This is a genomic window from Granulicella arctica (assembly GCF_025685605.1).
Classification (GTDB): Bacteria; Acidobacteriota; Terriglobia; order Terriglobales; family Acidobacteriaceae; genus Edaphobacter; species Edaphobacter arcticus.
Genome location: NZ_JAGTUT010000001.1, coordinates 230,379 through 288,049 on the forward strand (window position 1 = coordinate 230,379; position 57,671 = coordinate 288,049).

48 protein-coding genes and 1 pseudogene (2 of these 49 cut by a window edge) are annotated in these 57,671 nt (G+C 54.8%); 21 read left to right on the forward strand and 28 right to left on the reverse strand.

Going from position 1 to position 57,671, the window contains the following annotated elements; all coding sequences use genetic code 11:
• The 7 genes and pseudogenes from OHL20_RS00955 to OHL20_RS00985 form a co-directional block, all read right to left on the reverse strand.
• Window positions 1-491, reverse strand: partial view of an alkaline phosphatase family protein gene (locus tag OHL20_RS00955; protein ID WP_263381349.1) — the 5' end (the start) only. Its footprint begins 1,462 nt before the window's first position; the window shows 491 of its 1,953 coding nt (coding positions 1-491); its start codon is at window positions 489-491; the stop codon falls past the left edge of the window.
• Window positions 492-703: 212 nt separating this feature from the next.
• Entirely contained in the window at window positions 704-2,203 is a 1,500-nt protein-coding gene (locus tag OHL20_RS00960) for a multicopper oxidase family protein (RefSeq protein ID WP_263381350.1), read from the reverse strand.
• Between the two features lie 369 nt (window positions 2,204-2,572).
• A complete protein-coding gene (locus tag OHL20_RS00965) occupies window positions 2,573-3,382 on the reverse strand; it encodes an ArsB/NhaD family transporter (RefSeq protein ID WP_263381351.1) in 810 nt (269 codons plus the stop codon).
• An 86-nt stretch (window positions 3,383-3,468) separates the two neighbouring features.
• Window positions 3,469-3,855, reverse strand: a pseudogene (locus OHL20_RS00970) (SLC13 family permease); the annotation flags it as partial.
• A gap of 869 nt (window positions 3,856-4,724) precedes the next feature.
• A complete protein-coding gene (locus tag OHL20_RS00975) occupies window positions 4,725-6,350 on the reverse strand; it encodes a hypothetical protein (RefSeq protein ID WP_263381352.1) in 1,626 nt (541 codons plus the stop codon).
• 15 nt (window positions 6,351-6,365) lie between these two features.
• Window positions 6,366-7,043, reverse strand: coding sequence for a hypothetical protein (locus tag OHL20_RS00980; RefSeq protein WP_263381353.1), 678 nt, complete (start codon window positions 7,041-7,043; stop codon window positions 6,366-6,368).
• A gap of 37 nt (window positions 7,044-7,080) precedes the next feature.
• Entirely contained in the window at window positions 7,081-7,443 is a 363-nt protein-coding gene (locus tag OHL20_RS00985; RefSeq protein WP_263381354.1) for a hypothetical protein, read from the reverse strand.
• Window positions 7,444-8,309: 866 nt separating this feature from the next.
• Between OHL20_RS00985 and OHL20_RS00990 the strand changes: the two genes are divergently transcribed.
• On the forward strand, window positions 8,310-9,815 hold the full coding sequence (locus OHL20_RS00990; RefSeq protein ID WP_263381355.1) for a TolB family protein: 1,506 nt from the start codon (window positions 8,310-8,312) through the stop codon (window positions 9,813-9,815).
• Between the two features lie 26 nt (window positions 9,816-9,841).
• Here OHL20_RS00990 and OHL20_RS00995 read toward each other — a convergent pair whose 3' ends face one another.
• The 3 genes from OHL20_RS00995 to OHL20_RS01005 form a co-directional block, all read right to left on the reverse strand.
• The gene (locus OHL20_RS00995; protein ID WP_263381356.1) at window positions 9,842-10,969 is read right to left on the reverse strand and encodes a tetratricopeptide repeat protein; all 1,128 of its coding nucleotides are present in this window, start codon (window positions 10,967-10,969) and stop codon (window positions 9,842-9,844) included.
• Between the two features lie 122 nt (window positions 10,970-11,091).
• Window positions 11,092-14,781 (reverse strand): Plug and carboxypeptidase regulatory-like domain-containing protein, encoded by a 3,690-nt coding sequence (locus tag OHL20_RS01000; protein WP_263381357.1) that lies wholly within the window; start codon window positions 14,779-14,781, stop codon window positions 11,092-11,094.
• 370 nt (window positions 14,782-15,151) lie between these two features.
• Window positions 15,152-17,068, reverse strand: a complete 1,917-nt coding sequence (locus tag OHL20_RS01005) for a hypothetical protein (protein WP_263381358.1) — start codon at window positions 17,066-17,068, stop codon at window positions 15,152-15,154.
• A gap of 225 nt (window positions 17,069-17,293) precedes the next feature.
• Here OHL20_RS01005 and OHL20_RS01010 point away from each other — a divergent pair, with 225 nt between their 5' ends.
• The 6 genes from OHL20_RS01010 to OHL20_RS01035 all read left to right on the forward strand — a co-directional run bounded on the left by OHL20_RS01010 (window position 17,294) and on the right by OHL20_RS01035 (window position 23,967).
• Window positions 17,294-19,285, forward strand: coding sequence for an alpha-L-arabinofuranosidase C-terminal domain-containing protein (locus OHL20_RS01010; RefSeq protein WP_263381359.1), 1,992 nt, complete (start codon window positions 17,294-17,296; stop codon window positions 19,283-19,285).
• 449 nt (window positions 19,286-19,734) lie between these two features.
• Window positions 19,735-20,196 (forward strand): hypothetical protein, encoded by a 462-nt coding sequence (locus tag OHL20_RS01015; protein WP_263381360.1) that lies wholly within the window; start codon window positions 19,735-19,737, stop codon window positions 20,194-20,196.
• 29 nt (window positions 20,197-20,225) lie between these two features.
• Window positions 20,226-22,514 carry a catalase/peroxidase HPI gene (gene katG, locus OHL20_RS01020; RefSeq protein WP_263381361.1) on the forward strand — a complete coding sequence of 763 codons (2,289 nt, stop codon included), beginning with the start codon at window positions 20,226-20,228 and terminating at the stop codon, window positions 22,512-22,514.
• A 149-nt stretch (window positions 22,515-22,663) separates the two neighbouring features.
• The gene (locus OHL20_RS01025; RefSeq protein ID WP_263381362.1) at window positions 22,664-23,128 is read left to right on the forward strand and encodes a Fur family transcriptional regulator; all 465 of its coding nucleotides are present in this window, start codon (window positions 22,664-22,666) and stop codon (window positions 23,126-23,128) included.
• A 46-nt stretch (window positions 23,129-23,174) separates the two neighbouring features.
• On the forward strand, window positions 23,175-23,441 hold the full coding sequence (locus OHL20_RS01030) for a hypothetical protein (RefSeq protein ID WP_263381363.1): 267 nt from the start codon (window positions 23,175-23,177) through the stop codon (window positions 23,439-23,441).
• Window positions 23,442-23,574: 133 nt separating this feature from the next.
• A complete protein-coding gene (locus OHL20_RS01035) occupies window positions 23,575-23,967 on the forward strand; it encodes a WHG domain-containing protein (RefSeq protein ID WP_263381364.1) in 393 nt (130 codons plus the stop codon).
• A gap of 9 nt (window positions 23,968-23,976) precedes the next feature.
• On the opposite strand, the gene OHL20_RS01040 is transcribed toward OHL20_RS01035, so the two are convergent.
• Window positions 23,977-26,178, reverse strand: coding sequence for an alpha-amylase family protein (locus tag OHL20_RS01040; RefSeq protein ID WP_263381365.1), 2,202 nt, complete (start codon window positions 26,176-26,178; stop codon window positions 23,977-23,979).
• A gap of 530 nt (window positions 26,179-26,708) precedes the next feature.
• Here OHL20_RS01040 and OHL20_RS01045 point away from each other — a divergent pair.
• Window positions 26,709-28,514 carry a S53 family peptidase gene (locus OHL20_RS01045; RefSeq protein ID WP_263381366.1) on the forward strand — a complete coding sequence of 602 codons (1,806 nt, stop codon included), beginning with the start codon at window positions 26,709-26,711 and terminating at the stop codon, window positions 28,512-28,514.
• A 790-nt stretch (window positions 28,515-29,304) separates the two neighbouring features.
• Here OHL20_RS01045 and kdpC read toward each other — a convergent pair.
• From kdpC to OHL20_RS01080, 7 genes are all read right to left on the reverse strand, one after another.
• Complete coding sequence (gene kdpC / locus OHL20_RS01050) at window positions 29,305-29,883, reverse strand: potassium-transporting ATPase subunit KdpC (protein WP_263381367.1); 579 nt, start codon at window positions 29,881-29,883, stop codon at window positions 29,305-29,307.
• 9 nt (window positions 29,884-29,892) lie between these two features.
• Window positions 29,893-31,932: a potassium-transporting ATPase subunit KdpB gene (kdpB, locus tag OHL20_RS01055; RefSeq protein ID WP_263381368.1), complete on the reverse strand. Its 2,040-nt coding sequence runs from the start codon at window positions 31,930-31,932 to the stop codon at window positions 29,893-29,895.
• 1 nt (window position 31,933) lies between these two features.
• Window positions 31,934-33,721, reverse strand: a complete 1,788-nt coding sequence (kdpA, locus tag OHL20_RS01060) for a potassium-transporting ATPase subunit KdpA (RefSeq protein ID WP_263381369.1) — start codon at window positions 33,719-33,721, stop codon at window positions 31,934-31,936.
• Between the two features lie 15 nt (window positions 33,722-33,736).
• Window positions 33,737-33,982 carry a K(+)-transporting ATPase subunit F gene (gene kdpF, locus OHL20_RS01065; RefSeq protein WP_263381370.1) on the reverse strand — a complete coding sequence of 82 codons (246 nt, stop codon included), beginning with the start codon at window positions 33,980-33,982 and terminating at the stop codon, window positions 33,737-33,739.
• A gap of 128 nt (window positions 33,983-34,110) precedes the next feature.
• Window positions 34,111-34,815, reverse strand: coding sequence for a response regulator transcription factor (locus tag OHL20_RS01070; protein ID WP_263381371.1), 705 nt, complete (start codon window positions 34,813-34,815; stop codon window positions 34,111-34,113).
• Window positions 34,816-34,825: 10 nt separating this feature from the next.
• Window positions 34,826-36,307, reverse strand: a complete 1,482-nt coding sequence (locus tag OHL20_RS01075) for a sensor histidine kinase (RefSeq protein ID WP_263381372.1) — start codon at window positions 36,305-36,307, stop codon at window positions 34,826-34,828.
• Between the two features lie 60 nt (window positions 36,308-36,367).
• Window positions 36,368-36,712, reverse strand: coding sequence for a hypothetical protein (locus OHL20_RS01080; protein WP_263381373.1), 345 nt, complete (start codon window positions 36,710-36,712; stop codon window positions 36,368-36,370).
• A 140-nt stretch (window positions 36,713-36,852) separates the two neighbouring features.
• On the opposite strand from OHL20_RS01080, the gene OHL20_RS01085 reads away from it, so the two are divergent.
• Window positions 36,853-37,062 carry a PDZ domain-containing protein gene (locus tag OHL20_RS01085; RefSeq protein ID WP_263381374.1) on the forward strand — a complete coding sequence of 70 codons (210 nt, stop codon included), beginning with the start codon at window positions 36,853-36,855 and terminating at the stop codon, window positions 37,060-37,062.
• 274 nt (window positions 37,063-37,336) lie between these two features.
• Here the strand turns inward: OHL20_RS01085 and OHL20_RS01090 are convergent, their stop codons facing one another.
• Window positions 37,337-37,471, reverse strand: a complete 135-nt coding sequence (locus OHL20_RS01090; RefSeq protein WP_263381375.1) for a hypothetical protein — start codon at window positions 37,469-37,471, stop codon at window positions 37,337-37,339.
• A 209-nt stretch (window positions 37,472-37,680) separates the two neighbouring features.
• On the opposite strand from OHL20_RS01090, the gene OHL20_RS01095 reads away from it, so the two are divergent.
• The 4 genes from OHL20_RS01095 to OHL20_RS01110 all read left to right on the forward strand — a co-directional run bounded on the left by OHL20_RS01095 (window position 37,681) and on the right by OHL20_RS01110 (window position 40,809).
• Window positions 37,681-38,550, forward strand: coding sequence for a hypothetical protein (locus OHL20_RS01095; protein WP_263381376.1), 870 nt, complete (start codon window positions 37,681-37,683; stop codon window positions 38,548-38,550).
• Window positions 38,551-38,689: 139 nt separating this feature from the next.
• A complete protein-coding gene (locus OHL20_RS01100; RefSeq protein WP_263381377.1) occupies window positions 38,690-39,037 on the forward strand; it encodes a hypothetical protein in 348 nt (115 codons plus the stop codon).
• A gap of 747 nt (window positions 39,038-39,784) precedes the next feature.
• Window positions 39,785-40,306, forward strand: a complete 522-nt coding sequence (locus OHL20_RS01105; protein WP_263381378.1) for a Fic family protein — start codon at window positions 39,785-39,787, stop codon at window positions 40,304-40,306.
• Window positions 40,307-40,389: 83 nt separating this feature from the next.
• Window positions 40,390-40,809 carry a Fic family protein gene (locus OHL20_RS01110; RefSeq protein WP_263384921.1) on the forward strand — a complete coding sequence of 140 codons (420 nt, stop codon included), beginning with the start codon at window positions 40,390-40,392 and terminating at the stop codon, window positions 40,807-40,809.
• A 190-nt stretch (window positions 40,810-40,999) separates the two neighbouring features.
• Here the strand turns inward: OHL20_RS01110 and OHL20_RS01115 are convergent, their stop codons facing one another.
• Window positions 41,000-41,218, reverse strand: a complete 219-nt coding sequence (locus tag OHL20_RS01115) for a hypothetical protein (protein WP_263381379.1) — start codon at window positions 41,216-41,218, stop codon at window positions 41,000-41,002.
• A gap of 311 nt (window positions 41,219-41,529) precedes the next feature.
• Between OHL20_RS01115 and OHL20_RS25115 the strand changes: the two genes are divergently transcribed.
• On the forward strand, window positions 41,530-41,946 hold the full coding sequence (locus tag OHL20_RS25115) for a DDE-type integrase/transposase/recombinase (protein ID WP_396271451.1): 417 nt from the start codon (window positions 41,530-41,532) through the stop codon (window positions 41,944-41,946).
• 468 nt (window positions 41,947-42,414) lie between these two features.
• On the opposite strand, the gene OHL20_RS25120 is transcribed toward OHL20_RS25115, so the two are convergent.
• A complete protein-coding gene (locus tag OHL20_RS25120; RefSeq protein ID WP_396272522.1) occupies window positions 42,415-42,900 on the reverse strand; it encodes a LysR family transcriptional regulator in 486 nt (161 codons plus the stop codon).
• Between the two features lie 328 nt (window positions 42,901-43,228).
• On the opposite strand from OHL20_RS25120, the gene OHL20_RS01125 reads away from it, so the two are divergent.
• Window positions 43,229-43,420, forward strand: coding sequence for a helix-turn-helix domain-containing protein (locus tag OHL20_RS01125; protein ID WP_263381380.1), 192 nt, complete (start codon window positions 43,229-43,231; stop codon window positions 43,418-43,420).
• 542 nt (window positions 43,421-43,962) lie between these two features.
• Window positions 43,963-44,403 (forward strand): tyrosine-type recombinase/integrase, encoded by a 441-nt coding sequence (locus OHL20_RS01130; RefSeq protein WP_263381381.1) that lies wholly within the window; start codon window positions 43,963-43,965, stop codon window positions 44,401-44,403.
• A 604-nt stretch (window positions 44,404-45,007) separates the two neighbouring features.
• Here OHL20_RS01130 and OHL20_RS01135 read toward each other — a convergent pair.
• The 3 genes from OHL20_RS01135 to OHL20_RS01145 form a co-directional block, all read right to left on the reverse strand.
• Window positions 45,008-45,727, reverse strand: a complete 720-nt coding sequence (locus OHL20_RS01135) for a sensor histidine kinase (RefSeq protein WP_263381382.1) — start codon at window positions 45,725-45,727, stop codon at window positions 45,008-45,010.
• Window positions 45,728-46,455: 728 nt separating this feature from the next.
• On the reverse strand, window positions 46,456-46,842 hold the full coding sequence (locus tag OHL20_RS01140) for a response regulator (protein WP_263381383.1): 387 nt from the start codon (window positions 46,840-46,842) through the stop codon (window positions 46,456-46,458).
• Window positions 46,839-47,072 (reverse strand): cold-shock protein, encoded by a 234-nt coding sequence (locus tag OHL20_RS01145; RefSeq protein ID WP_263381384.1) that lies wholly within the window; start codon window positions 47,070-47,072, stop codon window positions 46,839-46,841. Before OHL20_RS01145 ends, OHL20_RS01140 begins: the two co-directional genes overlap by 4 nt.
• A 278-nt stretch (window positions 47,073-47,350) precedes the next feature.
• Here OHL20_RS01145 and OHL20_RS01150 point away from each other — a divergent pair, with 278 nt between their 5' ends.
• The 3 genes from OHL20_RS01150 to OHL20_RS01160 all read left to right on the forward strand — a co-directional run bounded on the left by OHL20_RS01150 (window position 47,351) and on the right by OHL20_RS01160 (window position 49,271).
• Window positions 47,351-48,034 carry a Crp/Fnr family transcriptional regulator gene (locus OHL20_RS01150; protein WP_263381385.1) on the forward strand — a complete coding sequence of 228 codons (684 nt, stop codon included), beginning with the start codon at window positions 47,351-47,353 and terminating at the stop codon, window positions 48,032-48,034.
• 202 nt (window positions 48,035-48,236) lie between these two features.
• Window positions 48,237-48,686 carry a helix-turn-helix domain-containing protein gene (locus tag OHL20_RS01155; protein ID WP_263381386.1) on the forward strand — a complete coding sequence of 150 codons (450 nt, stop codon included), beginning with the start codon at window positions 48,237-48,239 and terminating at the stop codon, window positions 48,684-48,686.
• 3 nt (window positions 48,687-48,689) lie between these two features.
• A complete protein-coding gene (locus OHL20_RS01160; RefSeq protein ID WP_263384922.1) occupies window positions 48,690-49,271 on the forward strand; it encodes a PIN domain-containing protein in 582 nt (193 codons plus the stop codon).
• On the opposite strand, the gene OHL20_RS25125 is transcribed toward OHL20_RS01160, so the two are convergent.
• A complete protein-coding gene (locus OHL20_RS25125) occupies window positions 49,264-49,641 on the reverse strand; it encodes a winged helix-turn-helix transcriptional regulator (protein ID WP_396271452.1) in 378 nt (125 codons plus the stop codon). The genes OHL20_RS01160 and OHL20_RS25125 overlap by 8 nt on opposite strands.
• 768 nt (window positions 49,642-50,409) lie before the next feature.
• Here OHL20_RS25125 and OHL20_RS01170 point away from each other — a divergent pair.
• Window positions 50,410-51,354 (forward strand): hypothetical protein, encoded by a 945-nt coding sequence (locus OHL20_RS01170; RefSeq protein ID WP_263381388.1) that lies wholly within the window; start codon window positions 50,410-50,412, stop codon window positions 51,352-51,354.
• Between the two features lie 214 nt (window positions 51,355-51,568).
• Here the strand turns inward: OHL20_RS01170 and OHL20_RS01175 are convergent, their stop codons facing one another.
• The 3 genes from OHL20_RS01175 to OHL20_RS01185 are packed head-to-tail and all read right to left on the reverse strand — an operon-like array spanning window position 51,569 to window position 57,407.
• Window positions 51,569-54,775: a DNA polymerase III subunit alpha gene (locus tag OHL20_RS01175; protein ID WP_263381389.1), complete on the reverse strand. Its 3,207-nt coding sequence runs from the start codon at window positions 54,773-54,775 to the stop codon at window positions 51,569-51,571.
• Window positions 54,768-56,276, reverse strand: a complete 1,509-nt coding sequence (locus OHL20_RS01180; RefSeq protein ID WP_263381390.1) for a DNA polymerase Y family protein — start codon at window positions 56,274-56,276, stop codon at window positions 54,768-54,770. The genes OHL20_RS01175 and OHL20_RS01180 overlap by 8 nt, the downstream gene beginning before the upstream one ends.
• A 3-nt stretch (window positions 56,277-56,279) precedes the next feature.
• The gene (locus tag OHL20_RS01185) at window positions 56,280-57,407 is read right to left on the reverse strand and encodes a DNA recombination/repair protein RecA (RefSeq protein WP_263381391.1); all 1,128 of its coding nucleotides are present in this window, start codon (window positions 57,405-57,407) and stop codon (window positions 56,280-56,282) included.
• 151 nt (window positions 57,408-57,558) lie between these two features.
• On the opposite strand from OHL20_RS01185, the gene dinB reads away from it, so the two are divergent.
• Window positions 57,559-57,671, forward strand: the start of a protein-coding gene (gene dinB, locus OHL20_RS01190; RefSeq protein ID WP_263381392.1) for a DNA polymerase IV. The gene runs 1,015 nt beyond the window's last position; the window shows 113 of its 1,128 coding nt (coding positions 1-113); its start codon is at window positions 57,559-57,561; its stop codon lies beyond the right edge, outside the window.

The window sequence follows — 57,671 nt, forward strand, 5'->3', positions numbered from 1 at the left end:
TCGTAGGCAGGAGCGAGAGCCTGGTCCGCAAGCTTGGCAAGCTTCAGCGTGGCGAAAGGAGCAGGTGCCGTGTCGCTGGCGAACTCATTGCCGCCAGCCAATGCGGGGGGAAGAGTGCCATAGATACTCTTGGACATAGGGCTGTTTGAGAATTGCCCGTTGCGGGAGGTCGTACTATCCAAAGCCGAGTATTGCGCGGACAAGGAGTAATTAACACCTGGATTGCCGTTCGCCTTCACAATCTTCTTGGAGAGAAGGTTGGAGATCGTCTCACCGCTCTTAGGTGTGTATGTGCCATAGACATGGTCAAAGGTGCGGTTTTCGCCGATGATAACGATCACGTGCTTAATGGGGGTCGTGGCGCTCGGTGCTGCTGCTGTCTGCGCGTAAGCGGACTGCGAAACGCCCGCCAACACTTGCAACGCAACGAGCATCGTCGCGCCGCACTTCAATGTCCCAGATGGGGCAATTAATTTCGAGTTGGATTGCAAGGTGTGACCTCCAAATTGTGCTGAGTAACCTCTCTTTTCAGAAGTACTTCAGCACAGCTAACGTAGAGGCTTACCAAGTTGTGGGACATCAACTTTCCGTGAAAAACAAAACAATTACAAAGACGAGGCGAAGCAATCTGTGTGCGGCAGAATCTTCCACCTTATCCGCAAAATGTTCCCCACAGAATGAGGATTTCTACTGTCCGCACTGCCTATGCAATCACCTTGTAAGGTCGCATCATCTCGTTATCTTCATGCTCGAGAATGTGACAGTGCCATACATATAGAAACTCCTGTCCGGGAACTGCCTGCGTTCCGTGTGGCAGGTCGAACCGCTGTATCACTCTCGTGACATAGCCCGGATAAGATTTGATGGTGTCCTTCATTGCGGGCCGCTCGTTACGCTCTGGGGGCATCGGGTGTCCGACCAGCACTACCTTGCCGGTCTGCTGATACGCCTGCACGTCAAACGCCTGCCGATTCAGCACCTGGAAGCGCACCAGATGGATATGCAGCGGATGCACGTCGCCGGTGATATTCACGAAGGACCAAATTTCCGTGCTCCCCGCCTTTGGGTCTTCCGTTATCGGCTCATGCCATCGCGCATTGCCCAATAGCCCGATCTCCACGTAGCCGTCTGATGCCCGCTCCTTTTCGGATACAAGCAGCATTCGCTCACGCACAGCACTAGCCGCATCCAACGCCTCGAAAGGCACAAGTGTCTCCGGCAGCGAGCTCATGTCTTTTCCTGACAGCGGTTTCGTGACCTTGAATAGCATGACGTTTTCCGCGGCGATCTGGCCGCCCATCGTATACGGCGCAGGCGCATCGTTCTGCAGTGAGAAACTTTTGCCTGCGAATTCGCTGAAGTCGATGACGATATCGAATCGCTCCGCTGGTGCAATCAAGAGGAAGTGCAAGTCGACCGGCGCCGGCAGGAGGCCACCATCCGTGCCGATCTGATTGAATACCGGAACGTCGGGCGACTGGTTCAGAATTTTGCCTGCGGCGTCCGACTCGAACAATCGCAGATGGTAGAAACGTGCGTTGGAGGCATTGACGATTCGAAAGCGGTACCTGCGAGGCTCTACTTCAAGGTACGGCATCGCTTTACCATTTACGCAGATCGTGTCGCCATAGAACTCCTGTATCCAGACAGAGTGCGGCGGTGGCCCGTTGACTACCTTGGGATAGTAGAGTGAGCCATCACGATGAAAGAGGCGATCCTGCAGCATCAGCGGAATCTCAAACTCACCCTTCGGTAGATTGAATGCCTCCTCTGCCGCATCACGAATGAGGTAGAAGCCGGATAGCCCGGCATAGACATTCAGTCGCGTAATCCCAAGGCAATGATCGTGGTACCAAAGTGTCGTCGCGGGCTGGCAGTTGGGATATGCAGATGGTTTTGGATTGAACTTTGGCCCGTGCTCCCCATGCGCAGAGAACCATGCCTCCGGGTAGCCATCGTCTTCAGGCAGGGCACATGCTCCGTGCAGGTGAGCGATGGTACGCACCTCCGGCAGAGAGGACTCTGCGCCATGAAGGGAATGATCGATTGGTAGCAGGTGCCGAGGCGGCAGTCTATTGATCCAGTTGACGTTGATTGGCTCGCCGCTACGAGCTTCTATCGTTGGCCCTGGCCATGTCCCGTTGTAGCCCCAGACCGTTGTAGGAGGAAGATCACGATGCACCTTCTGCTGGAACTCACTCATGGTGAGTTCTATCAGGCTATCTGGTTTTCCAGAAGAATGAAGAAGAGGGGGAACAGGTAGAGCATCGACGTACGGTGTGAGTTTAATACCACTCTTTACAGGAGGCGGTGAGGCCATCGTAGTCGTAACTTGACCGATGGCTGGAACGCTTTTATTCAGTGTGAGGGCAGCTATCGTCGTAAGACTGTTGCAGACGAGCCTGCGACGGCTTAGCATCCTTCAACCCATGTACTCTTTGGGTAAATGAAGTGTTCTACACTTTGTCTTACGGTCCAAGGCTTGCATGCTTCATTCATCACAGGTATCGAACTATAGTCGACCTATGTTAACGGGGGGTCACAATTGCGTGCAGACGCTAGAGTGTCGTTGTCAGGTGCCGGGTACGATCATGCTCATGATGAGGGCGCCTGCTAACGAACAGATGAGCGCAATCGGCATTGCAATCACGCCCACCTTTAAGAATTGCCAAAAACTTACATTAAGCTGCTCTTTCCGCAGAGCCAGAAGCCAGAGAATCGTTGCCAACGATCCTGTAATCGAGAGGTTGGGTCCGAGATCAACGCCGATGAGCACCGCATTTGCTAGAAGACCTTTGCTGTGGGCCGCATGGAGAGTGCCTCCTGCGATGAGGCCCAGTGGTAAGTTGTTTACCAGATTATTAGCAACGGCTACTACGAAGCCGACGACAGTTGCTGCGACGGCGGGGATGAGTTGCTCAGCCCAGGCTAGCGACCGCTGCGTGAGGTTGAGCAGGCCGATGCTTTCGACCGCATCGACCATGACAAACAGGCCGGCTACAAGGATGAGCGTACCCCAGCTCACCTCTTTGACGAGCTTCATTGGGCCTTCTCTTGCCTTGATCGACATAACTGCGGTAATAATCAAGGCGGCAAGGCAAGCCGGGAGACCAAGGTCCTTCTTGAGCGAAGACGTCAACAGAAGTGTCGCGACCATAAAGCCTACTCCGACCAGAACAAGTTTGCCTTCGCTCTTGAGAGGGACATCGTCGATCTCGCATTCTATGGCCGCTTGAAGATCCTTCCTGAAGATCAGCCGCATAACGCCATAGGTAGTAAGGATTGAAAGTACAGATGGAACTCCGAACGCGGCGAGCCAATGGCCGAGCGGCGGCATGCCATCGTGGAACACGACGAGGTTTGCTGGATTTGAGATTGGCAAAACGAAGGAAGCTGCGTTTGCGATGAGAGCACAGGTAAAAGATACGGGAGGGGCTTGACGCTCGCCTTCCGAACAGCTGCGAGGATTGCTGGGGTGAGGACGACTGCAGTCGCGTCGTTGGACATAAAGACCGTTACTACGGTGCCTATTGCGTAGATGAGAGTAAAGAGACGAGCGCACGATTTATTGGCCTTCCGGATCGCGAAAGAGGAGAGCCAGTCGAAGACACCATGCTCTCGCGCCAGAGCAGAAAGCAGCATCATGCCAATTAGAAAAAGATATACGTCTAAACCTTCTAAAATTGCTTTGCCGGCAAGTTGAAGGGGAACAAGCCGAAGAAGCAGGAGGAGAATAGAACCTCCTGAGATCCAGTAGACCTCGGGAATGTTTCTGGGCCGGATCAGCATGAGCAGAATGCTGATAGCTACGATGGCAGGCAGAAGAACGTGAGAGAGTGCAGGAGACAACATCATTACTTCCTTTTCGAAAATCGCGTTTTGTTCGAAGTAGCACAAACATTTTTTCGCCTTTGCTTCGCCTTGCTCCGATCAGGATGACGCTTGCGGGAACTGTCAATCAGTGTGGATCATTTCTGGAGCATACGCTTTGCAGCCGTAGCAATTAAACATTCTGCGTCGGATTAGCAGAGATGTGCTGATCTCGGATGCCGGAGCGTCAGTGCTGAGACGGCCGCTGCTTGAACGTCGCCGAGACGGCGAGGATCCGAACCCAGTTCAAGCAGATGTGATTAGGCGAGTACTCGTGTATCGGTCTGTAAGCCTTAGAATGCCTGGGCTTGCAGTGACAGTAATCCAGAGTAAGTACCGGCGGGCAACTGCGGCAAGGTAGCTAGATTGATCTCGAGCGTAAGTACGTCTGAATGGCTTCCTCCCAGACTGAGGATAGCCGCCGAGCTATACAAGGTAAGGCTTGCTCCTGCGGCTCCGAATGGACCACTCTGCGTGAACGGAGTAAAGGTAGTGGGAACTCCTAAAGGGTCCTTGCCGAGGACGCAGGAAGATGGAATGCGCACGATTGGATTGCCCCCAGAGAGCGCTGATGTCGAGTCAAAGAAGGAGGCATAGAGGATCAACGAGGAGAGGAGGGAGATACCCGTCCAAGTGGTTGTAACCGTTACCGGCGACGATCCAACCGCTGTTCCCCCAGAGATCAACGGAAAGCTGATGGCAGACGGCGTGGCAGATACCGTCAGAGTATCGAGCAGTGTAAGTTGTGGTTTGGGCTTCAGACCGCCAACTCGAACTACTTGTCCTGACGTGACAAGTGATACTTGCCAGATCAGCAATATAGCAATGAGACGGCACCGCACCATAAGTCTACCCTAGTCTTTCCTTGAGCTCACTCTCTGCACCACTATGATTGTTTGGGCCTGCTCGTCGATGCTGCTCTCAATTGCTGGGGGAGCCGAGATAACGTGGTAGCTGCCGCCTTCAAGAAATTGATCAGCAAGCACACGAAGCGTGTGGGCATGCCGCTTCCGCTCCCGCACGTAAAAAATTCCCTGCGAGTCGGTATAAACTGGCAGATTATCCAGTAACAGTGCTGCACCTGCTATAGGCTCCCCCTTCTCGTTCATCACGATACCCCGGAGCAACATATCACCCGATACGTGACGTTCTCCTCGGCCGTCATTACCTGCGAACTGTCGCGACACAGTACTTTCCATGGCTGTTGTATAGAGGAGGCGTCCGTCTGGTGCCACAAAGGTCTGGCCACTCAGAGTAAGACGATCAACTGGATGAATCTGGGCGCTGAGGATCAAGGCTTGTTCAAAGGGCGCTGTTGTCCGCGAAGGAACGTAGTAGGTTTGATAGTCCGCACTCACTGTGGCAAAGTTTGAGAGGAACGAACCACCAAAGCCGAAGGTACTCTGCCCGTCGGACACGTTGACCACTTGTAAGATCGTCCAGCGCGGCGTAAGAACTTCTTGAATACCCACATCAAAAGTGTCGGTTTCTGTAGATAGATCTGGACGACTCACCATGTAAGTCGCTTCGGCGCCGATCCTTGGAGTTATTGTGCGGCTGGCAGAATAAGCCATGGCGATATTCGTACTATCACCATACTTTGATTGAAAGATCATCGCAGTGAGCGAAGCACCCAGTATGTGCGCCTCAACTCCACCCTGATCTACCGTGCTCTTCACGCTCTTATCTGATGGATAGAGTGGTGTCAGATAATTCTGCCTGCCTGCGCTTAAGCTCAAGCTTTTGAAAGGTCTTAAGGTGAGGAGTACGTTTTCATGAATTGGTTCTGAGATCAGCGGAACCGCGACGTTCGCCCGCCTGAACTGGTCGCTTGCAATAATGTAGGCCGCCTGCAGATCATAAAGAGGGCGAGTGATCGAGAGGCTAGTCGCCGCATACAGATGATTCGAGCCTATACCTGCTGCTGCTGCGATCTTAGTTCCACTGCTCGGCACCCAGGCAAGATCTCCTATGGTAGTGATCTGATTAGAAAGAATTGTTTTTGTAGACGCACTCCACCGCTCAAACTTCCGCGACGCAAAGAAGATAGCAGCAGGCCTCTCCGCTCGTACGCCCTCAAAAAACGGACTATCAAAGCTCGTCGACGTCGCACCAAGAAAAGCATATAGTTTCGTGCCATGTGCTTCTGTGCGAACACCCGCTCCGACACCAGTCAAATAGTGACCTGCACTAAAAATGTCTGTTGACAAATCAAACGGAATATTGTCGACCCCAAGGATGAACTGAGATCGTTTTGTTCCTTTAACCAGCTTGGCTCCGCCGAAAAATTTGCCGCTGACTAGCCCTGCACCGGCAGAGGCATTGATACCTGGTCCATGAAGCAGTATCGTTCCGCCCTGCGATTGGAAAAGTGTTGATGTCCCCCCTTTTACTTCGATCACCTGCGCGCTGGCAACATCTCCAACAATCAATGTTGAGAGGAGAACAAGACGTGTCAGGGCGGTCAGACACTTGCACATAGAACGACCGTAGCTCTACGGTGTATTCACCGACCGTTTAAGGTTGAAGTGTTCGAAATGAAAGTCAATCTGCGAGGGTGGTGCAGCATCTTTCCAGTCCATAGAGATATGTCTATCCGCCCCTGGCAACAGTGGAAACCCAGCCAGTTCGCCCGATGAACGCACCCCCGTAGCAGATACGAGTTGTACACGGGCGAGCGCAAGGCCATTGTTCTTTATGTTGCATGTAAGCTTCTTTATATTTGGCTTGTACGCCACATCTCTCACCTCTACATCGCTCTCCATAAGTGGCTGCTTTTGATAAAGATAGATCGTATGAGGAAGCATGATATGCACATCCAAGCCGTCACTGTGGTGTTCAGGAGAGAAGTTTGTGTAGACGGTAAACCATGCTGGCAACTTGTCTGCCGTCGCTTTATAGAAGATGTAGTAGGTCTGCTTTGGTTGCAGCTTCACACTCATCGACGACAGTTGAACGTGGATGCCACTGTCCAAGGTTCTAAAGATTCCCTTTCCATCTGGTGTGATGCTGAAGCTTCTTGGCTCCAGCACCGCCACCATGGGGCTCAGCGTGTCGTTTGTAATTGCGAATTTACCATCAGCTCTTCCCTTATACTCAACGATCACTGGCTGCACACTCTGTGCTACTAAACCCAATGTCAAAATAGTCAGAGTCAATACAAGTTTCAGCATGGACGAACTCCAGTGCGAACCAAGTTGTAAGAGAGTCTTAAAGCGCTTGTGCCTGCAGTGTGAGAGTGCCCGTGTATACCGCTGCGGGAAGCTGAAGAAGGGGTGCAGCCGTCAACGCTATTTCCAGGTTAAGAGTATCGCTGCGTATGAATGCTCGATTAAGTGCTGTGAGCGGCACGGTGAAAATAGTTAATGCCGTGCCAGCTGTTCCCACGACGCCAGTTTGTGTGAACGGCGAAAAGGCGACAGGCGTGCCGAGAAGATCCTGACCGAGCACTGCAGATGAAGGAATGTTCGCAGCCGCAGCTACGTTGGTAAGGGCCGCAGTCGCACTGGCAAAATAGCCGTCCAGAACAACGTTTGCACGGCCTGCACCAAGAACCCAGGTCGTTGTTATCACGATTGGCGCGCTCCCGGGAGCTGTTCCGCCCGAGACTAGTGTGAAGTTAACCGCGCTAGGTGTTGCGGCGACTGTCAAGATTTCTCCAAGAGTAGCTGTAAGAGCTACGGTGGGAGCATTAGAGTTGAGAGCCTGAGCGGACACTTGAGAAGTGAATGCCAGTGCAGCCAAGGCAATGAGGAAAGGCTGAATCAAAGAATGGCTACGGCGGATCGGCATGGATGACTCCCTCGGTTTGTTCGAAACTGCATACGAAGAACGATTGGATGGTGGTGAGGGCGCACTGGTTTAATGTCTGGTCAAGAGCAAGGCTGCTATGTGCAGCTACCCTGAACCGACATGACTTTATTTGGATAACTTAGGCTGTTATCTCGCAATTAAACTTATCTAAATTGGGACAGCGGGAACCGATCACGGATAACCGTGACGCTGAGTGCTCCAAATCACAAGTTCTATCAGACATGAAGTACGTCAAGCTGCTCCATCCGCAGGGTGTTGCGGAAGCTCAATGAGGAGCAGCATTCGTTGGCCGCCTGCTTGCGTGTTTGCTGCCGAGTGCTCAATGGCTGGAAACTGTCTTGCAAAACAGTAACCACTTTATGGTTACTATACATCCTGAGTGGGTAAGCTATGAAATTAAAAATCTCTTTTTGTTTAGCTTCGTTGCAGACCACCCAGCCGCTTACTGCAATTCTATTCAGGTCCTATGGCCCGCATACAAGATCGTTGATCTTACAACCATCTAAGTGTTCAGGTTTGCGAATGACGGTAGATAAGCATCCCGCCAAGGACTACGTGAGTCACGGAAACAGTTTGCCTGTCTCTACCTAGATGGGAGAGAATGGCTGGCGACCCGGGAGATTGGAATGAAGCTAGGCCGTTGGCGTTGGATTTCTTCAACGATTGTTTTTGTGATGCTTTTCTGTGACGCGCACACCAGAGCAAGCTCTCTATCCAACAGTCTTGGCATCTTTGAGGATCATCGCGATATTGGCAGTCTCTTGCATCCCGGTGGCGTGAAGTTTGATCCCGCGACTGGGACGTACGCTGTTAGCGGCAGCGGGGATAACATGTGGTTTGGCTCTGACGATTTCCACTTCGTGTGGAAGAAAGTTTCAGGCGATATTGCGATCACTGCGGATATAAGCTTCATCGGAACCAAGGGGAACAACCATCGTAAAGCAGCATTACTGCTGCGTCAGACGCTAGAAACGAATGCGGTGTACGCCGATGTGGCCAGGCACGGCGATGGACTTACCTCGCTACAGTATCGCGACGCCCCCGGCGCTAACACTCACGAGGTCGAGACTGCCGTTTCTGCTCCTCAACGGGTCCGCATAGAGAAGCGTGGTAGTTACGTCTATGTTTTCGTTGGGGACAGTAGTGGCAAGCTCAACTTCTCCGGCTCGGCTATGCGTCTTGACCTTCATGGTGACTTCTACATAGGCCTGGGTGTCTGCTCCCACGACAAGGACGTTACTGAGACTGCCATTTTTTCGAACGTAACGATCGAATCACTCACAGCAGTTCCCGGCGAGCCTGTTCTCTGGAGCACTCTTGAGACCGTCAAGGTCGCCTCCACCGATCGGCTGGTAGCGTATACGGCACCTGAGCACTTCGAAGCACCGAACTGGTCACGCGATGGAGCGGCACTGCTCATCAATCGCGACGGCACGATGGGTCGCTTCACTCTCGGCGGCACAGCACCTCCAGTCGGCATTCCAACGACTCCGCAGACCCAAGTCAATAATGATCACGGCCTCTCACCCGATGGTGCTACGCTCGCGATCAGCGACCGAACGGATGGCAAGTCTCGCATCTATCTCCTTCCTTCAGCCGGTGGCGTTCCTCGCCTAGTCACAGTCGAGGGTCCGTCGTATTGGCATAGCTGGTCTGCAGATGGTAAGACACTGGCCTTCACTGGCGAGCGTGGCGGAGAGTTCGACATCTACACTATCCCTGTGACTGGGGGTACGGAAACCCGTCTTACCGCTGCCAAGGGGATTGATGATGGGCCCGAGTTCAGCCCGGATGGCTCCGCTATCTACTTCAACTCCGAACGCACGGGATCAATGCAAATCTGGCGGATGAAGACCGACGGCAGCAATCAGGAGCAGGTACTCAAGGAGCCGGGCAATGACTGGTTCCCCCATATATCCCCCAATGGGAAGTGGATGGTCTACTTGGCCTACAAGCCTGGCGTGAACGGACATCCAGGTGGCCAAGATGTAGAATTGCGCCTGATGTCACTCACCGATAACAAGGTGAGTGTCCTTGCTAAGCTCTATGGTGGCCAAGGCACCATCAACGTTCCCTCGTGGTCGCCGGATAGTACGCGTGTCGCCTTTGTCTCGTACGCTTTGCTGCCTTAGGGCAGCACACTGTGCAGAGCTATGCGTCATGGCTCTTTTACGATACCTGCTTCATGTAGGGCGCTTCTCTCAGCGTCGAGGGCGGAAATGTGAAGTGCGGCAACGCGCTGCATGATCATGTTCGCATCGCTGGTTCTTCCTTCAGATCGGTAAACCCGCGAGAGTAAATAGAGAGCCCCTAAGTCACTTGGGTTGAGGCTTGAAGCCTGCACCAAGTCATGGATTGCCTCTGCGTTTTTACGCAACTCAACTTCGGCTTTACCCATGTAGAAATAGCATGCCCAGGAGTCCGGTTCCATAGCTTGCATCTTCTTCAGGTACTTGATCCCATCGGAAAATCGGCCTGATTGAACGAGTAGCGCACCCAAGTAATAGTACGCGCTTGCGTCCTCTGGATCAGCATCTACAGCAAGCTTCAACTCAGCTTGCGCCTCCGCATCGCGGTGCAAGCCGATGTACGCCTTGCCAAGCTCCCTATGAGCACCCGGGAACCTAGAGTCGTTTTGGATTACGATCTGAAATGCCTGTTGAGCCGCTTTAAAGTCAGTCGCCTCATAGTAGGCCTTCCCTAGAAGAAAATTAACTTGCGCTGGGGTCGCATTTTCTGAAAACAAAGTCGTAAAAGCCTCTTGCGCTTGCTCACCCAAACCGGCTTTCGAGTAAGCGATTCCAAGCAAGTACTCTGCCGCAGGATCAGGCTCTTTTGCCTCTGTCAGTGGCTTCAGGAGCTTAATTCCCTCAGGTACGTGATTGCTGGAAATGAGACTCGTTGCAAGCAGCTTGACCGTCTGCTGATTGGAAGGGTCCTGTTCATGCAGCCTTTGAAAGTATGGGAGAGCCTTGCCATATTCCTCTGTTTTAAGATAGGCCAGGCCCAGGTCAAGTTGGACCTCACGCAAATTGGGTTGAATATGAAGCGCTCTTTGGTATGCATCAATCGAGAGTTGCAGGCGGTGTGTCCGGGCGTATAGCACCCCCAAATTCGCTAGCGCACTCACGTTCTCTGGATCATCAGCAAGAATTCTTTGAAAGCCCGATTCAGCCTCTCTGAAGTTGCCTGCATTCAGCGCCTGGATGGCACTATCGAATGTATGCTTCGGCGTCTCCATTTGTGCCATGGAAGCGAATGGCACCAGCAGGAGAAAGGTCGCCACAGCGAGAATCGTAAGGAGCTTTATCGGAAGAACTGGTCTTACGTCGTCTAGCAACAATCGACGAATGGAATGAACGCCGGGACCATTGTCACGTGTACCAGCAATCATTTGGCAACTTAGCATTAGAAGTAGAACTTACCACCAAGCTGCAGCTGACGGGGATCACGAACCGAATTGATCTGTCCCGAGCTTCCAGCGTTACTTGCACCAAACGAGGTGCCTGGGGTGTCTGGAGCGGAAAGGCCCGTGTTGATGGTTCCCCACTGGGTGTGATTGAAGACGTTGTATGCCTCAAATCGAAGCTGAAAGCGAACGTTCTCTGTAACATTTAGGTTCTTGTATAGGGATACGTTGTAATTGTCGACTCCCGGTCCGTAAATTGTATTCCGGTGAAAATTGCCAAAGCTTCCGTTAGCCGGTACCGCGAATGCAGCAGGATTGAACCACATCGGAAACTCACCGGCAGGCACATTGTGGCTTGGCTTGATCCTTACCTGCCCACCAACATAGTCTGGACGAATGTGACCGAAGCCCCCGTTGCCCAGATTGCCCGTCGCTTGGAGGTCACAGGAATCTCCAGCACCGCCCGCACCGCTATTCAGACAAGGACTTCCAGTCCAGAACTGCGAAACACCCGATATCTCCCAACCGCCAGCCGTGTAGCCGATGAGCTTGTTATGACCTCTCAGGTCAGGCAAGTTGTAGACATACTGAATGTTGACGACGTTACGACGGTCGTAGCCTGCTGGGGCAATGAACTGCTTCAGGTTGGTATAGTTTGGGAACACATCCGTATCGCCATCCACGTCATCCAGATCGAAAGCTCGTGACCAAGTGTAATCTGCATTGATCGTAAACCTGTCACTGAACCGTCGCTGTAGATGAACCTGCAAGCCGTTGTACCTACTAGTGCCGCCGAAGACGTTGTAATGAATTGCGTTATAACCTTTATATGGGTAAATGGCCTGAATGACGTTGTTAACTGTCGATAGGATAGGTGTGTTCGTCGTCGTCCCTAGGGGAAGTTGCTGCAGTTCCTGGTTGTACAGTTGGTGCCTGCTGAAGTTGCCGACATAGGTGATGTCCAGCACCATTTTGCTCGGCAATTGTTGCTGGATACCAAGATTGAAACCATCAGTGGTCGGAATCTGACCGGCACGATCGGAAGCCTGAACGGTGCTCGCCGGCGTCAGCGGGGCTCCATTGACAAGGGAGTTTGAGAGACCTCCGAGCTGGCCACCGTAGATCGTGGGGTTATAGACCAGGGGTGGATTGCTGATCCCTCCAAAGTTGAAAACATTTTGCTGATAGCGTTCGTAGAAGATGCCGAATCCGCCGCGAAGAGCCGTTCTTCCATCTCCAAAAACATCATAGGCAAATCCAACACGCGGCCCAAAGTTGTTATATCTGAAGTTTAATCCACCTTTTGGAAGCCCTTGCTGACCTTCCTGAATCATGCCGTTATAAGGATTGCCGACACCGCCGATAAGCGTACCCTGCGTCGGTGCCTGTCCTGGTGTGTTAGGTAAGGTGTTAATTTGAACTGCGTTCGCAGCGTTGTATGCGGATGGCTCAAAGTAGTATTGATGAAGAGCACCTGTCGTATAGGTAGGGCCAACAAACTCGTATCGGACACCGTAGTCGAGAGTAAGTCGAGGAGACACCTTCCAAGTGTCCTGCGCGTAACCCTCATATTGGAAGAAATGAAAATGGCCAAACGCAAATATGTTTGACTGCGTCACACTCGTATAGTTTCCAAGAAGAAGATTCCCAATACCCGAATTGCTGTTGTTGGCATTCTGGTTGCTAGCCGCAAAATTTACGCTTGGCTGCTCCTGCCAAGTTCCTTCCTGACCGTTCTCATTCAAATCAGCAAAGACGCCAAACTTGAAAACGTGATTTCCGGCAACCTTCGTTACGTTATCTGTGCCTACGACAGAGTTCCCCGTCGATGTCCACCCGGCAGGAAAGACGCCGGTATTCACATAGCCATCCCCGGTGTTGAGGATAGGTGCGAGATTGTGCGTATTCGTGGATGGATAGAGATCCTGAAATGTGTAACCCAGCGCGGTCTTGTCATAAAGCGCCGGTGAAGTTCCCGGGACGATGTCGACGACTTGATCCAGGTGTAGCCAGCCAACTGTTATTTCATTCGTAAGCGAGGGTGAAATTACATTGACAAGGCTCCAGGCCCAGCTCTTTCCAGGCTTTTTACGATATGAGGGATAAACCGGAAAACTTGGACCGGAGAAGATGCCAAAGTTGTCGCTCTCCTGTTGGCGGTCATCGACATACCGGAAAAATGCATTGGCCTTGGGGCCGAAGTTGTAGTCAATTCGCAGAACGAATTGGTTCTTGGTGAACTTATAGGTGTCTTGGAAGTTAATCTGTTGCTCATCCCCGAAGCCATTCGGATAGACAGAATTACTGAAGCTTCCGCGGTATCCGGGAGTGACGTTCTTAATGATCGCCCCATACTGGTTGCCAAACTGGCTAGCCGGGACTACGTTGCCAGCATAGACCGTTCCCGTCTGTACCTCGCCGAACGAATTGTACTTAATGGTGCCCGGCACAAAAACAGAGCCGTTCCGTACTAATTGCCCTGACGTGTCAGTGATCGGGGTGCAGGTAGAAGTTCCATTGTTGTCGCACTCGTTGCCAGCACGGTAAAGAGTCGACAAATCAGCTTGACCATTTGGAGTGCCGATGCCGAGCATAGCAGGGTTCGGCATCGTATAGAAGGTGCCTCCGTTTGGCCTGCTGGCGCGAGTCCCCTCATAGTTGAAAAAAAAGAATGCCTTCTTATTACTGCGTGGCGAGATCTTGGGGATAGGAACATAGCCGCCGATGTTGCCGCCGAACTGATTGAAGTGCAAAACCGCACGCTTACTACCCTGATGGTTGCTGAACCAGTCGTTTGCATCGAAAGCGGTGTTGCGGTCGAATTCATACGCAGTGCCGTGGAACCGTTGTCCGCCAGCCTTTGTATTAATCAGAATCATTACACCTGGACTGCGGCCATACTCTGCATTGAAGTTTCCCGTCAACGTCTTGAACTCACCTACAGCATCAATGCTGAGGTTGGTATATTGGCCGTCGTTAGCGCCTACGTCAGTGTTAATGACACCATCGAGAAAAAAGTTGTTAGCTGTGCCGCGCATACCATTGACGAAGAAGTCATTCGTCTGGTTGAACACCAGCCGAAACTGTGAAGAGTTGTTCGTCACCACTCCAGGTAGCGTCGTCATCAACGATTCGAAATCACGTCCGTTCAAGGGCTGTTCCAAGACCTGCCTGGAGGCGATAACAGCAGAATTATTCGACGTTGCCGTTTCGATAAGTGGCTCGTCGGCGGAAATGGTAACGGTCTCCGACACTTGTCCCACGGATAGTTGCAGATTGCCCAGACCAAGCGTCTGCTCCTGGTCCAGGTTGATTCGGTTCCTCTCCAGCGCGCGCATGCCGTTCGCGCTCACCCGAATGTTGTAAATTCCTGGTGACAGGTTGAGAAGACGGAAGTTTCCACTCTCGTTGGTCATGGCTTCCCGGGTTAGAGCGCCGGTGCCGTTATCCGTCACGCGCACGGAAGCTCCGACGATCGCAGCTCCTCCGCTATCCAAGACGGTGCCGGTCATAGAACCAGTTTGGGCCTGTAGCTTCAAGCTGAGAAGAACGATTGCAATGACCGTTAGGAGAGCAAGGCGGAAGGCTTGGCCCTGCCTTACTCTGACGATCAAGTCCGTGGATTTCTGCTCTTTCGTGGTCGCGACGATTCGCATTCCTGCGCCAGAGCGGAATCTCAGTGTTGTCATAGCTAGGCCATCCTGAAGGTTTACGGTCGTAACTCTTATGTTTTTTAGAATGCAGAGGCTTATTTGGTTGCCAACTATAGGAAGGGTCCACTTCAGTTGTCAAGCCTTGTTTTACGATGGAGAAATCGGCAAACAAAAACCCAACGGATCGCTATCCGAGTGAGATCGAGCACCCGCTATAAATTTGACGTATGTAGTGGTTCGGCCGCATGTAGCATGTGACCTGGAGACGAACAGGAGTGTCCATAAGGGAAAGATCACTCAGACGGTTCCCGCAGGAGAAAGTACCGCCGAGTGTCCCTACAGAGAGACTATGTTTCGATTAAGATCGCAAGGGTAGCGAGGCACAGTACGGCTACAATCTGATGTTCTATCGCGCAAGAATCCATCGTGCTTCTTCCCGAGGAGCTAATGTAATGATTGAACCTGCGCCCACAGCCCTACTGTTTGTTCCTTTTGGCAATTGATAATGCGGGCTCGCTGCGCTAAGAGCCGTCAGATCCACTTTGAATCGCCGTCTCCTATCAGATAGGTTCTTTAGAACAAATCCGTCTTTGTCATAGCTGTATCGTAAGGCATATTGTGGAGTTCCAAGTTCCACACTGCCGTAGCTTGTGATGTGCGGCGCGACGGCTACATCGGCATCGACGGGAATGCTTAAGCCGAGAAACTTGGAGATCAGGACCGCAGCGTAGACATTCGGATATTCGTAATACTGTTCTGCTCCATGCGCGTTCTTACCATCGATGTAGTAGACGTGGTCCATGTCATATCGCTCCCCCATGAAGTAGTTATTCTTCATCCCCTCCGCTGCGACCATCTCAAGTTGATTAAACAAGAGCTTATTCTGATTGTGCGACTCACGGAATGCAGCGTCCCAGTACCAGTACCTGCCCGCAGCACTCAGATCATACGGACCTCCATCACCAATCTCGGAGTTATCGTATCCGGCAATGTCCGCTGAGAGAAAGCTCGGGAATCTTTCAAACTCCTTGTCATTTTGAGCAATCAACTGGCTGACGGCATTTGCCTGAATCGGAGTCGCGTATCCGAACGTCACAGGTAACGCATTGGCAAGGAGATGAATGTGATCGTGAATCTTTCCGTTACGGTCAATCCAATCAACGAAGCGGTGGTTCTTCTCGTCCCAGTAACCCATCGGGGTCAGCTCTGTCAGCGCGCTGGCGATCTTCCTGGAGACTCCGGAGTAGGAAGCGGCCTTGGTCTGCCGCCCCAAAACGCTCTCCATGTTAGACAGCAATCCGAACGCATAGGCTGCGAAGGCCTGCGCCTGGGTCTCGCGCCCGTCCTTGATCACCTGGTCTTCGTAGTAAACATCAGACCATACGCGCCCGTACTGGTCGATGCTTGCCTCGATCCACGCGGCCGCATGTTCGAGATTCTCTATGTTGCTCCGCAACCACGGTACATCCTTTCGGGCTTCGTAGTAGTGCCAAGCCTCTTCCATCACTTCGATGTCTCCAGTGAGTGGAAACATCGCCGCATTCTGCCGGTTATCTTTGCTGTTTCTGCGGACGTGGTACTCGCGTTTTCCGTCGGGCTGCACAGAAGTGGGCGCGCGAGAGAGGCGTTCCGGATCGTCATTCATCAACTTGAGCTGCATCTCGATCATTCGTCTAACTACATCAAGATCCAGCTCTGAACCCATCGCGAGCCTCCCTTTGATTTGAAACTCATGATCGACGGCAGGGTAAGACCCCGCATAGGAGCTCACCTTTAACGTGCTCAGAACATATCCGCTGCTGTAAGGGAAATTAGCCGCCATAGTCTTCTCTACCACCAGCGGAAGCATTGTGCCCCAATAGAAAGCGGCGAGCGCATCTTCGAGCTCTTTTCCACCTGTGATCTTGAGAGAGAACCTGTGATTGAATGGGTCACTGTGTGGCCGAGCTTCAGACTTATGAATCGTAGCGCGATCCGTGTTCAGGGAAACCTTCAACCCCGCCTCTGTCTTTGTTGCACTGACAGTGCCATCATGCAACTCGATATTCCATGAGAGCTCTTGTGACTCTGCATTGAGGGGTAGAACCCAGAGATACGTGTTTGCCGATATCTTGGCGTCCTTTGAGCTGATGGGAAGAACCCACCACTGTTCGTGCTCACGGTTAACTCCCAAACCCTGGCAGTCTGTGAAGATCATCTCTATCGGCATGTTGGAGTTTCGTCGTGTAACAAAAAGATCTTCGCCGGCAGCAGCCAGCTTTCCGTTTTCTATCGACTGTAGCAAACCATCGACGTGATCCTGGGACCGCCCCGTGGAGATCATTCTGGAATTCTGAGCAAACGATGCAGCCGAACAACCAACGAGCAGGAGAATAGTGAGCAATTTTTTCAACAGACACCCCGGATTTAGTTTAGAGAGTTCGACCGATTCAGGTTGCAACATAGACTTAGGCGCCCGAAGCACGCCATAATTATCACCGAGTTTGTTAGCAGGCATTTAAGCCCTATGGCTGTAGCCTGGGTAAACAGACTTCAGAGGTCATCATCCATGTTCGATCTGACAAGTCCAGCGAAGAACGTTGCGAAATACACCAACAACTCCTTCGCTCGATTGGGAACACTCCTCAACGTGTTCGTTCTTCTGGCCTCACTGACAGTAATTCATCCGAACAGTATGGCAGAAATGCAGGGAGAGCAAGCGGCGAAGCTCACCGTCGATCCAGGCTCTATCGTCTCGCCGATCAGCCCGACCTTATATGGTCTGATGACCGAAGAGATCAATCACTCCTACGATGGCGGCCTCTATGCAGAGATGATTCAGAATCGCGCGTTCCATGCCGACTGGGAGGGCGAACCACCTTGGGACCTTGTTCGTCGTGGCAATGCCGTAGCTACCCGATCTCTCGACAAATCGAGCGGCCCCAGCAAAGCGCTGTCCTACAGCATGAAGGTATCGGTGACTGATGCGTCCGTGGGCAACGAGGCCGGTCTGACGAACCCAGGATTCTGGGGCTTTGGACTCCGCCCAAACACAACCTATGCGGGTTCGCTTTATGCTCGCGTCGACAACACGAATGTTGGCCCAATCACGATACAGATGGTCGACAATGCCACCGGAGCAGTGAGAGCGCACACTCAGGTGACGATTGAATCAGGACCTTGGAAGCGATATGAGTACAAGCTCACCACAGGCGCACAATCCCCTTCAACATCGAATCATCTTGAGTTCCTTGTGCGGCATCACGGCGTAGTGTGGCTCCAGCTTGTTTCGCTAATGCAGCCCACGTTCAACGACCGCACCAACGGTAATCGTCCTGACTTGATGAAGCGTATGGCCGCGATGCACCCAAAGTTCCTGCGTCTTCCCGGCGGTAATTATCTTGAGGGTACGACGCTTGCCGATTGGTACGACTGGAAGAAGACAGTCGGGCCCCTGGTGGATCGACCCGGCCACCAGGGCCCCTGGTTCTACTGGTCAACTGACGGGCTGGGTCTGCTCGAGTTCCTCGAGTGGTGCGAAGATCTGAAGGTTCAGCCCGTGCTAGCTGTCTACGCCGGATACTCACTGGGCGGAAGTCACGTAGCCGTAGGTAAAGATCTTGAGCCATATGTGCAATCAGCGTTGGAAGAGATCGAGTATGTCACCGGCGACATCAGCACTAAGTGGGGCGCAGAACGGGCGAGAGATGGCCATCCAGCACCCTTTCTGCTGCAGTACATCGAGGTCGGCAATGAGGATTATCTCGACAAGTCCGGCAGTTATCCCGCGCGCTACGCACAGTTTGCTGAGGCGCTCCACAAACATTATCCGAAGTACAAGCTGATCGCAACGGACGGCAACAGCGAGTACGAGACCAGGGTGAAGGCTGATATCTCCGACGAACACTACTACAAATCACCGGCAGACATGATGGACCTCGTGCACCACTACGACAAAGCCTCCCGTAGTGGACCAAAGATTTTCGTGGGGGAATGGGCCACCCGTTCCGGATCACCCACACCCAACTTCGGGGATGCGCTTGGCGATGCTGCCTGGATGACGTCCATGGAGCGCAACAGCGACCTCATCATTATGGCGAGTTATGCACCGCTGCTCGTGAACGTCAGCCCCGGCGCGATGCAGTGGCCGACGGACCTGATCGGCTTCAACGCTGGAACCACGTACGTGTCTCCGAGTTATTACGCACAATCTCTATTCGCCGGACACCTTGGTGATGGCACTGCACAAAGTTCGATTTCAGGCGAGCATAAGCGTTTCTTCTACTCATCTACTGTGAGTACAAGGGAGAAAGTACTTTATTTGAAGCTGGTCAATGCATCAAGCGTCAGCCAGCTTCTGTCAATCACGATAGCCGGAGCCCATGGAACGCGTACTGCGACGATGACTTCGCTTCATGCCGCAACCTATGAAGCCACAAATTCGATCAGCGATCCAGAAGCCATTCATCCCGTAGAGTCGGTCGTCTCCATCGAAGAGCATCAATGGAACCACACAGTTCCGCCGTTCACCATTGAGGTGATCGACCTACCCCTTGAGTAAGGCGAGTCACGAAGAGAACGTGGAACGGACTACGATAGAGGGTGTTGGCTGAAAATGTCAGTTCCGCGGCAATGGGCGAGGCGCTCTTGACACATCAACATGCGGTTGTTCTTTGCATCTGTGCGTTCCGAACATCCCGCGGAATTTCATGGAGAAAAATCGGTGTTTGGATACGACGAAGTTGCCGAACGCCCTTATCCATGTGTCCCGGAAGACTTGCGGGTCGTCTACATGAAGAGATGCTCTAATACTATGACAAGCTGATAACAGACTGACTTCACAAACAATTCGTACGGCGGATGTGAGATCCAAGTCCTCGAACCGAACTCTAATCACTGATTAGGTCACATGGATAGTTTCGAGAGAAGAGCGCTACGCTTGATCCCTTTTGAAGATGACTTCCAGGCTATTCTCTAGGGTCGTTATAAACCAAGAAGTAGGCTAAATGAGTGGGGTGTGTTCGCGTTGAGCAGTTGCCAGATCCGGCAGGTTTGATCTACCTCAACCATACGCCAATGACCACCGTCCCTGTGACAACCAAGTACTCCACGCCGTTTGGGTATGGGAATCAGGTCGTGGGTCGGATGACGGCTTCGGATGCGTGGCAGGCCAAGCGGTATATGACGGTCAGCACGCGCTTTTCGTACATCTACCGTCATCTTTCAATTTTACGTAATGTCGACGGTGGATCGGTCGTCGGCACCTCACTAACAGGCCGCCAGCTTCGCATGCAGCATGACATCACCAACGACTTCGAGTCTGAGCCTGTGTGGGATTTCAAAACAAGAGATAGCCTATACCTTGGGAAGATTATTCAGATTACAACTATTATCTGGCCAAGTGCTACGGTAGAGCTTCGCAAGAATTGGGCGGGCGCGACCACACAGATTGCCAATAGAATAAGGCATTGATCAACCGTAAGAACACAGGAGGAGACCAGATGGCGATCGAAGAAACCGAATACACGTCCGAAGCGAAGACCGAAGTGAACGCGCAGGTTCCAGGCGCGTCGGCAGCAGATGCAAAGTGCCCCTTCAATCCTAGTGCGGCTGCCGAAAGCCCGGTAAGCGCACCTAGCGGTCCGCGGACTGCTCGCGACTGGTGGCCGAACCATCTGCGGCTGGATCTGCTTCATGCGCATTCCGCGCTGTCCGATCCCATGGGCGAGGATTTCGACTACGCCACGGAGTTTAAGAAGCTTGACTATGAAGGGCTGAAAAAAGATCTGGCCTTCATCATGACGGACTCGCAGGATTGGTGGCCGGCAGACTTCGGCAGCTACGGTCCGCTGTTTATCCGTATGGCCTGGCACGCGGCTGGCACCTACCGTACCTATGATGGACGGGGTGGCGGTGGCCGCGGTCAGCAGAGATTTGCTCCTCTGAACAGCTGGCCCGACAACGCAAACCTTGATCGTGCTCGCCGCTTGCTGTGGCCGGTGAAGCAGAAGTATGGCAAAAAGATTTCCTGGGCAGACCTATTGATTCTTTCCGGCAACGTCGCGCTGGAGACCATGGGTTTCAAGACCTTTGGTTTCGCCGGTGGTCGCCCGGACACATGGGAGCCTGATCACGACGTCGATTTCGGAGCGGAAACCACCTGGATGGGGACCGACAAGCGCTACTCCGGTGATCGCGAGCTATCAAACCCACTCGCCGCGACGACCATGGGTCTGATTTATGTCAATCCCGAAGGTCCCGAGGGCGTGCCTGACCCCTTGAAGTCTGCACACGATATACGAGTCACCTTCGGCCGCATGGCTATGAACGATGAGGAGACGGTAGCGCTGATCGCCGGTGGTCACACATTCGGCAAGACGCATGGCGCCGGACCGGGCAGTCACTTGGATAAGGAGCCCGAAGGGGCGCCGATCGAGAACCAAGGCTTGGGCTGGAGTAGCGCCTACAAGACCGGCATCGCCGGGGACGCGATCACCAGTGGCCTGGAGGTTACCTGGACCACTAAACCCACGCAATGGACCAACGAGTATTTTGAGCACCTCTACAAGTTCGAGTGGGAGCTGACAAAGAGCCCTGGCGGCGCACATCAGTGGAAGCCTAAGGGTGATGGCGGGGCGGGCACTGTGCCGGACGCGCATGATCCCAACAAGAAGAACCAGCCGGCCATGCTCACGACCGATCTCGCACTGCGTGTAGATCCGATCTACGACAAAATCTCCCGGGACTTCCTGGGGAACCCAGACAAGTTCGCCGATGCTTTCGCCCGCGCGTGGTTCAAGCTGACCCATCGCGATATGGGCCCGCGTTTCCATTATCTAGGACCCGAGGTTCCAGCCGAGGAGCTAATCTGGCAGGATCCGCTCCCCAAGGTCGACTACGCGTTGGTCGATGACCATGATGTCGCCGCCCTGAAGGCGAAGGTGTTGAGCTCCGGCCTCTCGGTCTCCGAGTTAGTCTCGACTGCCTGGGCTTCGGCCTCGTCATTCCGCGGCTCCGACAAGCGCGGCGGCGCGAATGGCGCACGCATCCGGCTTGCTCCGCAGAAGGATTGGGAGATTAATCAGCCGGCGCAACTATCGCGGGTGCTGAAGGCACTTGAGAAGATCCAGGCTGACTTCAACTCTTCGGCCTCGGGAGGAAAGAAGATTTCGCTGGCCGATCTGATCGTCCTCGCGGGTGCTGCTGGTGTGGAGAAGGCGGCTAAGGACGCCGGTATCAAGACCACTGTACCCTTCATTGCCGGTCGCACGGACGCATCGCAGGAGCAGACGGACGTCCAATCGTTCGAGCCGCTTGAGCCGATCGTCGATGGGTTCCGCTCCTATGGATACAAGAAGGAGGAGCCCGCTGAAGTTGCGCTCCTGGACAAGGCTCAACTGCTGCGTCTGACTGCGCCGGAGTTGACCGTCCTGATCGGCGGTCTACGAATGCTCCACACGAACTTCGGAGGCACGACACTTGGCGTCTTCACCGATCGTCCGGAGACGTTGACCAATGACTTTTTCGTCAACCTGCTTGATATGAAATACACCTGGAAGCCCACTTCAGACTCGAAGGACACGTTTGAAGGACGCGATCGAACGACAGGGCAGGTGAAGTGGAAGGCAACTCGCGCCGACCTGATCTTTGGCTCCAACGCCCAGTTGCGAGCGACCTCTGAGGTTTACGCCTGTGCCGACTCGCATGGAAAGTTCGTCAAGGACTTCGTTGCTGCCTGGAATAAGGTGATGAACCTGGATCGTTACGACGTAACCGCGTCGGTCGTCTAATCAACCCGCAGCCCGGCTAGCTTCATCTCAGGCTGGTCGGGCGCAGCACCCTTTCTTAGCACGCGCAGCTTTCAGGTCGGTTTAGCGAGACTTATTTCGAATCTTCGCTTCACTGATCCCTAGCTACGGTACGAGCGAGCCTGATGGATATGAGTCAGAACTTAGGCCATGGTGGAAGCACCTTTCGGGATGTCTGCGCGCAGCATGGAATCGCCATGACGCACCAACGACAGGTGCTCTACGAGGTCATGCAAGGGATGGCAGGGCATCCGAGTCCCGAGGAGATATTCGCCGAGGTGCGAAGGAGAATCCCTGCGATCTCACTGGCAACTGTTTACAAGAACATCCACATCTTTGTTGAAAACGGAATTCTGCGCGAGGTGAGTCTGCACCACGGCTCTCAGCGGCTCGAAATCAGCGATCAGGATCACTACCACTTGGTGTGTTCGCGCTGCAAAGCGATCACCGATATCACCGCCGAAGATATCGAATTGATTCCGAAGCAAAAGCACCTCGGGGTCGGTTTCCTCGTGGAGCGGTACTCTGTGGATGTAATTGGTTTGTGTGCGCGCTGCCAGCATTCTGCGGAAGAAGCAACTCGCGTCGAATGCTAAATAGAATCGACGGCAAATACTAGTTTCAAACCTTGGAAGGAGTCACATGACCCTCGCCGAACGGCTTCTGCCTGAACTCGAACAGCAGCTTGCCAACACCCACAAGGTGTTAGACGAAGTGCCTGATGGACGGAACGAATTTACCCCACATGAGAAGTCGATGCCGCTCACACGACTGGCAGGTCATACCGCGGAGCTTGCTGGGTTTGTGATGCGCAATCCCGATATAGTCTCGGCGGACGAGCTGCTGAATCTTATGGTGGCAGCCCAAGCGCGCTCTGCTCTGCTTAATCCCAGGGAGTTGCCGCGGTGACGCTTCGCGCTACGGGGCTGGCGAGCGGAGTATCCCACAATGCGCCGTACAAGTACTTCGAGGTGTAATGATTTGCTGGGTGCGGTGGCTATGCTAGAGGTTCAAAGCTGGCTGCGATCTTCACTACGTTCGGATGGGACCCAGTCAGCCAGCGACGAAAGCTCAAGAGGGCGCTGCAAGCGTTTCGGAGTATGGCCGTGACTACGCAAATCGTTACCAATTGCTGTTCAGTGATCCCGCCATTGCTGAACAGGAAGGCGACCTGCAAGAAGCGGCGATGGCTTCTCTTTCGGCATTCGCACTACTCGTTGCTGAATGTCAGCAGGCTGCGATTTTGCCTGTTGTGCCCAACTCTGCCTTAGCCAGCCTGCTTTACGCTTCAGTCTATGGATTGATCGATCTCCAAGCCACCGGAGGCATGAAGACTGAGAAGGGCTTCATGAACGTGAGCGATGGAATTGCTCTACTCCTAAAGGTGCTCGCCACCGAAATAGATCCTCTGCGCCACGTCAACCAAGTCTCCTAAGCTAAGTTTCTATTGGGCAAGATCAAGAGCAACCACTTCATGCACTTCCACCTTATGCACCTCCACCAAGAGCCTGCCCTCCTCCATACGATGGGGCGCCGAGCTGCCAGATACGAGAAGCTTCACTGATGTAACTCTCTTACCCGCAGGCAAACTTATGCTTACCGTCTGCTGGCCGATCGGCAGGATCTCTCTCACCGGCCCCTTCATCATCATTGCGTTCGTCAGGTTCACCAGGTGGACGGTCATAGAATCCTTCTGCTGCCATGCCGTAACGTCGATCACGCCATGCCCCATCACCGTCACCGGCGCTGTCTGATTCGTCGCCCACACGATAGCGTTCCGCAGCAGCTTTGCATGGTCCAGTTGGAGCGAGTCCCAGAATGTCGCATCGATATCTGCGGGAAAATACACCACACGTCCTTTACCCACCTCACGCAGGTACACAGCCGCTTCCGGATTCGATACCGGTCGAGGGTAGACCGCCTCCATAGGTAAATCAGGATAACTCGGCACCAGTTGCAGCGGAGCCGACGCTGAAGGTCCCGCCGGTGTCACTACAACCCGATTAATCCCATCGATGATTCGCACTGCGTCCTCAAACCCGGTCAGCACCGGATGAAACTGCCCAGTTGCTGGATCCTTCGTCAATTCAAGATAAGAGTTCAGCATCGGCCCCTCGGTCTTCCCAGCGAACGAGACACCAAACAAACTTGCCAAGCCAAAGTTTTTTCGCCGAACGCCCCACTCGTCATACAACGACGTCTCATACGTCGCGACCACGCTGCCACCTTGCTCAACGAAGTTCTGGATCTGCGTACACTGTCTCGTAGAAAGAGCCGCAATATTCGGGAGAAGCAGCGTTCGATACCGCCGGATCAAATCCAGATCTAAGAGCTGATCATGCACCATCGCAAACGGAATCCGTGCCTCAATCAGCGCCTGATACATTCCCAGCAAGGGATTCTCTACTTTCTCCTGAGCCTTCTCGCCACCGTAAAACGTTGCGGTCTGCTGCGAATAGACCAACCCCACTTGCGCCAGGGATCTCTCATTGCGCAGGTACCGCTCATTCGCATAATGCCATGCATAGATCTCTTCGACCACCGGCATCCAACGTTTGTCGATCACCTTGGCGTTGAACTTTGTAAACCACGGTCGCAGGTCGTTTGCAATTCCGTCCGCTACCCAAAGCCGCAACTCGTTTCCATTCTCGACCGAGTCCTTCCACCTGTACTTCGACTCGATCCCTACGCTAAAGATCCCGACGATGGCCTTGTTTCCCATCGTCGCTCGATATTCCTTGCCATTCTTCCCGTTCTCCCACAGCGGCATCAGCCCGCTGCGCCCCTGCCGGTCAGCAAATAGTGTCGGCGAAAGCTCTCCTATAGCCTTCATATCTAAATCGCTCAGCGCACCCCCGCCCGCGTTCGCAATGTAACTTGCCCCTGGATTGATGGCTCGTATCTTGACGTTCCACAGCCGCCACAACTCAAAGAGCCGCTGCTGCCGCCACACGATATACTCCCGACGCGCGGGATCCTGAGGGTTTGAAGTACGTGGCAGCGAACTCCCCGAAAATTCGTGAAACTTCGTCTCACATGATTCGCAGTAGCACATGCCCGAACCGGCCCAGCGGTTCGTAAACAAGCCGTCGATTTTATAATTCCGAGTAATCTCCTCGTGGACCAAAGTCATGAAATCGAAGTTGTAGGGTCCCAGCGCACATGTAATCCAGAGCGTCGGGTCAGACGGATGCTTCCGCTTCATCCCCTTTGCGTCGACTGCGATCCACTCTGGATGAGCATCATAGGCATTTTGGTGGCAAGCGTGCGCATCCGTCCTCGCCACGACGTTCATCCCGAGCTTCCTGCAACCCGCCGCGATCTCTCCGAACGAGTCCATTGAACCCAGCCAAGCGCTCCGATGGTGCAGAGGGATCTCGGTCGGATAAAAGGCTGTCACACCGCCCGCACTCAGGCAGGCGGCATCCACGTGCAGTCGCTTGAGATAGTCCATCCAGAACGAAAGACTGTAGTTCCCTGGATCGTCATCGACGAACGCTACCTGCGCCCAACGCATCGGCTGCCCATACCAATCGCCCGCGCCCGTCCCTCCCGCAAGAGCCTCTCGCTCGAAACCCAGACCAAACATTGAAGCCCCGGTCAGCCCCGTAGCCTGTGCCAGAAACACCCTTCGTGTACTCGCCATCCATTATCCTCGCATTATTGGCTAGGAACGACACGTTTGGCCGCAGCCTTGTGCAAAGAAGCCCGCCCAGACGAATAAGTCTGCACGCACTTCTCAGTAGTTGGATATTGTGCGCGTTTCCGATCTCCATAATCAATTTCAGAAGAGATTTTTCGATCTCTGCATATCGCGATCTTCTGTGCATTTCAATCCTAGCGTCGCTCTCTGCCGACGAGTTCTGTCTCCCGTAGAACTAGAAGTGCTAGGAAAGAGTGGAATTCGGAATCGCTTCTCCGGCAAGTTCGATTCTGAGTTTCCGAAAATTACGCTGCGAAGGTGCCGATATTCCATAGTGATATTTGCTGTAAGCCGAGTTGATCTCCAGAGCTTGGCACGGCTTTATTAAGCATGAAGTTTGGCCCGCTGCAACCAAATTTCCACTATTTGCTCCAGATGGTGAATCACCGAAACGAAAAGCATCTTGGTTGCACAATTTAGAGGCTGCCAAGAGGTTGCCACAGACTTCAATTCTTGTATGTGAGGCTTTATCCATGAACACCACGGTACGTTCTTCCCTTCTTGGCCTCGCGATCCTAAGCCTGAGTGCCCTGCCTTCCACACTTTTCGCGGCAGAAAAAGCAGTCATGGCGGGCCGCGCGGCCGCCACCCAGGAGGTTGGGTTTGATGTCTACATCCCAATTCAAAAACGCGATCAGATGGAGGCCGATCTGCGGGCGATGCACGATCCCGCTTCGTCTACCTATCAGAAGTGGCTTACGCCAGCCCAGTTCAATGCGCGTTATGGCGCTTCCCCCAACCAGATCAAGGCGATCCAGAACCAGCTTGCAGGGTATGGGCTGTCGGCGACTCTCGTTAGTGGACACCATGTCCATGTAACCGGCGCAGCCAGTTCCGTCGAGCGTGCGCTTGGAACGTCTCTCGCCACCGGAACCTTCAAGAGCGGAAGGACGGCTTTGGCGGCAACTGGTAGCCTGACTCCTCCGGATGCGCTGGTGCAGGTAAACGCTGCGGTAGTCGGGCTCTCGAGCATGATCCGTATGCGGACCCAATCGCACATCTCTGCCAAAGTGACGCCGTCGGTCGAGCTGCCTGCAAATCGCTACAGCACGGCGGGCGGATACTGGTTCGACGACCTCAAACAGGCGTACAGTTTCCCGAGCTATCAGACTTACACCGGTAAGGGCATCACGATCGCCACGCTCATCGACGGCGCCTATATCCCCGCCGATATGACGAAGTACTTCACACATGAACTGCTGGCCACACCGAACTTCTCGGAGATCAACGTGGATGGCGGCTCGCCCGTCAACGATGATTCGTTCGAGACCAACCTCGACTTCCAGCAGGTCGGCGGCATGGCTCCTGACGCTACCATCATTCACTACAACATCCCCGATCTGTCGGACCAATCCATCATCGATGGATTATCTAAGATCGTGAGCGACAACAAGGCGGATATCGTCAGCATGTCGTTCGGTGGCGCTGAGATCTTCTACACGGCGGGAGATAACGAAGGCACCGACTTCACCTATCTCCTGAAGGAGGAAGATGATCTCATGGCGCAGGGTAACGCACAGGGCATCACCTTTGTGGCATCCTCGGGCGATTCAGGTGGGCTCAGCGCCATCCCGGTGAATTGCTTTAACTTTCAACCCAACTGCGGCATGGCTCTCGCTTCGGCAAACTTCCCTGCCTCCAGCCCGCACGTTACAGGTGTAGGTGGGACCAATCTCGCGACGACTTTCGATGGCGCCACACGCAACTCCGCCTACGTAAGCGAAGAGGCTTATGCCGATCCGCTCACGGAGGACATCTTCTTCGGCACCAGCGCAACCGGCAGCGTGTGGGGATCAGGTGGTGGGGACAGTGTCATCTTTACCAAGCCCATCTATCAGTTTCTCGTCAGCACTGGGAACAAGAGCTTTCGGACCGTCCCCGATATAGCTCTGCACATGGGTGGCTGCCCCGGTGGTTCGGTCTCGCCCTGCAATCCTGCAGACAGTTTCGACTATGAGGTCTACCAGAACCTCTACTACGGGGTGATCGGCACCAGCGCGTCCGCCCCGGACTTCGCCGGCCTGATGGCGTTGAACAATCAGCGGACCGGAGGACGAGCAGGCAACGCAAACTACTACGTCTACACACTTGCCCTGCTGCAGAATGTAGGGATCCCGCTCGGGGTCTTCAGGACAGGCATTCCGGGCAACAACGGCGTATTTTCTACAACTCCCAAGGGCTACAACCGTGTGCTCGGCAATGGAACGCTGAATGGAGTCAAGTTCCTTCTCGCTCCAATTCCTGCCGCGGGAGTACCACAGACCCCGACTAACCCCTAGAACTAAAGCGCAATATGATTAGACGTCAGCAATGATTGCTGGTGCATAATTCTACGTTGAGCGATTGCAATTCGAGGTGGGGCGAAGTGCTGAAGAATCTGCGGATCTTTTATGCTGCTGTGCTGCGAGATCCTTGAAGGATCCTAAAAGAGAGGAAGGCAGCTGCTGCTCGATGCCTGTTTCTTTTTGCCCTTTATCAGAAACAAATCAGAGGGAAGTGGGCGTTATCCTGCGCACTCCCTCCATATCTCAAATTAGAAATCAATTCTCAAGGCTGCATGACCGGTTCTGTTGCCTGCAGTCTCAGCCGTTTGGGGACCGGTGAGTTGACCGAAAAGCGAGTTGTCAATTGTAGTCATAGGAGGGGCAAAGCTTCTATGACATGACAAATTTATTCAGATCCTCTCGATTGGAGTAGGCGTTGTTCGATTTCTATGAGTTCCGATTGCGTGAGGTACTCAGATTGGTCGTAGGTCCTGATCGGATACACGTCCGTATCCATGTCTCCGATGGTGGTGAGCCTCCATACTACCAATCCAATTTGGTAGTTGGAGAGTTAGGCGGGAAAGCCAAGCCAAGTCGAGCGGGGTCCCTCCGTTCATCACTGTAGAAGTGCGCATATCGACCTAAGAGCTAAAGGGTGCCTTGATTGCTGAAGGATAGTCAGGCAAAGTCTGGCCAAGAATCACCTTCACTGATCCCAGATATGAGAAACACAAGCAACGTGATGCATCCAGCACGCGTGATTACGCGAGCTTATGCGACCGACCCCCAACTTTCATATGCTCTCCTACTTCCCTGTCCAATTGCTGGATCCATCCAGATCGAGGTTGAGCTCGAGGACATTGACACGCGGTTCACCAAGAAAGCCTAGCTGACGACCTTGGGTATGCTTGGCAACGAGACTGCGTACGTCCTGCTCGGAAAGATGACGCTCCTGAGCAACACGGCTTACCTGGAACTCAGCAGCAGCCGGAGTGATATGAGGATCCAGGCCCGAAGCTGATGCGGTAACGAGGTCGACAGGAACGTCTGCTCCGGGATGATCAGTCTGCGCTGCCGCAGTGTCACTCGCGACGCGATCCACGAGCTTCTTGCTTGTGGGAGCGTAGTTCGAGCCGCCGGAGTTGGCGGCATCGTAGCCATTTCCGGCTGCGGACGGGCGCGAATGAAAGTAGTTCGGCGCCGAAAAGGGCTGGCCGATGAGACGCGAGCCAACGAGTTCGCCGTCCTTCCGGATAAGCTGTCCGTTCGCCTTATCCCTGAAGAAGATCTGCGACAAGCCAGTGACAAGGAATGGATAGCCGACTCCAAAGAGGAGTGTCGTGACAATCGTGTACAGCACGGCTGTGATCAGGTTCTTGCGCATGGTCAATCCTTACGCCAGGTGAATGGCAGTGATAAGTAGGTCAATGAGCTTGATTCCAAGGAACGGAGCGATAAGGCCGCCGACACCGTAGATGAGGAGGTTACGGCGAAGCAGCGCCTCGGCCGACATGGCCTTGTAGCCGACACCGCGCAGAGCAAGCGGGATGAGGCCGACGATAATCAGCGCATTGAAGATGACGGCCGAGAGAATAGCCGATTCGGGCGTCTTCAGATGCATGATATTCAGTGCTCCGAGAACGGGGAACGTTGCGGCGAACATCGCCGGGATGATGGCAAAGTACTTCGCTACATCGTTGGCAATTGAGAACGTGGTGAGCGCGCCACGGGTCATGAGCAGTTGCTTGCCGATCTCAACGATCTCGATCAGCTTGGTGGGATTGCTGTCGAGGTCAACCATATTGCCCGCCTCTTTAGCGGCTTGCGTGCCGGTGTTCATGGCGACGCCTACGTCTGCCTGGGCGAGTGCGGGCGCATCGTTTGTGCCGTCGCCGGTCATGGCGACGAGCTTGCCTTCGGCCTGCTCGCGCTTGATGAGGTCCATCTTGTCCTTAGGCTTTGCCTCGGCGAGAAAGTCATCTACGCCTGCCTCGCGGGCGATGGCCGCAGCGGTAAGTGGGTTATCGCCAGTGATCATGATGGTCTTGATCCCCATAGCGCGGAGCTGGGCGAATCGCTCCTTCATGCCACCCTTGACGATGTCTTTGAGATGGATGACACCGAGCGCACGACTGTTTTCGGCGACAACGAGCGGCGTGCCTCCGGACCGGGCGACAACCTCGACGGCACTGCGAACCTCGTCCGGCATTGTACCGCCGTTCTCCTTGATGAAGGCGGCAATGGCATCGGTGGAACCTTTGCGGATGATGCGGTTCTGCATGTTGACGCCGGACATGCGCGTCATAGCCGAGAAGGGTACAAACTCGACCTGGAGATCTGCGAGTTCACGGCCGCGCAAGCCATACATCTCCTTGGCAAGAACGACGATGCTTCGTCCTTCCGGAGTTTCGTCTGGCAGTGAAGAAAGTTGGGCGGCATCGGCAAGCTGATCGCTGCTGATGCCAGGAGCAGGAATAAACTCGGAAGCTTGACGGTTTCCAAGAGTAATGGTCCCGGTCTTATCGAGCAGAAGAGTATTGACGTCGCCGGCAGCTTCGACCGCGCGACCTGACATGGCAAGGACGTTGTATTGCACCAGCCTGTCCATGCCCGCAATGCCGATGGCCGAGAGCAAGCCGCCGATGGTTGTAGGAATGAGACAGACAAGCAGTGAGATCAGGACAAAGACAGTCTGCGGTGCGCTCGAGTAGATCGCTATTGGTTGGAGGGTGACGACGGCCAGCAGGAAAATAATAGTCAACCCGGCCAGCAGGATATTAAGCGCAATCTCGTTCGGCGTTTTCTGACGTTCGGCGCCTTCGACGAGGGCGATCATTCGATCCAGGAAGGTCTCGCCAGGGTTCGAGGTGATACGAACCTTGATCTGATCTGAGAGGACACGGGTTCCGCCGGTGACAGCAGAGCGATCGCCACCAGCCTCGCGAATGACAGGTGCAGACTCGCCAGTGATGGCAGACTCATCGACCGAGGCGACGCCCTCGATCACTTCGCCGTCGCCTGGGATCATGCCGCCGGCAACAACCAGGCAGATATCGCCCGAGCGAAGGTCGGAGCTGGGAGCCTCTTCGGGCTGTCCGTCACGCTTGATGCGAATGGCAGTCGTCTCTGATTTGGCGAGCCTGAGCGCGTCCGCCTGCGCTTTGCCGCGGCCCTCGGCCATCGCCTCGGCGAAGTTGGCGAAGAGGACTGTGAACCAGAGCCAGAGGGTGATCTGGAGATCGAAGCGCAGAGTATGATGACCAGCCATTACATTGCGGACGACGTAGATGCTGGTGATGATGCTGCCGACCTCAACTACGAACATGACTGGATTCTTCATCATGACGCGGGGATCAAGTTTGACGAAGGCGTCTCCGAGAGCACGACGAATTATCTTGCTATCCCAGAGGGATCGTTTGCGTGTGTTTGCCATGTTAGTAGACCTTGCCGACGTGCAGGAGGAGATGTTCGAGAATGGGACCGAGTGCGAGCGCGGGGAAGAAGGTTAGGGCGCCGACGATCACGATAGTGCCCACGAGCAGAATCGTGAAGAGGGCAGTGTGAACCGGGAACGTCCCGGGCGAAGGAGGCACGAGCTTCTTTTGAGCGAGATTGCCGGCGACCGCCAGCATGGGAACGATCATCAGGAAGCGACCAATCAACATGGCTGCAGCAAGAGATAGGTTGAACCAATGCGTGTTAGGACTAAGACCCGCGAAGGCAGAGCCGTTATTCCCGGTGGCGGAGGTATAGGCATAAAGGATTTCAGAGAGGCCGTGCGGGCCACCGTTTGCGAGCGATGCGAGGCCGACGTTGGGCATCATCAACGTGATTGCTGAAAAGCCGAGAATGGAGAGTGGAAAGATCAACGTGTAAAGCATCGCCATCTTTACGTCGAAGGACTCGATCTTCTTACCGAGATACTCTGGCGTCCTGCCGACCATTAAGCCAGCGATGAAGACAGCCAGAATGACGAAGATCAGCATGCCGTAGAGACCTGACCCGACTCCGCCAAAGATAACCTCACCAAGCATAATGTTGACCAGCGGAACGAGACCGCCGAGCGGCATAAATGAATCGTGCATCGCGTTGACCGCCCCGCAGCTTGCGTCGGTTGTCACCGTCGCAAAGAGAGCAGAGTTGGCAATGCCAAAGCGAACTTCTTTACCCTCCATATTGCCGCCTGCCTGGAAGGGTGAGGCATGCTGGTCGATGTGCATGGCCGCGGAGTGCAGCAGCGGATTGGCCTGTACCTCTGCGTAGTAGGCGACAAACACACCCACGAAGAAGAGTGCCGCCATCGCTGCAAAGACCGCCCATCCATGCGCGGGGGCACGGGTCATACGGCCAAGGGTTACGGTCAGACCCGCAGGGATGATGAGGATGGAAAAAATCTGTACGAGGTTCGAGAGCGGGGTGGGGTTCTCAAACGGGTGTGCACTGTTTGCGTTGAAGAAACCGCCGCCATTAGTGCCGAGCATCTTGATGGCTTCCTGAGAGGCAACCGGACCTTGTGCGATGGATTGCGTTGTGACGGTCTGGGTGGAAGACTTTCCGTCCGCGCCCGTTGTCATTATGGTCTGGGCCTGAACCAGCTTCGCCTGATCGTACGGGCGGAAGTTCTGGACAACTCCCTGTGAGACCAGCAGGAGTGCGTAGACGACGCAGCCAGGAAGCAGAACCCAGAGCGAAGCACGCGTTGTATCGACCCAGAAGTTACCAAGCGTCTTCGATTCCTTACGCGCGATGCCGCGAATGAAGGCGACCGCGAGAGCCAAACCAACCGCCGCTGAAAAAAAGTTATGGTACGCCAGCGTGAGCATCTGCGTGAGATAGCTCATCGTGGCTTCAGGCACATACGACTGCCAGTTGGTGTTCGTCGTGAAGGACGCAGCCGTATTCAGCGCAAGGTCAGCGGGCACATTTGCTAGTTGTTGCGGGTTCAGCGGAAGCACATGCTGGATGCGTTCGATCAGGTACGTAGCCAGCATGGTAACGAGGCTAAAGAGGAGCATGGCGGTGGCGTATTCGGTCCACCGCATCTCGTGTGCTTCGTCGATGCCGCTGACCTTGTAGAGCAACCGCTCGATCGGCCTGAAGATCACATCGGCGAAGGTGCGCTCGCGTTCGAAGACATGGGCCATATAGACGCCCATGGGCTTCGTACATACCAGGACGAGAGCAAAAAGAAAGCAAATCTGAAACCAGCCGTTGGCGGTCATGAGTACGTAATCCTGTTAGAACTTTTCTGGCTGTAAGAGCGCGTAGACGAGATAGACGAGAAGGGCGACGGTGACAAGGCCAAGCAGGATGAGCTCCATAGCTACTTCTCTGCTTTCATGCCGAGGCGTTCGCATCCGGTGGTATAGGCGATTGCTATTGCGAAGAAGGCCACGCTGGCCAGAATGCATCCGAGATCCCACATAGAAAGCCTCATTCGGGAGCCAGGTCGTAGGCTCGACAGCAGCCTCGTCCCTGTCCATCCCCAACAGTCTTCCTTTCGCCGTGAAGAAGGCATAAGGATTGACGAATGTTGCTGGTTTTGGTCAAGCTTTCTCAGATACTCGAAAAGAGTCCTGGATAATAGCGATAGCGTGCCAGCCGTTGTTCTTTAGAGATCTTGAGCCATCCCTGACTGAGCGTCAGAAAAGACATAGCCAAGATAATTCACCGTTTTGAGATAAACCGGGTGAGCAGGATCATCTTCCAGCTTACGTCTCAATTGCAGGATGAACGTACGAAGGTACTCCCGTTCCTCCCCGTACTCTGATCCCCAGACAGCACTCAGCAGTTTGGAATGCAAGATAGGCTCACCGGCATGAGTCATGAGGTAAGCCAACAAGTCAAATTCGGTAGGTGTAAGCCGTATCTCATGACCGTTTTTCTTGACAAGTCGATGAGTCGGATGGAGCTCGAAGATCCCGATGCGGATCGCTTCGACAACGGCAACGTTCGGCGTACGATGCCGACGCACAGCAGCCCGTATCCGCGCTGCCAGTTCAGGTATCTGGAACGGCTTTGTGATGAAGTCGTCGGCTCCGGCATCGAGAGCTTCAATCTTGTCCTCTTCGCGGTCCCGCACCGTCACCACAAGGATGGGAAGCAGAGGAAACTCTTTTCGTACCCGCCTGCAGGCCTCCACTCCACCCATGCCAGGCATATTGAGGTCCATCAGGACAGCATCGTAGGCCACCATGCGGAGCCGCAGCAACGCCTCCTCACCAGTGGAGGCCTCGCCGATATCAAAGTGAAGGGCGGAGAGCGTAGCACGGAGACCACGCCGAACCGAGGAGTTATCTTCCACCAAGAGAACCATACCGATTGTGCTATCCATTTCGCGTCCCTTTGTAATGCTGCAGGGTGAAAGAAAAGGTCGTAATGCCGTCCTTCGAGAGTGCTCGAACTGTGCCCCCATGCGCCTCGGCCATCTTCTTGACGATCGAGAGACCAAGACCTGTGCCTGTCGGACCATGTGCCGCATCAGGGCTTCGATAGAACCGCTCGAAAACGCGTTCCCGCTCGTCTGCGCGGATCGAGGATCCAGAGTTCTTGACAGCAAGCGTCGTTTCGAATGCATCTTGGGTGATCAAGATATCGATGATGCTGCCCACGGAGGAATATTTCAACGCATTGTCTATCAATTGAAGAATCGCTAACTCCACAAGCTGCCGATCAACTTCAATGTCTACCAGGCCGCTGTGTGCCACGATCTTCAGCCTGCTTTGATTCTCTAACGTCTGCTGCTGAATCGTATTTTCAGCAAGAGCGACGACTGAAAGTCTCGTGCGCCGAAGACGAATCTCCTGGGCATCGAGAGTTGCAGTCTGCAGCAGCCTTGTTGTGAGCTTTGCCAACATCGCTACTTCTTCGTCGATGATCGACACAAGCTCAGTCTGTGTTTCTGTCATGTGACCAATGGCTAACAACCCGGAACTGGCGGTTTGTATAGCTGTGAGCGGCGTCTTGAAGCCGTGTGCCAGCCCATCCAGAACGGCTGTGCGTAGCAGTTCGGTATTTCGCGCTGCTTCGGCGCGATTCTCCTGCTGAAGCGCGCGCGCACGTTCAAGAGTGAGCGCCGCCAGAGAGGCTACCGCGTCTGCCAGGAGTGGGTCCACTTCCCACCGATGCAACACCATCATCCCGATTGTTGTCGTTCCAAGCTTCAACACACGAATCGATGTCTGAGCTTCAATATCGTCCCGATCGCCCTGTTCCAACTCATGTTGACCGTGCTTCGTTGCTCGCAGTTCATTCTTGGGAAAGGTTGGAAAGGTTGCATCCAACGTCCAAAGATCAACCGACTCTGCCTTGAGCAGTTCTCGTATTAGATCCGCAAGCTGATCGATTACAGAGCTTCTCGAATCGATCAAAAGAACGGCACGGCTCAGCTCGTACAAGGTTGCAGTTCGTGCACGCTCCATCTCCGCCAGCTTCGAATGCAAACGAACTTTTGACGATAGCCGACTCACCAGCAAGGCCGCCGCCTCAAAGGTCGCCAGCGATAACCAGTTGTCAGGATTACCCACAGAAAATGCGAAAATAGGCGGGGTGAAGAAGTAATCGAGACAGAGAACTGATGTCACCGAAATGACGGTGGCTTCGCCAAACCCCCAGTGAAGAGCAACCAGGACAACAAGAAGAAGGTGGAGGGATCCCGCCGCTGAAAGATTGAAGTGAAACAGAAAGGCTACACAGGCCATCGAGCACGTGAGCGTAACAGCGACGAGCCCCATCAGTAAGCGAACCGGCAGGGTTCTAGGCAATCGCCGTAACGCGAAGTACTCCAAACTGGTCAGAGATGCTTTCATCGTCCTCTATCGTACTCATCTTGCCATCTAACTTCTTAGATGTTTTTGCTTATAAGTTCCTTATGGGTGCGCGGCCGGGAGGTACTGCAGAGCTTCGCGGTGCGAATCGATTTCGGGAGGAATCAACTCACTTTCATCGATCTCGCCAAGTTCTCCTATAGCGGTAGCGGCTCCAGCGTTCCCCTCGTGCTGAACAAAGACGGAAACGGGATTTATTTCGACGCAAGAGTCGACGGTATCAAGGGGCGCTTTCAGCTGGATTCCGGTAACCAAAATGGGCTGTTTTAGAATGACGGTTTTGTCAACAAGCACCATCTTCAGAAGAAGCTGAACGCAACGCTGCTTGGCTATACCGGCAAAGGTTTGGGTGGAGACGCGCCCGACGCATGGTTTGTAAGGCTCCATACTCTTGAACTGGGCGGTATTGCTTTGCCGACCCTGTGGTGCGGCTGGTCACTGGAAAAGATGAGCAAGAGCTGGCGGGGAACATAGGTCAGAGAACCCTAACGCACTTCACCGTAACCATAGACTGCCGTCACCGCGCCATGTATCTCGAGAAGCTGCCAGACTGGGATCAGCCAGAACACTTCAGTCGAGCAGGATTTCTCTATGACGGACAGGACGACGGCGATCAGATCAAAACCGTCTTCCCCGGCGGGGCCGCAGAAGCTGCCGGTCTTAAAGCTGGTGACCTGATCACTGCGATCAACGGAGCGAAGCCAGCAGACGACCCAGACGACCCAGCATTCAATTAGTCTGCTGGTACTGCAGTGCACCTCGACGTCCGCCGTGACGGCATACAACGCGCTTATGAACTCACCCTTCGCGACGTTCTTTAGTCGACAGCAACTGAGGCTGGTCCCGAGAAATCGCAATAGCGGAAGTTAGGGATGGGCGACCCAATCACATCTGTCGGCTCGCACAAAGGAAGGTCGTCGCAACGATCTCAGGGTGGGCTCGAACCCAAGTCGTCAGCGTTCTAGATGCTCTTAGAAGAGCCTCGATATAGACCCAAAAAGCGAGTCAAGTCTAGACAGGCTCAATCATGGTCGTGTCCTCGATCCGAATACTGTTGTCCCCACTGAGAATCCACATCGTGCCTTGGTCTGTGTGCGTAACCAGACTGACGGTTCCAGGTAAGATCGTCTCGATTTGCTGCGTCACGCGAACTTCCTGTCCTACTCGATAGGTCGAAGTATCCATGGGTGATTGTAGCGACTGTCTTCCCTCTCCTGTCCATCTCGCCATGCAACGCTACAATCAGCTGCATGCAAAGAATGGCCCTGAACACCTGCCTTGCGTCCTTTCTATTCTGTATCGGCTCTTGCGTCGCTGCCCAAGCTCAGACCCCTAAGAATGCAGAGGGAGAATGGGTGGTCGGTTTTGGCGGTCGAACACTGATACTGCTTACGCTGAAGCCGACAGGCAATACCTCTCAGCCGTTTTCAGGATCCTTTGCACGGCCGCAGCATTTCCAGACAGCCGACTCGGTCTCGTACTCTCATATCAACGGGGACGTCGAAACCGAACCCATTACAGCTTCCGAGTGGAAGGACGGTTCACTTTCCCTCACCGTGGTGAACCCAGCAGATCCATCCGACAAAGATTCCTACCTCTTGAGTGTTCAAGATAACGACCACGCCCTAATGCAGCTCCTAGGAGTTCCGCTTCCCCCAATCAGTCTGGTGAGGTCAAGACGACCGGTTGTCGTCTCCACAGACTGGGCTCCCGATAGGACGTACTCTCCAGACGACGACGCTCCGTCGAATGCGGAGATGAGGGCCATTTTCGAAGAGGATCAAAAGGTTCGTCAACCTTCTTTTAAGATCGACTGGCCTGTGGTGGGCAAATCCGATGCCGAGCGTCGTCAGGCCACGTTCAAACTTCTCAGATCCGGCGCTCTTCATACTGGTGAAGACTTCACCTGGGCAGCCTTCCTGTTCCAGCATGGCTCCGGTCCCAACGACTACCTGCTCGCTCATACTCTCGCAATGATTGCAGTGAAGAAGGGCTACGGAGACGCGCTTTGGATCGCCACGGCAACGCTCGATCGCTATCTTCAGTCCATCAAACAGCCTCAGATCTACGGAACTCAGTTTCTGACCCCAAATGATCTCCCGACGACTCAGGATCCTTACGACCGCACGCTGATCTCAGACTCTCTTCGTCGACAACTGGGGGTTCCCTCGCTCTCTGCGCAACAAGAGCAGACGAAGCAATACGACGTCGAGCGCAAGAAATAGCGAAGCCTCCAGGGTGCGCTGACTCCTTCACTCGTCGGATCGGCTCTCTTTGCCACGTTGAGATCGTCTCAGAAGTCATGGTGATCGGTCGTATCCACCAGGCGACTTGGATTAACTATTTGCCTCACGGAGTGAATGAATGTCTTTGAACTACAGCATCATGGCGCAAAGCGCAGACGAGTTCCTGAGTTTTCACAGATCGCCGATCACCCACCTCTGGCAATGCATGCACAGTGGAGTAGCAACCACGCTGCTCGGTCATATCAGCATCTATGCAACACAAACCAAGGGGATTGACGGGCCGAATCTGCTTTACCTGAATCTTGTAGCGCTGGGAGTGTGGACAGCGATGTCGAAGGCGGGAACAGTGATCGGTCAGGTACATCGTCCCCCTCAGTCGGCGCGACTCATGCTAGGCATGCCGTTCCGAGGTCGATCCTGGAGTTCGTTGCGGCGGGCAGCGCAGCGACCGGTTGACTCTAAGTAAGCGCGCCCACTCTGCGTGGGACTCGATGAGGGATTCGGCCTGAGGTTGTGAATCGAGATCACCGCGGTGCCCCTATCGTCTTCGCGGCGGTCAGAAGGTAAGAAGCAAGGGTTTGATTTCGATTACTTCTACGGAACTGACAAGCGCTTGTCGGACCAGTCGATGACCAACTGTCTCTCAGCGAAATACCAGCGTTTTCTCCTGGCAAAGGAATTGGTCGTAATAACGAATACCTAGGGCCTGGCAGACTCGTTGATCGTTCTCCCCTGTAAATTGATGGACTAAGCACACTGTTCTCAGGAACTTTACGATCACCTTACAGATGCATGAGCAAAGTGACGCGGTGATCATTGGGATTGGTCAATCGGTTCGACCTATTGCATCGTCCATCAATTCACAGGGGAGACGAGCAACGCAAATGTCAAACTCTGTGAATCAGATACTATGACCAATTCCCACGGCAAGAGAACCGCTGGTACTTCGTAGAGAGAAAGCTGACTATCAATTGGTTCGATACTCGTTCCTCTTGCATAATATCCGGCTCAACGTCCTATGCGTCGCTCGAAGGGCTATCGCGCTATTGGACAGGTCTGATCGAGCGTCCGTTCAAAGCGTGAAATAAATTCATGCGTTCAGAGTGACATAAATCAACCGCCAATCTCTCATTCCACGGATGTCCGCGCAGTGTTGCTGGCGATTCGTGACGCTTTCGGGCTTCTTGCCCTACTCTTGGACGGAGGCCGCACCGTGATCGCGGGACGGCTCGCCGGAGCATTTCGCAACGTCGGGCGCGACCGGATCGCCGACGACATTGTGAAAACTATGTCCGCTGCGGGATATGCGGTCAGAGAGACAGACCCTTTTGCAGACCGGCCGCTGTTGGCCCAGCATGGTCGCGAAACCTCGCTTTATGTGAACCGGATTCGGCTGCTTTGGCAGGCGATGCGTCAGCCCGTGATCGATCGCTTTCCCGACGCTCCCGGCCTCCCTCAAGACGTCAAGGTCTATTTGAAGCGCATGAACGATGTCTACGTGACGGACGCCTACCACTCCCTTTCGATCGAGGGCTATCAAGTCACTCCTGAACTCATCGAACGGGTTCGCACAGGCTCATGGAACCCCGAGAGAAATGAGAGCGACCGTGGACAGCGGAATGCGATGGCAGCACGCGGATACTGGCTGGCGTTCCAATCAGTACAGAGAGCGGTAGAAAAGGTCCTGCGGGGTGAGAATCCCGGCCAAGTCGCCGATGACGCTCATGGGGCTTAGTATCGGGAGTTGTTTGCGCCGAGCGTCACGACGGGACTACTGAAGCCCTCCGACCTCGCCGGCTATCGCACCGGGCAGGTTACATCCGCAAGTCGATGCACGTTCCTCTGAATCCAGAGGCCGTTCGTGATGCAATGCCGACCCTATTCGACCTACTCCGCGAAGAGACGCACCCCGCGGTGCGCGTGGTATTGGGCCATTTCTTTTTCATATACATTCAACCGTACATGAACGGTAACGGGCGCATCGGACGGTTCCTCATGAATGTGATGATGGCTGCCGGCGGATACCCCAGGATTGTCATACCTGTCGGGGACCGAAGCCGCTATATGACCGCATTGGAGCGCGCCAGCGTGGGCACGGATATCGCACCATTCGCAGATTTCCTAGCTGGGCTTACGAGGCACGGCATTGCCGGAGACCTACCGCCGCGCATGCCCAACACGAAGCGCCTGGAAGCGCTCAACGAGCTGGCTGCCTATGACGAGGAGATCGGGATCTGAATCGTGTGGAGCGACCTGTGCATATGACGGCTTGCACAGCCTGTGGATGACTTTCGTCCTTATTCGCCTAGAGTTGGGCATGGGCGGTGAGCGAGGATCGACGGCGAGAATGAGGTTGGCTGGAAAGACCTGTTGCTTTTGCCGGGTTGACCTGCCTCCCCCATATCCGTGAAATGAAAGGGCTTGCGCTCTATGCGAACAGCAGAAGACCGCTCGCTCCGTCTATATGCGTTTCGAGCGGTGCATGTGGTGGCGCGTTACTATTCACGACTTGGCAGATCCGTCCAAGCAGTTTCGAGAGATTACGTTTGCCGATCCCGGCAAGATCGATGCTTTGATAGCCCGCACTCCAACCCGGATGATCTTGGAGGATCGCCAAGGGTTCTGTCGCAATAGCGCGATTTGCCATGCTTTGCATGGACGGCGAGGGGGGTGGAGAGCGATGCGACAGACGTTGAATCCAGAGGTGACAAAGGTCCTGAAGCGCTTGCACAATCCTCTGGACGTGATTCTGCTTTGAGTTCGCTGGTATAGCTCGTATCCGTTGAGTCTTCGGCACTTGGAGGAGATGGCCGAGCGCGGGACTTCCGTCGACCACTCGACCGTACATCGCTGGGCGATCAAATTGTTGCCGGTCCTGGAGAAGGCATTCCGGCGCTCCAGGCGCAAGGTCGGTAGAAGTTGGCGGATGGACGAGACATACATCAGGGTGAGGGGCGAGTGGAAGTATCTGTCCGCGCCGTCGACAAGGCAGGCGACACCGTCGATTTCTTGTTGCGGGCGCATCGCGACAAGGCCACGGCACGCAGGTTCTTCGAACGAGCAATCGAGCGGAGCGGCGCACCAGAGAAGGTGACCATCGACAAGAGCGGCTCGAATGTGGCGGCTCTCGAAGACATGAATGCCGGACGAAGGAAGCGGATCGTCGTGCGTCAGGTCAAGTACCTGAACACATCGTGGAGCAAGACCACCGTGCCATCAACCGTGAACCAGACCAATGCTCGGCTTCAAGGATTTTCGCTGCGCCGCATCCTTCTCTCCGGCATCAGAGTTATGCACATGATCAGGAAAGGGCAGATGAAACACGGAGGCAAAGGACGAGCCCCCGCGCAGCAGTTCTACTCCTTGGCAGCATAAGCATCCCGACCACATCGGCTTTTGATCGTTCAAGCATCCTTATTGCGACAGAACCGTTTTGAGGGATAGGTAGCGATATCCAAGCCGTACAAGATGGAGGATGCAGGGTATTTTGATCCTTGAATCTTCGCCAAAAAACCATCGTTACTGACCTTTCCGTGCCATTCGTTCAACTCTTTACGCATGACGGTGATCACGACTTGGCGGGGTCAGCGTCGCGTATTTGAGAGCGGCAGCGCCTAACTCGGTCACGGCTCCCTGCGATTCCGTTTCGGGAGTAAGTTCAAACGGCGTGAGCGTAAGCACCCGCCGGGCTCCCCTGAGCTCCCAATTATCCTTGCAACGATTTTAGAGCGTTCTGCTACGAAGCTTTCTCTGTGAGCACACTCGCCTGATCTGGTGCGGTTGAAGTGGTAGAAACCGGTCTCCGAGCGGCGATTCACAACCTAAATTTCGATTCCGAAGCCTTCACGATGATGATCGAGCGATAATCCCCGATTTCGAGGGCCGCCAAGAGACTCTGCCAAAACTGGGCTGGCAATGAGGCGCCTTGGGAGGCTCAAGGCGGTGGTTTTTGTTATTTCCGAGCCGGGACGATCTCGTTGTAGGCCGTAAGCGCTTGGTCGATGAGGATGTGATTGATGAATGGCGAGTAGCCAAGCCTAAGCGGCCATTCCATCGTAGAATGTTTCGCGAGGACGCCTTCTTTGCGTCGCGGCGCAAGTGGAGCAGATATCTTGCGTACACGAGCAAATTAGGGCCAGGTTCTGTGAGCGCCGACCCGGATCGACCGCGATGAAGAACCCTGTGACCTACCCACGCTTCGAGTTTTTTGATCTGGCCGCTCAGTGCGGGTTGTGAGATGGGGAGTTTCTCGGCCGCTTTGCGGAAACTGCAGTCCTCTGCGATGGCGACGAACGATTCGTAAAGGCGGAAATCGGGACCCAGTTCCATTACGCACCAACCTAAATTGCTCTGTTCGGCGCGCCGTAGAGTGTACGGTCTGCTGATGCTCTGAAACGTAAGTTTCTCAAACCGCAAGGCTCGTTGCCTAATTCGAGTCCCGGCCAGTTTTCCAGACAACCATTTTGAATAAAGTTCAATACTCAAAAAGATTCTCACATCGGATCGCCCGATAAAGAATCACGATTGGACGGAGGGAGCTTTGAGACTCCTTCTGGTGACATCTTGCCTGATGGCGGCTTTTACCGCTGTCAGCGAACTCCAGGAGTTCCAATGTCAGACCAAGCTGTGACCCAACGCAAGCCGCCCCGCTCAGAAAATGATTTTTCCCGAACCCCTTCTTGATAGCGACGAAGCAGCGGCTTTCATCCGCATCCATCCGAAGACTCTCCAGCGGTTCGCGCGCGAAGGCCAGATCCAAGGCATTCACATCGGCAAGCTGTGGCAGTTTCGCCAGTCGGCGCTGGAGAGGTGGATCGAACGCCAGACGGTCACAAAAGCCCGTGCTTAGGTGTGCAAAACCAGTCCAACCTCTGCCCCAGAAAGGTTATGTTGGTAGCAGCCATCAGTTGCCGCCTGGGATTGGAGAATAGATGTCAAGGCGAACACGGTATCAACAAGGAAGCGTGCACCGCGAAAAGCGGCGTAGCGGGCCGGATGTTTGGATCTTCCGGTGGCGTGAGCCTGGACCAGATGGAGTCAGTAAGCAGCGAAAAGCCATCGTGGGTTCGGTCAACACGCTACCTACAGAAGCATCGGCCTCAAAGCAGCTCATGCACTGCGCATCGACGCAAACCAACGAACCCCGCAGGCGGAAGGCGCGCCGGAGACGATCTCGCAACTGATCGAACACTACGGACTTAGAGAGCTCGCTGCTGACAATCAGAGTCGCAGGCGTTTTCAACCCGATCCGGCTACGAATGCTATCTGACGGGATGGATTCTGCCACGCTGGGGAAATCACCGCCTAGACCAGATCAAACCAGTCGCAGTTGAAGAGTGGTTGAACGGCATCAAGCGGGCTAGAGGTACGAAGGCCAAGATTCGGAATCTGATGAGCGCCATATTCCATCACGCAATGCGGTACGAGTGGACTGATCGCAATCCGATCAAACTCCTGCGTCAAAGCGCGAAGCGGGAGAAGGTGCCCGATGTTCTCGAACTTGCGGAGCTCCAGCTACTCCTCAGCAAGTTGTCGGTCAGGGAGCGCACTTTGGCATTGCTCGACGCGGCAACGGGTCTGAGAGTCAGCGAACTGCTCGCGCTCCGCTGGCAGGACGTTGATTTTGAAAACCTGGAGTTGAAGGCCACGCGGTCCATCTGGCATCAGGTGGTCGGCGACTGCAAGACGGAGGCGTCTGTCAAGCCTGTTTCCAATGGACAGTTACATGGCGGAGGACCTTCTGCGCTGGCGTCGTCAGAGCCCGTACCCGATGGCCGAGGATTGGGTCTTCGCAAGTCCGACCGTCGGCGGCAAGCAGCCGTACTGGCCTGACAACCTCATAGAGCGCTACATCAAGCCGGTCGCACGCAAGGCCGGCAACACCTAGAATATCGGTTGGCGTACCTTCCGCCATTCCTTCGGCACATTGCTGAAGGCGAATGGGGAAGACGTGAAGACCGTTCAGGAGCTTTTGTGGCACGCGAATAGTCGAATCACGCTCGACGTTTGCACGCAGGCCGTGAACTCGAACAAGCGAGCCGCACAGAGCAAGGTTGTAAGGATGATGGTCTCGAATGTGGGCACAATTTCAGTGCCCGTGGGCACAATCGACTATGGACCTATTGCAGTAAACGCACGGTAGGAGCGTATTGTGCCCGTATCGTGCCAAGATTTCATTGTCACTGTCGGTTGTCCATAGCTTCTAAGTCTTTTAGAATCTATGGCGGGGACGACGGGGCTCGAACCCGCGACCTCTGCCGTGACAGTGAACCGGACAACTGTAACTTGTTGAAACAATGCGTAACGGATGGCCCGTTTTAGCGCTATTGGGAACAGCAAGGAACAGTTATTGGACCCTTATCGGACCCTCGATTGAAGACCAACGACCTCTGCCCAAAATTCTGACCCACCTCTGGGCAGAAGTCCAGCCGACCTCCTAGCGTAGGGGTAACGAGATCTTAAAGGCTGTGCCGCTTTTGCCAGGGCGTACGCTGCTCCGCACTCGAATCCGGCCGTCATGACGCTCAATAATGCGCTTCGAAAGCGCCAGGCCCAGACCGGTTCCCTTGTCCGTCTTCGTGGTGAAGAACGGCTGGAACAAGGCTCCCTGATGCTCACTCGCAATGCCATGACCGTTATCGGCAATCACGAAATCGATCTGGTCGTTTCTCTTCCGGATTCTCAGACGAAGAATTCCTTCAGCCGGCAGCGCGTCCAAAGCGTTCACGATGAGGTTCGAGACGACCTGCAGCATTTCCCCTGTGAAGACCTTTGCGATCGCGCCTTCGGGCAAATCTTTCACCAGATGGATCCGCTTTTCTTCGATCGTTCGTTGGTGAATGCGGATGGCGGCTTCGGCGACAGTGACTAGATCAACAGAGCGAGGCTTCTCCATCTGCTGCGAGAATCCGAGGGTTTGCTTAGCGATGTGACCCAAATTCTCCATCTGCTCCTCGGCCAGGAGCAGATACTTCCGAACTTGAACGGGGTCGTCAGCCTCTTGCAATGCCAGGTAGTTCAAGTGACCGAGAGCTTCCAAAGGATTCTTGACTTCGTGCATGACTTCTAAGGCAAGGCGGCCAGCGACAGCCCGCTCCTCAGCTTTTCGCAAAGCCTCTGTCGCGATGGCGAGCCGCGTCTCAGAAACCTGGAGCATTTCTTGGGCTATCTCAAGTTCTGATTGTCCGTCTGGTTGATCTTCCGCGCCCATCGTGGTCTCCAAATCATTTGCTCTGGAGAGAACGCGCTGATCGGCGTTTCGACCGGGGGATACCCACAGACCAGGTGGCTCCGTCAGGCTGACCGGCACCAAACCAACTACTTGGATGCATTAGGGATTCGTCGTGCTGCCTTCAGGTACAACTGACGGTGGTGTGCTGATCACCCGAACTTCTATCGTCCGGAGGCAGAGGGAATGTTTTGGAGCAGATTCTGGACCGTCTCCACAAGCCTTCGAGGACCGTCGAAAGCACTCAATACTGCTTCATGCGCCCTCTCGGAACAAGGAGAATTGCCTGCGGTGAGCACGAGACATCGGATCACCGGGTGTCTGCTTTCAGCGAATTCGATCGCGGCCTCACACTTTTCTGACGATAGGGAGTGACAGATCACCAGCAAGGAAATGCTCCGGCCCAGTAATATCTCTTGAAAATCTGAAGTCTCACGAGCGGAGAAGACCGTATAACCGGCTTTTTCTAAAACCATCGTGCGAGTCCCGAGCAAAACGTCATCACTGCCGTAAACAACAATGCAGGCGGACGCGGTTGATGCAGATTCCGAATTCAAAGATTCTCCAATCGCTCATGCAAACACTGATTTGGCTAGTCCAAATAATCGACCAAATTTTCAGCCCTGGTGTCCTAGCGTCTTGGCTCCGATGATGGTCTATGGCAGGCAGACATTCCGGGCCCTAATCTGCTGAAGCAGAACTGACGGGTGGACTGGCTTCGCAAGTAGTTGAAAGCTATGTCCTTGCTCGCGGGCCTCTTTGAGCAGATCCAAAGTATCGGCTGCGCCGGAGAAGAGCAGAATCCTACAGCGCGGACAACGCTCTTGCATTCTGATAGCCAGCTCAATTCCCGAAAGCTGCGGCATCATTACATCCGAGATGAGCCAGTCTGGTACCTCGTCTCCCGCCGCTTCAAGCGCGTCCCAAGGATTCACAAAGGAAGAGCTCGAGAAACCCTCTATTTTGATTATCGCGGCCAACGTCTCGGCGATGATTCTCTCGTCATCGACCACGAAAAACGTGATTTCCGATGCCTTTTTCATGACTTCGCCCCCTCAAGAGCGCCGGAAACGAGCGTTACCTGATCAGCCTGCGGACCCTTCTCCCCTTGAATCACGTCGAACTCCACCGGGTCACCCTCTTTCAAGGTCTTGTACCCGTCACGTTGAATCGAACTATAGTGGACAAAAACGTCGCTGCCACTATCGCGTCCCAGAAAGCCAAAGCCCTTCGCGTTGTTGAACCACTTCACCGTTCCTGCAAACTGTGCCATCGCGTTCCTCCGTTCGTCCATCGGCATTCTGGCGTTTCCTCATTCAGACCTCGCTTCTTCAACGCGGTCAAAGATCCAACGATATAGGGCGACATTCCGATCAACGGCTCTGTAGAAGATTAGGTCTTCCGCTAACTCTTTGTATGTTCGATATCGCGTTTAGCGCATTCGAATGTCGCGACTACACTGCGGCTCGCACTGCATTCCGCATCAGATATATTGAGGTTCAATAAGTGAAGAAAAAGGCGCAAAACGTTTCAAAATATCAAAATACTCTTTTGAAAACCTTTGACAGCGAACTGATTGGCCGTCTTCAGTTGACGCGTGTTGTGCTTGAATCTGGACACAAGATTGAGCAGCCGGGCGAGCCCATCCGCTACTTGTACTTCTTGGAAAGCGGGATGGCTTCGATGACGACTACTTTTCCCGATGGAGCTGAAGTTGAGGTCGGAATGTTTGGCTATGAATCCGTGATTGGCGTGTCGGCGCTGATGGGCACTATTCAGAGCTTGAATCATGTGTACACGCAAGTTGCGGGGGTCGGATACCGGTGCAGCTATGCGAATGCTCTCAAAGAGTTCGACCGTTTTGGGGTGTTCCACAACCTCTGCCTGCGTTACGTTCAGGCTCAACTCATACAGTCGTCCCAGTCTGCGGGCTGCGCTTCGAGGCATAACTATGAGCAGAGGCTCTCGCGATGGCTCTTGATCACAGCGGATCGAACCCACTTCGACACGTTCAAAATGTCACAAGAGTTTCTCTCCCACATGCTCGGTAGCACCCGGTCCACGGTATCAGTGGTCGCAGGAACTCTGAAGAAGGAGGGTCTAATCGACTACAAGAGAGGCGTGATCAGCATACTGGATCGAAAAGGACTCGAAGCGCGATCGTGCGTATGCTATCGGATCATCACGGAATACCTGGCAAACTACGAGAAGTTCGATACCGCGCACACGGCTTGAATTGTCTTGTATGGGGCATTTGCCCGAACGCTGCAGGAGTGGATTGTTGCGGGACAAAGGGTACCGCTTAGCCCCCAGGTTGTCAGCCTATGTAGGCACTAAGTTTCTGGCGGGTAGGCGTAAGTGTCCGGGCCTTCTGTTGCGAATGCTTCGATTGGTTGCGTTTGCGTCGAATGGTGCGATAATGAGGTGAGGTCAGATCATGCCCGAATCCCATTTGACTCAAACTTTGCCCACGCGGGATGAGGCCAAACAAGCCGAGGAAACGAGCCGGGTCCTGTCTTCCCGACTCCGCTCGAAGACCCCTCTTCGACTTCGTGTGGTCGGTGCCCCGGAAGACGAGACGGTCGTCATCCCAGCTTCCGCCGCAAAGATGCTTGTCGGAATCCTGGATGAGATGGGTCGCGGAAACACCGTCACCGTAATTCCCGTCCACGCGGAATTGACGACGCAGGAAGCTGCAGACATGCTGAGCATCTCGCGGCCCTCTCTCATTCAACTGCTCGACGGAGGAATGATCGAGTACAGGAAGGTTGGCACTCATCGCCGGGTGCGATTTGAGTCCCTGATAGCACACAAGCGGCGAGTCCACGCGGAGCGCCTCGCGGCCCTCAACGAACTGGCTGCCTATGACCAGGAGATCGGAATCTGATTGGTGGCGACATTCGGGGCCTTCTTCGACGCAAACGTGCTCTACCCTTCCGGGCTGCGCAACTTCCTCATGCATCTGGCATTGACGGGTATCTTCCGTGCTCATTGGTCTGCCCAAGTTCACGAGGAATGGATGCGCAGTCTCCTCAAGAACCGGCCTGACCTTAGCCGCGGCAATCTGGAACGTACCCGGCAGCTCATGGAGCAGGCACTGCCGGACGCGCTGGTGACTGGATACGAGCACCTCATCGACTCTATTGAGCTGCCGGATCGCGACGACCGGCACGTTCTAGCCGCAGCTGTTCGCTGCGGTGCCAGTGTGATCGTGACCCTTAATCTCGGGGACTTTCCGAGTGAATCCCTCGCCAACTTTAATGTCGAAGCGCAGCATCCCGATGATTTTGTGATAGCCGTGCTGGACGCTTTTCCAGAACTCGTGCTGGAGGCTGCGAGGAATCATCGCGCCAGTCTCAAGAGTCCTTCAAAGACGCCCGACGAATACCTTGCTGAACTCGACGCGCAGGGCTTGGGAAAGACCGTGATCGCACTTCGCGAAATCATTGACGAGCGGACTGCGGTCATTTAACGCGGCGCAACAGGTCTTCCTCTGGGACACCTCTTGCAGGCTTGGCTGGCGGCAAAGAGAGCGAATGCCCGAACTCGGCCAAGTGATCCAGCATGGAATGAAGCGCGGGCCGCATCTCGTCTCTAAAGTCATACTCGACATGCGGAACAGAGCCGCCAAGGTCCCTGCGAATGACAAGTCCGGCCTCTTCAAGCTCTCTTAGGTTCTCTGTCAGCACCTTCTTCGAGGCCTTCGGTAATTCGCGCACAAGTTGACCGAGTCGAACGGGTCGGGACCGGATGGCACAAAGAATGTGCATCTTCCACTTCCCTTGGACGAGATGAACGGTCTCCGTACACGAGTGACAATATTCCTCTGCGCTGTGGCCCATGTTTTACTCCCGCGCCGGCGTCGTCTCAGAAATCCCCTGTATCCGCGCCGTGCCTCTGCACTGTTAGACGCCACTTGGCACACTGAGAGTCAGAGCGTCCGAACCCTTCGGTAATGGATGGGCGTTTCAGTAAGGAAATTGGCTGCCGTCCGTTCAAAAGGCGGCCAGTCCCCGGTGTGTTCGGCGCGTTGCTGGCGTCGAGTTCTAATGCTCGATCAGAAATTGCCAACTCGGAGGGGATGTTCGATGATGGAGTTGGGACGGTGACGCGCCGTCCTGGGGTGTGGAAACCCCTAACAGAGTAATCGCGCTTTCAGGAGCGCGAGAGATTCCCTTGCCTTTGCGGTCGGGGAGCCTGCGACGTATGTCCAGGCCCCTAAAGCTAAAGGTCACAGGAACCGTACTCTGTTCGGTTTTCCAACTCCCCGATCACGGGTTTATAGGGCAGTTTGCGGGGGCGTACCGCAGACGTTTCCCTGAGTGAGTTGGATGAGTCGCTACTGAGTCGTGACGCTAGACAACCGGAGCTTCCTCGGTCCGTACCGGATCAACGAATCTTTGTTTTTTTGTTGTCGCGATAAAGACACTCTTCCGATACGCTGATACGCGGACGGCTATGAGGCTTGGAAAATGACGGGTGACCACGTCCTGGACTTTCACCAGAACGCTGAAGGAACGCTCCTGCTCCCCCACCAATGCCGCGTCTCCATTTCCTGCTATGACTCAAAGGAAGTTGAGCACGGAATTGCCTCGTTTATCGAAGAGTCGTTGTACGCCCTTGCGCTTACCGGGATGGACCTGCGTGCTCTGGATGGTGTGACGGTTGCGCTCGATGCGCGGCAGACCGCATGTCAATTACAGAATCTGCCGGACGGAATCGTTCCGCTGGAGATGAGCGATCAACCCGAGACGATGGAACTTGCCCGCACCGTAGCTGTGAACCGTGGAGATGAATTTCGGTTCCACATCGTGCTGCGCTCTGGCTTGGGTTTGATGACGCTGTCCTCGAAGTCCGAAGAGCAGGCATTAGCCTGCGGATGCATCGCCCACGAAGCAGCTCATGTCGAACATGAGGGGCATCTATACAGGACCTTTCCGGAAATTTACGGGCATACGCTGGAATGTGGCGATCGCTCCCGGCAAACCTTTATCAAGGCGCTCGATGTCTGGAGTGAGTATGCCGCTTGCCGGTCTTCCGCCCAATATCGAACGGAAGCATTAGAAGACTTTGACAGGGCCTTTTGTCAGTCGCTTGAAGAAAGTCGCAGGGCATCCCAAAGGTGGATCGAAATTTATCGAGACGGCGGGAAAGCGATCGACGCCTTTCAGGAGATTCAACAAGTTTTTGGAGACGCCTTCATCTGCGCGGGCTACCTCCTCGGGCACCTTCACGGATTAGAGCTCAATGGAGCAGAACAAGCACCTATGGCTAAGGTGTTGCTTTCGCAGAACCCGCAGGTAGCGGAATTGATGGTGAGATTGGGACGCGCGCTCCATCAACTCTATCTTTCGGAGTTAGCTTGGCATTCCATCGAAGTCTTTGCGCCAATCTACGATCTTCTATGCGAGATGATGGCGCTACATGGAATGGCATTCGCAAGGCATGGCGACGAATGGCGAGTCGTGATGAGCGACGAATCGGTTGGAAGTCCGGCCTTAAGGGATTTTCTCGTGTCCAAGGCGAAAGGGTCTAAACCCTGCAAAGACTACTGACGAATTATGCCTCGTCTCTTAAGGAACGCTCGATCTCTTCCCACACGATCCGAACGAACTCAACGCTGTCCCTCACCTGCTCTCGAAGTGGAACGGTGTTTGCACTCAGGTACTTTGCCTGCCGCAGTCGGAACGCGGCTATTCGACAGGCATTCTCCAGCCACCAATCTTTCGGCGGCTGGGAGTCACCCGGCGATGTCATGTGTTCGCTCATTTAATGAAAGTCATGCGACTGAGTTGGCGCTGCGGTGACACTCAACGCTTCGATATGTTTGGCTCGGATGTGGATGACCTTATCGACGTTTTGCAGCATGCCTTCGACCAAGAGGAATCGGGCATACGTCACCAGTGAACGCTTCTGCTCGTATAGCTCGGGATCGATGATCGCATTCGATATGCCAGTCTCATCCTCGATGGACAGGAAGATGAAGCCGTGGGCTGTGCCAGGGCGCTGTCTGGCAATGACGCAGCCGGCGATGCGGGCTTTGACTCCGTGGCGAAGCATACGGAGATCCTCGGCGCGGCAAACGTTCATGCTCCGCAGTTGCTCGCGACAATGAGCCATTGGATGACGGCCTACCGTGATGCCGGTCCCGGCGTAGTCGGCAACCATGCGCTCCTCGGGATTCATGGCCTGCAATGGCGAAGTCTGGTCCTCGTCCTGATCCAACGACTCCAAGAGCGGCCCTGCCTGCCGTCCTGCTCTCTGGACTTGCCAAAGCGCATCACGACGATGCGAACCTTCGCCAATCGAGTTCAGCGCACCAACTTCGGCGAGTGTGGCAAGGTCAGCGCGGGAGAGCAGAGGCACCCGACGCGCGAGTTCTTCGATAGAAGCGAAGGCTCGTTGCTCCCTTGCAGCCTCAAGCTCTACGGCGGCGGTCTCTCGAAGGCCACGGGCAAAGCGAAGGCCGAGACGCAGCGAAAGCGAACCGTCTTCTTCGCGCTCTAACGTACATGGCCAACTCGACCGCATCACGTCGATGGGTCGCACCCGAAGGCCGTGACGCTGCGCGTCTTTGACGAGCACGGCAGCGGAGTAGAAGCCCATAGGCTGGTTATTAAGGATCGCGGCGGTGAAGGCCCCGAGGTAGTGAAACTTCAGCCATGCACTCGCATAGGCGATAAGGGCGAAGCTGGCCGCGTGAGACTCCGGGAAGCCATAAAGCGCGAAAGAGCTGATCGACTGGATGATCTCCTCCTGGGCTGGAAGTCCGACCTGATTCTTATTCATGCCGTCACGGAGCTTGATCTCCAAAGCCCGCATCTTGTCGGCTGATCGGCGGCTTCCAAGGGCGCGGCGCAACTCCTCGGCCTCGCCTCCAGTAAAGTCCGCGATGGTCATGGCGATACGGAGCAACTGTTCCTGAAAAAGTGGAACGCCGAGAGTCCGGCGAAGCACCGGCTCTAAAAGCGGATGCGGATAGGTGATCTCCTGCCTTCCCTGACGCCGCTCCATATAGGGGTTCATCATCTTGCCGACGATGGGGCCTGGGCGGATGATTGCGACCTGCACCACGAGGTCGTAGAACTTGTCAGGATTGTTGCGAGGGAGCGAGGCCATCTGCGCTCGCGATTCGACTTGAAACAATCCGATGGTGTCGGCCTTACGGAGCGATGCGTACACCTGCCGGTCGTCGTGAGGTATCTGTGCGATGTCTACGGCCTTGCCGTAGTGCTGCGGAATGAGATTGGTGCAGTCCTTGAGGACTGCCATCATGCCAAGGCCAAGCAGGTCTACCTTGATGAGGCCCATATCGCTGACATCTTCCTTGTCCCACTGGATGACGTTGCGACCGGGCATACTCGCCGGTTCGATGGGAACAACGGAAGCCAGTTGGCCCTGCGCGATAATCATGCCGCCTGAGTGTTGCCCCAGATGGCGCGGCAAGTCGAGCATCCGAATCGAAAGCTCTAGATATTTGGCGATGCGAGGATGCGCGAGGTCGAATCCGGCAACGCGGAACTGCTCCTGCATCGTGTCGGTCGCGCCCTTCCACTCCCACGCACTGACGAGCCGGGTAAGGCGGGTCAGCGTGGCCTCATCGAAGCCCAGCGATTTTCCAACCTCGCGAGCCGCCGACTTGCCGCGATAGGTGATGACGTTCGCACACATCGCGGCTCCCAACTGGCCGTACCGGGTATAAACATACTGGATCGCCTTCTCGCGGTCTTCCCCCGAAGGAAGATCCAAGTCGATGTCTGGCCACTCTCCGCGCACCTCGGACAGGAAACGCTCGAAGAGCAGCTCCATTCCTACCGGATCAACTGCGGTGATGCCGAGTGCGTAGCAGACAGCGGAGTTGGCGGCGGAGCCTCGGCCTTGTACAAGGATGCCGTTCTTCCGGCAAAACTCAACGATGTCCCACACGATGAGGAAATATCCAGCGAGCCCCAGCTTGGCGATGAGCGCAAGCTCTTTCTCAACCTGCTTCTCTGCGCGCTTGCGAAGGCTGGCGCTGCTCTTTGCGCCGTAGCGCTTGAGCGCTCCCTCCATCGTCCTCTTGTAGAGGAAGCTATCCATCGTCTCGTCGCCGACTGGGTAGAGCGGGAACTGGTATCCCATGTCCTTCATCTCGAACTGGAGGCGGGACGACAGCTCGCGTGTCTCGGCGATGGCCTGGGGAATGTCTTTGTAAAGCGCGGCCATTTCCTGCGCTGACCGGAGATAACGGTTTGCGTTGTGCTGCAAGAGCAGACCGGCCGCGTCAAGCGATGTGTGATGGCGAATAGTAGTCAACACATCAAGTACCTCTCGCTCTAAAGCGGTCGCCATGTTGACGCCGTTCGTCGCAAGAATGGGAAGACGAAACTCGTACGAGAGGGAGACTGCGGCTTCGTTGCGGGCTTCCTGTTCGCGGATGCGGTGGCGTTGGAGTTCGACGTACACGTTGTTCGGGCCGAAGGTCTGAACGAGTGAGCGTAGCAGGCGCCGTCCTTCATCCATGCCACCTCTTTCGAGTGCGGCGGCAAGCGGTCCTTCATCGCCGCCGGTCAAACAAACCAATCCCTCACACCGCTCCTTGACCTCACGAAGCGTGGCAACGCCCTCCCCCTTCGTCTTCTGCCTGAGCTTGTACCCGGTGATGAGCTGCGAGAGATTGCGATAGCCTGTCTGCGATTCGCAGAGAAGGCTAAGCCGCACTGGTCTTTGAGGAATCGTATGCGGTTGCCACTCTGCCGGTTGCACCTGCAAACCAAGATCGCTAACGGATATCTCAGCTCCGACGTGAGAGCGCAGCCCCAACTTCTTCGCGGTGGTGTAAAGACGTGGCGCTCCGTAGAGGCCGTCGCGGTCGAGGATGCCGAGGGCAGGCATTCCAAGATTGGCGGCCTGCTCTACCAAAGCCTCGGGGAGCGAAGCTCCTTCAAGGAAGGAGAAAGCAGAGCGGGCGTGGAACTCAACATAGTGCTCAGTCATACACACCTGCGATAGTCCACGCCTTCGGTGCGCGTTCATAACGAAGGCGGAGGGCGTAGAGGGGCTGCACAACGACGGCATCCCATTCGTCAGCTTCCCATGTTCGACCATCCCACCAATAACCGCTCGACTGCCAAGGGCCTTTAACTTCGGCAAGGTCTAGTCGTCCGCCCTGCCAGAAAAGAAGTGACGGCGTTCCGTTCTTCAACGACACCCGGACGGGCTGGGCCGGACGGAACCTGCGAAGCGCAAGACATGACGGCTTCGACACGGACGCGCCCGGAGTGAGGACACTGGGACGAAACGATGTCATTGTGACTTCATCGTCACGATGACTGTTTCTTAGTTCCGGTGTGCCTACATTGTGGTCGCCGGCAATCGAGCGGAGTCTTGCGAGGAGGATGTCGAGCTTGTCCGGCTCTGGAAACTGGGCTTGGAAAAGGCCGCGCTGTGCTGTCTGCGGACGCGCGGCTTCTGCCGTGAGCGTCACGCCAAGGATGGCCGCCGACGGCGGGTGGCTTTGCAAGTCCAGATTGAGCAGCTTGAGCAACAAGTCGCGGTTCTGCGTAGCGATTGCGGGACGGATGTGCCGCTCGTAGGCTGGGGCTTTCTCCAGTTGCAAGCCAAGGGTCAGACTTCTCAGCGCATAGGCACGTTCGATGGCGCGGCGCATGATGCGTTCCAACATCGGCGAGGCGACAAAGAGCAGCGAGTCCAGTAGGACGAGCGGCGTATCGAGTGTCACGGTCTCGGAGAGAACAAGATCTGCCTCTTCCGGTACAAGCAGATGATCTTCTGTGCCACGAGCGAGACGCTGCAGGCGTCTCGCTTGCTGTCCGATGCGACTGATGAGCGAAGTCTCGGGGAGTGCCGCAAGCTCTCCAAGCGTCCGCACTCCCCACCTGCCAAACACAGTCAAAGTGGCTTCATCGCAGCGGAGCAATGAGATGGGCAGTGGAGCAAGCCTCTTTGCCAGTTCGTTTGTCTGGACGCAAATCACTCCAGTATGCGAACGAGCGAGTAGCAGACTTGCTTCCGCGTTCGAGCAAGTGGCTACGCTGCAAGGAAAACTTGCCGCATCAAACTCACACTTCAGCTTTCGGGCGTACTGTTCTGCGGTGCCGAACAATGTCTCGGTGCCAGTGCGATCTATCAGGAGCGAGACAGATAACGAATGGGCCTGAGCGTAGCTGTTGAGCGGTCCTGACAGAGCTTCAATTCGTGGGGAGAACCGCTCGGCGATCTCCAACACGTCCTCAAACGATATGGTCTCTTCCGCGATAGAACGATTACGGAAGATTAATGATCCAATGGCCTCGGCCTGAACCTTGCTCATGCCGCGCGAGACGCCTTGGTTTCTCGCTGAGCGATTGATGGAGACAACACGCTGGAGTGGCGTCATGCCCTCGGTTACGGCGAGGGCATGGGAGCGGGCGGCGGCATCCGATCGCAGCCATGCAACGACAGGAAACTCCGGGATGTGGATCGCGGCATATTCCATCGGCTATCTCCCCGCCGCGCGCATCCACGGCGCGGTCGAACTCCACTCGACCGCTCGGCCCGGTGCTTTTTCACCGTAAGGATTCGCTACACGCTGGCGAATGACTTCCGCTGTGTGGATCATGCTGCTGAGGACATGGGTTGATTCGTTTGCAGCTATGCGGGGGGAACAGTCGAGCACGCACTTTGCGCTCGATCTGGCACACGGCTCCTGCGTCAGGAGGAGCAGGATGGCATCGCCCTCCTGCGCGGCGCGGCTGAACCGATACCAGGTCGCTGACGGGATACGAAGTGCTTGCTCTGGGGTGACGGAGACGAGGTCAAGCACTACGACCCGAAAGCCTCCAGCCTGAAGAATCTGGTCCGCTGTCCGGAGAGCCTTATCCAACTTGCTCCACGGTTTGGTCTCACGTTTCAACCCGCCCTGTACGACTGCGGGTAATTGGGCGCGTTCGCGGGCATCGTCCGCAGCTCTGCGGTCGATCTGCCGTAAAGGATCAGACGCATCGGCACGGCGGGCGTTGAAATGCTCGAACGCGATTTGCTCCTCCGAGGCGGCCGCGAGGCTAAGATTTTGGTTTGGAAAGCCCGGGGTTCCTTCCATCTTCTTGAGCCGCGTCTCTGCCTTCTGAATAAGCATCTTCTCTAATGCCCGATCGATGCCCTTCGTCTCGGTGCGTGGGTGTCGGATACCGTGATGCTGGGTCGATCTATCTCCCACATCATCTCGCTTAGGCATGACGGATTGGCTGGGTTGGGCAGAGCTTGCTCGCGCCTCCTGCCCGTCCGAAAAGCGCACCCAGAGGAGATTCGTGAGTCGCACTCCGGCGGCGGCGGCGCTTCTCGGGTCAAGGCTGTCACTCACGTCGATGTAGGCGCAGGCGGAATCGACCGTCGCTTCACTCAGAACAGAAAAAGCAAGCGATGTCCTGCCGGCCGAGGCAGGACCGGTAAATTCGCAGATGCCACCGATGGGCAATCCGCCGTCGAGTAGGGCGCTTACAGACTCATTGCTGATAGGGAGAAGCCGGGGAGCTTGCACAGCCTGAGGCGATAAGGCGGCGGGAATTCGAGACGCAAGGCTGCTCTCGATCTCCTGCCGTAGAGCCGCGCTTCGTGATTGCAGTGCCATTGCGTTTTCGCCTTTTGTTCTCTTACGAAATCTCAGCATACTCCGCGCTTCCGGGTGGAAGTCAACCTTGCACAATCCATAGTGCAGTCATAAGTTTCTCTAGGTTCTTCGCCTTATCTTCGCTTACAATTCCGAGAGGAGCGTCTCTAGAGTGCCGAGCCAGAATCCACTCATTCCGCTATCTGTGAACGGCGCTCCGACACCACGCAAAATCGTGCATATCGACATGGACGCGTTCTATGCGTCCGTTGAACAGAGAGACAA

What these genes read in the sequence shown, in the direction of transcription:
- OHL20_RS01155 (WP_263381386.1), top strand. Translation starts at nt 48,237, where the DNA reads ATGCCCGAATCCCATTTGACTCAAACTTTGCCCACGCGGGATGAGGCC.
- kdpC (WP_263381367.1), bottom strand. Translation starts at nt 29,883, where the DNA reads ATGCGCAAGAACCTGATCACAGCCGTGCTGTACACGATTGTCACGACA.
- OHL20_RS01185 (WP_263381391.1), bottom strand. Translation starts at nt 57,407, where the DNA reads ATGGCACTGCAATCACGAAGCGCGGCTCTACGGCAGGAGATCGAGAGC.
- katG (WP_263381361.1), top strand. Translation starts at nt 20,226, where the DNA reads ATGGCGATCGAAGAAACCGAATACACGTCCGAAGCGAAGACCGAAGTG.
- kdpB (WP_263381368.1), bottom strand. Translation starts at nt 31,932, where the DNA reads ATGGCAAACACACGCAAACGATCCCTCTGGGATAGCAAGATAATTCGT.
- OHL20_RS01135 (WP_263381382.1), bottom strand. Translation starts at nt 45,727, where the DNA reads ATGCTCCAGGTTTCTGAGACGCGGCTCGCCATCGCGACAGAGGCTTTG.
- OHL20_RS01125 (WP_263381380.1), top strand. Translation starts at nt 43,229, where the DNA reads ATGATTTTTCCCGAACCCCTTCTTGATAGCGACGAAGCAGCGGCTTTC.
- OHL20_RS01010 (WP_263381359.1), top strand. Translation starts at nt 17,294, where the DNA reads ATGTTCGATCTGACAAGTCCAGCGAAGAACGTTGCGAAATACACCAAC.
- OHL20_RS25120 (WP_396272522.1), bottom strand. Translation starts at nt 42,900, where the DNA reads ATGGAACTGGGTCCCGATTTCCGCCTTTACGAATCGTTCGTCGCCATC.
- OHL20_RS01030 (WP_263381363.1), top strand. Translation starts at nt 23,175, where the DNA reads ATGACCCTCGCCGAACGGCTTCTGCCTGAACTCGAACAGCAGCTTGCC.
- OHL20_RS01145 (WP_263381384.1), bottom strand. Translation starts at nt 47,072, where the DNA reads ATGGCACAGTTTGCAGGAACGGTGAAGTGGTTCAACAACGCGAAGGGC.
- OHL20_RS01025 (WP_263381362.1), top strand. Translation starts at nt 22,664, where the DNA reads ATGAGTCAGAACTTAGGCCATGGTGGAAGCACCTTTCGGGATGTCTGC.
- OHL20_RS01130 (WP_263381381.1), top strand. Translation starts at nt 43,963, where the DNA reads ATGAGCGCCATATTCCATCACGCAATGCGGTACGAGTGGACTGATCGC.
- OHL20_RS01040 (WP_263381365.1), bottom strand. Translation starts at nt 26,178, where the DNA reads ATGGCGAGTACACGAAGGGTGTTTCTGGCACAGGCTACGGGGCTGACC.
- OHL20_RS01045 (WP_263381366.1), top strand. Translation starts at nt 26,709, where the DNA reads ATGAACACCACGGTACGTTCTTCCCTTCTTGGCCTCGCGATCCTAAGC.
- OHL20_RS01080 (WP_263381373.1), bottom strand. Translation starts at nt 36,712, where the DNA reads ATGGAGCCTTACAAACCATGCGTCGGGCGCGTCTCCACCCAAACCTTT.
- OHL20_RS01115 (WP_263381379.1), bottom strand. Translation starts at nt 41,218, where the DNA reads ATGGCAAATCGCGCTATTGCGACAGAACCCTTGGCGATCCTCCAAGAT.
- OHL20_RS01070 (WP_263381371.1), bottom strand. Translation starts at nt 34,815, where the DNA reads ATGGTTCTCTTGGTGGAAGATAACTCCTCGGTTCGGCGTGGTCTCCGT.
- OHL20_RS01175 (WP_263381389.1), bottom strand. Translation starts at nt 54,775, where the DNA reads ATGACTGAGCACTATGTTGAGTTCCACGCCCGCTCTGCTTTCTCCTTC.
- OHL20_RS01075 (WP_263381372.1), bottom strand. Translation starts at nt 36,307, where the DNA reads ATGAAAGCATCTCTGACCAGTTTGGAGTACTTCGCGTTACGGCGATTG.
- OHL20_RS25125 (WP_396271452.1), bottom strand. Translation starts at nt 49,641, where the DNA reads ATGGGCCACAGCGCAGAGGAATATTGTCACTCGTGTACGGAGACCGTT.
- OHL20_RS00980 (WP_263381353.1), bottom strand. Translation starts at nt 7,043, where the DNA reads ATGCTGAAACTTGTATTGACTCTGACTATTTTGACATTGGGTTTAGTA.
- OHL20_RS00990 (WP_263381355.1), top strand. Translation starts at nt 8,310, where the DNA reads ATGAAGCTAGGCCGTTGGCGTTGGATTTCTTCAACGATTGTTTTTGTG.
- OHL20_RS00960 (WP_263381350.1), bottom strand. Translation starts at nt 2,203, where the DNA reads ATGAGTGAGTTCCAGCAGAAGGTGCATCGTGATCTTCCTCCTACAACG.
- OHL20_RS01000 (WP_263381357.1), bottom strand. Translation starts at nt 14,781, where the DNA reads ATGACAACACTGAGATTCCGCTCTGGCGCAGGAATGCGAATCGTCGCG.
- OHL20_RS01140 (WP_263381383.1), bottom strand. Translation starts at nt 46,842, where the DNA reads ATGAAAAAGGCATCGGAAATCACGTTTTTCGTGGTCGATGACGAGAGA.
- OHL20_RS01180 (WP_263381390.1), bottom strand. Translation starts at nt 56,276, where the DNA reads ATGGAATATGCCGCGATCCACATCCCGGAGTTTCCTGTCGTTGCATGG.
- kdpF (WP_263381370.1), bottom strand. Translation starts at nt 33,982, where the DNA reads ATGGACAGGGACGAGGCTGCTGTCGAGCCTACGACCTGGCTCCCGAAT.
- OHL20_RS01035 (WP_263381364.1), top strand. Translation starts at nt 23,575, where the DNA reads ATGGGACCCAGTCAGCCAGCGACGAAAGCTCAAGAGGGCGCTGCAAGC.
- OHL20_RS01005 (WP_263381358.1), bottom strand. Translation starts at nt 17,068, where the DNA reads ATGATCTCCACGGGGCGGTCCCAGGATCACGTCGATGGTTTGCTACAG.
- OHL20_RS00975 (WP_263381352.1), bottom strand. Translation starts at nt 6,350, where the DNA reads ATGTGCAAGTGTCTGACCGCCCTGACACGTCTTGTTCTCCTCTCAACA.
- kdpA (WP_263381369.1), bottom strand. Translation starts at nt 33,721, where the DNA reads ATGACCGCCAACGGCTGGTTTCAGATTTGCTTTCTTTTTGCTCTCGTC.
- OHL20_RS01085 (WP_263381374.1), top strand. Translation starts at nt 36,853, where the DNA reads ATGTATCTCGAGAAGCTGCCAGACTGGGATCAGCCAGAACACTTCAGT.
- OHL20_RS01100 (WP_263381377.1), top strand. Translation starts at nt 38,690, where the DNA reads ATGTCTTTGAACTACAGCATCATGGCGCAAAGCGCAGACGAGTTCCTG.